Here is a 57,671-nt window from a genome sequence, read left to right on the forward strand (position 1 = left end):
GGATTTTCCATACCGTTGTACAGTGCCGTATCCCGCCATTGTTTAGGGTCGCGGTTGGCGGCCAGATTGGCATCCGCGGCGCTGACGCCTTCGCCGTCCACCGCCAGCCGGCCTTGCCGGCTCAGGGCATCTTTTAAATCGATGATGTCGAACTGGTAATTGTCCTGCTTGAAGGTCAGCGCCAGCGTGGCGCGCAACGGCACGCCTTCCGGCGAGAAAAAATCCAGGGTCTCGTTGTAACTGCTCAACATGCCGATGAAGGAAAAACTGCCCCATTGAAAGCGGCAACGCTTGGGCGCCTTGGGTTGCTTGCTTTCGGCGTCTTGCGGCTTCATGAATTCGGTGGCAATCCGTTGCGTCTGCCGGCGCACGTCCTTATGCAGCAGGGTTTGGCCGCCGTCGGTCTCGCCGAGGTTTTCCGCCTCCAGCACGCTGGTATCGAACACCAGCTCGATGGCCAGGGTGGATTCGCTTTTATCGACGAATTGAGCAGCCTTGCTTTGGCCGCCGCCGCTTTTGCTGTCCTTCAAGGTGTTGGCCAAAGTCACTTTCAGGCTGGCCGGGTTGAATTGCACGCTGATCCAGCTTTCTTCCGCCGCATCCCGGTTTTGCGCATCCAGCGGTATCAACACTGCCTTGCTGAGTTTGCCGCTAGCCATTTTGCACCGCCCGCACGGACTGATTCCAGTTCACCGCAAAGCCTTCGTGATTCAAATGCAGTTCCTCTATCGCCACCTGATTGGCGCTGGCATTTAGATCCGGCCCCTTGAATTTGATCGGCAGCACGTTATCCAGCGTCCAAACCATGACCGCTCGTTCGGGGTCGGCCGGATCGATCAGTTGTATGCCGCAATTCAAGCGCAACGCATAATAACTTTGCCGGAAGCTACGGTCGAACAAGCGCCAAAGACCCTCGGCGTCGGTGATGCCGCGTTTCAGCACCACGGTGGCAAAGGTGGTCGGGCCGGCCAGTTGCACTTCGCCCCAATTGCGGCCGCCTTCCTTCAGGGTTTTGGGCGCCATGCTGGCCTCCAGGCCGCTGACTTCGCTGAAGGCGCCGTTGCAAACCAAACCGCCGCCGGCCGAATCCGGCAAGCTCAATTGCACATGAAAACGAAACGGAATGAATTCAGCCATTTTTGATGTCCAGTTGCCATTGACTGCTGTTGCTGCCCAAATCGTGGCTGAAATTCAGCACGATGCGGTCTATCGGAAATACCGGCGCCAGTTCGATGCGGTAAATCACCGTGCTTTCGTTGTCGTGACTGGCGGCGACGGAAAAAGCCTGTTCCGGCAAGGCCCCGCGCAGGGCGCCGGCTCTGTGCAGACCGGTAAAAAACTGCGTCAGCTGCGTCTTGCCCAAGGGGTCGCGCACATCGGTATTGAACAGCCAGCTTTCGCCCAGCCGCAGCAATTGCCGGTGCAACCAGCCCAAAAAACGCGCCACTTCGCCCGAACGGTAAGCCTCGACCGGCCGGTTCCTGCTTGTAAAACCGCCGGAACCCACCACCGGCGCGGCGCGGCGCTCGTCATCCAGTTGCAGGCGGTTTTTGTAGGCCACCAGCACGCCCACGCCCGGTTGCTCGCGTAGCTCGGCCACTTGCCGGCCGTGCACGGGCGGATACAGCTGCCACATGCCGGGCAGGGTTTTGCCGGCCATCGAACGCCAGGGCCCCAGGCGCTGGCTGGTTTCCAGCATGGCGCCGGCAATCAGGCCGACCGGACTGCATAGGGGCCGTTCCCGACCGGTCAAATAGGGAAACAAAAACTGCACCGCGTGCAGGCCGGTATTGTCGCCGGCGGCGACCGCCCCTATCGTTTGCACGGCCTCGCGGGCCACCGTCGGCAAACTGCCCTCGCCGACTTGCTCCAACGGCAAGGTCAACAGACATTGCACGTCCGGCCGGCGCTTTTTCAGGGTTTGCAGCATGGGCGCCAACAGGTCTTGCAGCGGCCATGGCCGGACCGGTTTGGGGATTTCCTCGCCGCGGCGGCGCTCGCGGTGATCGTCGGCGGTCGAGGCCGCGCAGGGTAAAAATACCGGATCGGGATTGACCAGCCGCATGCGCCGCACATCGGCCAAATTGGCCGGCACCTGCAAACGCTCCAGATCGGGCAAGGCTATTGCCCCCAGGTTGGGAATCAGCATGGCGCGGTCGAACGCCGACAGCCGCCGGGCATCGGCGTAATCGGCATGGGGGTCGGGCAAAAACCCGCCTTGCCCGCGCTGCTCGGCAATTCTGAATATCCATAGCTTTTTGGCGCCGTCGGCCAGCACACCGGCCTGGGACGACTGGAAAAAATCGGCGACGGCGGCCGGCAGCCAGGCACTGTTGCCGGCCAGCTGACTGCGATAGTTTGTGCCCGGTCTGTCGGCTTGCGGAAACAACACCTGAAAATGCGCCAGACTCAACAGCGGAATCGGCAGCTCGTAAAGCTGCAATAAAGCGGGGTCCGGCTCGGTCATGCCGCGCTCGGCCGGCGGCTTATCCCGTTGTGCCAGCCAGTTACGCAGCGTTTCCATCTGCGCGGCAAAACCCAGCCGGGCTATTTCCGCGACGGTTTGCGGACTTTCCAGCAGCAAATCCCAACGGGCGTTGCCGGAGCAATGGCCGAGCATGGCCACGTCCATCACCGCGTCAACCGCCGCCACGGGTCTGACCCGCATCTCCAGCCGGGAATCCGCCAGTGCCATGGCTTATTCCTGGTCCACCGTTTCGACCGACAACACCAGCTCTTCGATGGCCACGTCACCGCCGCCCTTGCCGGTCAGGGTCGGCCCGGTCCATTTGATCGGCATGGCGTTTTTTAGCCGCCAGGTCACCACGGTATCGGAGCGGTCTTCGTTGAGCAGCTTGATGCTGATGTTGCGCTTGCCGGACAGCTTGCCCTGGCGCACTTCGTCCAGCCAGTTCCATAGGTTTTGCGCGCCGATGATGCCGCGTTTCAGCGTGACATCGCCGGCCTTGTGGATACCGGGAATTTTGCTGACATGGTTGACCTTGCTGTTGCCGTTGCGGTATTCGGCGATGGTGACTTCGGCGTTCAGGCCGGAGACGTCGGAAAAGCCGGCGTCGACCTGCTCGCCCTGCCCCGGCTCCAGTTCGACCACGTAGTTAAAAGCGGAATAAGGAGTTTCTCTAAATACGGCCATGGTCGTTCACCTCTAGGCGTCTGCGGTCTTTTGACCGATGCGGAAAATCACGAACTCGGCGGGTTTCAAGGCCGCCACGCCAATTTCACAAACCAGCCGGCCGTTGTCCAGGTCGTTCTGGGTCATGGTGCCGCGGTCGCAGCGCACGAAATAAGCGTGTTTCGGGGTCGGCCCCAACAGATGGCCGTTGACCCACTCGTTGTACAGAAAATCCTCGATGGAGATGCGGATGCTGGCCCACAAGGCTTCGCCGTTCGGTTCGAACACCGCCCACTGGGTGGATTTGTCTATCGAGCGTTCCAGGAACAGGAAATAACGCCGCACGTTGACGTATTTCCATTCCGGATCGCTGGACGTGGTGCGGGCGCCCCACACCCGATGGCCGCGTCCCGGCAGGGAACGCAGGCAGTTGATACCGTTGGGGTTAAGCAGTTCTTGCTGGAAGCGGTTGATGTCCTGCTCGAAATGCAGCGCGCCCAGCACCACTTCGTTGGCCGGGGCCTTGTGTACCCCTCGGCTGACGTCGGTGTTGGCATAGACCCCGGCGATAAAACCGCCGGGCGGCAGCGTAAGGGTGCTGCGTTTGCCGGTCGGGTCGCTGGTCACCACCCACGGGTAGTACAAGGCCAGACGGGTATCGTCCAGGTTCGATTTGAAATCGCGGATTTCGCTGATGCTCATGTTGGCTGCGCTGTCGACGATGCCGACCCGATACTGCATGCGTTTGCAGTGTTTCTGCATTTCTATCACCACCGCGAGGTGCTTGGCCATGGTGTCCAGCGCGGCGGCGGCCGGGGTCATCACAATGGAAATGTCTTCAACCTGCTCGAAGGCAGCCAAGCCGGTGTTGCCGTTCTTGTCGTCGACTTCGCCGGCGTAATCGCCGCTTTCCGGAATGTCGCCGTCGCTGCCGTTTTGCAGTTCGATCAGATAGCGCGGGCCGTTGACCGGATGCGGGGTATTCAGCGCCGCGCTATCGAACAAGGCATGCAACAGATTGAATACGTTGGCGTCGGCGGCCACCGTACAGGCTATCGGCTGGGTCAGCTGCGCGTCGCGGGTGGCCGGATCGGCCAACAATTTTTTGCCCAGCGAATCATCGGCAGTAGCCGAAGTCGACAGGCCACCGACCCGGTATACCACTTCGCCGGCGGCGCCCTTGCGTAGCTTGTCGATATCGTCTATCCGCAGCACGTCCAGATCGAAATTGCGCCGCACCAGCAAGGCACTGACATTGCCGGGCAAGGCAGCCAACGCTGAAATGGGGAAATCGATATCGGCCGCCAGACCGGCGTTTTGCGCCATCGGCAAATTGATCAACGTCAGATTGCCGCCGGCGTCCGCCTTCAGCGATCCCTTCAAGACCGTCAAGGTGCCCCAGTGCGCGACCCCGCTGACATTGGACAGATCGGTGACTTGCGACAAGCGCAACTCGGCCGCCACCCCGGCCTGCAATTTACCGCTGGCCGGCGTGCGCATTGCGACGCGGCTGATTTTGCTGCTGGCGGCGGGCAATTGGGCGATCACCAAGCGGGTCAACGCCGCATCGGCATCGTCCTTGTCCTTGATTTCGCCGGATAGAATATCGAAATTGGCGCCGTTGCGGCGTACCCGGACCTTGAGGGAAATCGGAAAACGGTTGGCTTGCAGATCGCCCGCCGCCACCCGCGCTTCCTGCGGCACATTGGTCGCTTCCAGATAGACTTCTTCGCCTTCCAGCGGCGTAGTGGTGGTTTCTATCGAAAACAGGTTTTCGCTGTCCCGCCAATGCAGCTCCAATACGTAATTGCCGACTTTGCCGGGAAAGCGGCTTTTAAAACTCAGCTTACCGTCGGCGCTGGCCCGCGCGGCCCGCGCCGCGCTGCTGCCGTCGGCCGAGGTATTGCTGGCGTTGACGTCCTTGACCACCCGGCTGACAAACAACTGTTTGCCGCCGTTGTCGAAAAACGCCCGCGCCGCCAGCGCGGTGAAATTGAGTTGGGTCTTGTTGCCGGCAAATTGCAAATCCGCAAGATCGCCATAGATGCGTTCGAAATCGGCAAAGCTGGTCACCGGTTCCGGCTTGCCGCGAAACGGTCCGCTGCGGGTCGGTCCGACGATGGCGGCCACGCTGGTGCCGACACCTTCTATGGAACGGGCTCGAAAGCTCTTTTCTTCTATGTATACGCCTGGGGCGAGATACTCGGGCATGGTATGCCTCCTTCAACGATCTTGGGTTGATGTAACCTGATTAGGGACTTTTTAACTCCAGGGTGCTAACGCGGGTTTCATCGGCAACAAAACCCAATTTAAGGCGCTGATTTTTACTTTCGGCCAGCACGGTGAGCGTGTCCGCGAATACGCCGCTGCCGGCCAAGGCGATCCGCATGGCGGTCATTTGATCGGGGTCCGGAAACATGCCGCCGGCTTGGGTTTTATCGGCCTTGACGCTCAATTCCGCGCTGAAACCGGCCGTCAGCATGGCTACCGATAGCCGCGTGACCGGAATTTGAAAAAAGCCGTCGATGTCGGCTTGCGCGTTAAAGATATAACTGTCGCCGGTAGCGGCAAGATTGACCCGCAGAGTCACCAAGGCCCAGGAAGCGGGCCGGGCTTCGCTTTCATCGGCTTGTTTTTGGTAGCGCAACCGGCCCTGCAAGGATTTGTTTTGGCTGAGCCGGGTGCCCACCACGGAGCGGTACAAGGCTATTTGCGGATAGCTGTTGTTGCCGCAGTCGGTAATGAAGGTACGCGGGTTAAACTGGCCGGCCGGGTCGCTCACCGTGCCTTTTAGTTGATACGGCGTTTCGGCGGGTCTGGCCATTTGGGTTTCCGCGGCCCGCCCCGGCTGCTCGGTGCGCTGCAATTGCTCCGAATCCGGCAATTGCGCGCGCCAAATTACGCTAACACCTGGTTTATGCGACAAGCTGATGCCTTTGACGGCGAGATTCTCGTCCAGGTCGATTTGCAAGGCATTTAGCACCGGGTTTTGCCGGCCTTCCCTGCCGGTACCGTCCAGCCAGCGAATCACGTCACTGCTTTGCCGGATCAGGGTTTCCTTGAAGCGGATCATTGCAGTTCTCCGACCGGCAAAACGATGCTTTGCACCGGCTCGCCGCCCTCTTCCCGCACCGGTTCCAGGCGCAAGGTTTTGATGATGTAGGGCGCGGATAGAATGTAATCGTGCGGCAGGCTGTCCCACATACGCATGAAATCCTCACTGGACATGTCTTCCGGCAGGATTTGCACCCGATCCTGGTCCCGCCAGTTGCGGTTGCCGTCGCCGATATGATCTTCTATATCCGCCACATCCAGTTCGGTACCGGAACCTAGCACCTGCATGGCCCAGGCCAGCACGACTTGTTCGAATGTGGTTTTACTCCAGCCGATCAGCAGGATGTGCAGATTCAGCGGCAGCTCTTTTCTGGGTTGATTGCCGATACCGGGCTTGGGGGGCAGATGGCGGTTTCTGCCGAATGGATCGATGGAAATGCGGTGTAAGTAGATGCCGACCTTATGAGTGGCGTCGACCGGGCCGGCTTTCAGGCTTTCGCTGCTAAGAATTTCCACGCCTACCGACACGACGTCCAGCATATCCTTGAATTGCTCAAGATAAGCCTTTAACGCCTCCAGCACTCCCGATACTGCCGTGTAATTCGCCATACCCGCCCCTTTTTTGTTTTGCGGTTGCGAAAGTTCCCTCCGGCATCGGCAAACGCATTTTTTATATCAATCTAGTTCATGGTTTTAAACATGCAAGGTTGACAACAGATTAAATTTTCATGAACAAACTTGAGCGACTGGCGGAGCTTGGCTGGATAAACGTTTGATTTTAAATCGCCGGATGCGCGATTCGCCGGACCGAAGGGGCGTCCGTACTTGGCGAACAGATTGAAAAAATGCTTCCGCATTCGGCAAGCAGAGCATGTAAAACACCAAGGACCATGCGGGCGCGGAAGCCCGGCCCATAAAAAAGCCGATTGAAGCAAGGGCCTGATTTTTGGGCTATTTGCATTCCGCGGTTGGAAATTACAACGGACTATATTTTTCAATCGCGCCGTATTGTGCAAAAGTTGGCCACACTGGGGATGTTCGGTATCGGCCAAAAGCGGCCGGTCGGGGTAACTATCCAATTTCAATGGTTCAGGCATCCTAAGACTCCGCCGAATGTCCGGTATTCGGCGAACAAAATGCCGTTACCACTGCCTCACAGCAGCCAAGAGTTGCAGGCCGTGAGCGGCAGGTTTCAGACAGTTCGGGGGATATACCAGGCAACCGGTACTTCTACCGCGACCTGCTGCTGGACCATGACAATAAGTTAAAGATTTTCGTCAAATAAATCAGAAATATCGCATTTAAAGTATCGTTGAATGATGTCTGCCAATTCAATTCTGGCATCTTCTTCATGCCGCGCGAAGCGATGGTATAAGGGCTCTACAATGCCCACGAAAACGTTTAACAACTCCGGATCAAAATGCTTGCCAGCCTCTCGTCGGAGGTGATCTATCGAATCTTCGTAGCTCAATGCCATTTTATAAGGACGCGCCGACGTCAAGGCATCGAAGACGTCGACGATGGCGAAAATACGTGCCGTCAGCGGAATTTCCTGGGTTTTCAGACCGGAATAGTAACCGCTGCCGTCGAATCTTTCATGATGGTTACCGACGACATCGCCGGCATCGCGCAACCATTGGCAATGGTTGATGATGTCCAGTCCATGCAAGACGTGGGTTTTCATGATTTCGAATTCGCCGGCATCCAGCTTTCCGGGTTTTAGCAATATATGATCCCGGATGGCAATTTTGCCAATGTCATGCAAAAAGGCTCCCTTGATTAACGTACGAATACCGCCGGCGTTCAATCCGACCGCCTCGGCTAGCCTGACGGCATAAATAGTCACCCTAAAATTATGCGCGTCGGTCTCGCTGTCGCGTTTGGCGATCGCACTGCCAAAAGCTTGCAAGGTTTCCAGATTCGCATCCAGCAGATGTATCGATAATCGTCCGAGGTGATCGAATAAGCGGCGCACCACCGGATAATGCAAAGAGGTCACCAACATCACCAGTAATACCGAAACCGCAACCGAATGGATAATATTCCGCCATAATTCCGCGATAGCCTGCGGAGCAACCGAATAAAGCCCCCTTAATGTTGCCACGATTCGGCCATCGGCATCCATGATGTTCAAGCCAATCGCATACACGGGGTTGCCGTCAGGCCCTATCAATGGCGTCAAGGCAAGCTTGTTTCCGGTAGCGGCGGCTTGCCGATCATGGTTCTGAATCAGAGTTTGTAGCTGGGGATAGTCCGAATCTTCCATGCGCCCAATTTCGAGGCCATTGGCATTGTGAATCGATAACCAGACAAAATGCCCGAAGGCACTGTTCTTGGAAACTTTCCGCAAATCGTCCACCGCTTGCTGTACCTGCGATTCCCAAGGGCGATGGCTGAGCGCCTCAATATCCTGGATCCTTAGTTTCAGTAATTCGATGGATAGATGGGTACGCTCGGCAATGACGGCTTCGAACCGGCCGCGCTCCAGCCAAAATACGCCGCCGCCAACCAGAATGGACACCACGGTCGACAAGGCTATCAGCCTGGCTATCAAACTCTTCCGTAAAGAACCAATTCGTGATTTCATCGATAAGCCAATTTAGTATGCGATTCTAATTTTTTTTTCATTTAATAATGCTCGATCAGTAATTTGTTTATACAAATGAGCGACTCGGGAATATAACGCTTGATACTCAGGATGCCGGTCTACTAATGGTTTGATTTGTTGGGCATCCTTAAGCAATCCCTCTAAAAGCTGTCTATCCCAATGATCCGGCCTCTTCTATATATGAAAATTCCGTTGTTTTTCGCGAGAACAACGCTACGGCAAGGTACTCAAGGCCTGCGAATTAATCGGCAAAAAACAAAACATCAATGAAAACCCTCGCACCACCTGCGACCAGAAAAACACCCGGCAACCAGCCTCCTGAGTAAGATTGCCGCTCCCCCAGGGACTTTCAGAGTAACGTTACCAGTCTGGAAAACGCCAAAACGGCTTTTTGTCTTCGTCGGATAATTCCACCGCCCCGGGTTTTAGCAGTTTGCCCCAATCGCTGCGTCGCGCCATTTCACGTTTGATTTTATCGGGTACAAAATCGGATTCGGCGCGGGTTTCCCAACCGCCGCCCAAAGCCTTATACAGAGCGATCAAATTATTTGCTACTTCGCCGCTGACGTTGGTAAACCGTTCTTGAGCGGTTACAAGACTGCGCTGCGAATCGAGCACGCGTTGGTAATCGACCAAACCTTCGCTGTATTGATAGAACGACAAATCCGTCGATCGTTTCGAGGCGTCGACGCTTTGTTTCAACTTCAGTTTTTCGTCCTGCGCCTTTAGAAAACCGATGATCGCATTTTCCGCTTCCCTGGCGGCATTCAGCACCGTGTTCCGGTAGCTGACCGCCAAGGCCTGAAATCGTGCGTCCTCGACTCTGACACGATTGCTAATGCGGCCGTAGTTGAAAATATCCCACGATACGCTGGGGCCGATTGAATATTGAAAGCTGTTCGACTTGAAAATATCGCCCAGACTGCTTGCCCCACCCGTTGCAAACGTCAGCGCCGCATCGCTGGCTCTGAAATTGATCGAACCCAGCAATGAAAAATGCGGGTAGAGATCGGCCTTGGCGACGCCTATCAAGGCGCTTTGGCTCATCAACTGATTTTCCGCCTGGCGAATATCGGGCCGCCGCCTGAGCAGATCGGCGGGAACCCCGACGGCTACTTCTTTCGGAATCGTAGGAATCGCGCCGGAGTTGCCCAGATAACTATCGACCGTTCCGGGCGTTTTTCCCAACAATACGCTGAGGCTGTTTTTTGCTTGGCGCAGGCCGGCTTGCAAGGGTGGTATGGTCGCTTCGGTATTGCTCAACAGGGTTTTGGCCTGCAGGTAATCGAGCTCGGTGATCAATCCGCCACCATAAAGCGCATCGGCGATTTTCAAAGTTTCGGTCTGGATCTGCAGGTTATCCAACGCCACTTGAATTTTGGCTTCCAGCGTGCGAATGAGGACATAAGCTCTTGCCACTTCCGCCGTCAAGGTCACCAGAACATCGTCATAGGTCGCGATCGAAGCCTCCAGATTGGCTTGACTGGCTTCGACGCCACGCCTGAACTTGCCCCATACATCCAGCTCCCAACCGGCGTCGAAGCCGACACCGGCCGAGCCGTACGCGCGGTCGATCTGGGGCGCGGTATTCGGTGCGTGCGCGCTGATTTGCTGAAAACCCAGATCGCCGTTGGCTTGCTGCACCTGGGGATATTCGAAACCGGTCGCAATGCCGAGCTGCGCGCGAGATTCCAAAATACGAACACCGGCTGCCTGCAGCGTCAAATTTTGCCGGCGTGCTTCATCGACCAGCCGATTCAGGATGGGGTCCTGAAATACAGTCCACCAGTGCCCCAATTCGACATCGCCGCGTTTCAACGCAGGATTCGAGACGTCCAGCCAGGTGTCTTGGACATCCAGCTTGGGTTTTTCATAGTCCGGGCCGACCGTCATGCAGCCGGCTGTCATCGCCGTTGCCAGCAATACGACCGCGCGAAGACTGAAACTAAAGGATATTAAAAGTTTTTGCTTGGGGTTCCGCCCTGAAATGTTCATGCTACTGCTCCGCCAGCTCGGTTTCGGTTGGCACATTGAAGAAAATCGCATAGAGAACAGGCACCACGATAAGAATCAACACGGTTGAAAAGCCCAGGCCAACCACGATGGTTACCGCCATCGAGACAAAAAAGGCGTCAGAGAACAACGGGATCATGCCCAGCATTGTGGTGCCCGATGACATACAGACCGGAATCAGCCGGCTAACGCCTGATTTCAAAATGGCTTGCAACGGCGCCGAGCCTTGGCTGATTTGCACATCGATCTCATCAAGCACCACGATAGACGCTTTGATCAACATGCCGGACAAACTCATCAAACCCAGTAGCGCCATAAATCCGAAGGGCTGCGAAAAACTTAACAGCCCCATCGCCACGCCGATTAGCGCTAAAGGAACGGTCAGCCACAGGAGTAAGGTCTTTTTCAGCGAATTGAATAAAATCAGCACCGTCAACACCATCAAGCCGATAAACTGTGGTATCGATCCGGCCAGATTGGCGTTGGCGCGGGCTGAATCCTCGGCTTCGCCGCCCCAGGCCATGTAATAGCCGGGTTTATTCCTGATCGGCCAAAGGTCGTTATTTTGCACTTTCAGCGTTTCAGGCCCGTGTTCAATGGGTGCATCGCCGAACGCATCACCTAGAACCGCCTCGACATCGACGTCCAGAGCCTGTTCTATCGGCGCCTTGACTTTGGCGAACAATTCACTAGGCAAACCTTCCCGGGGATCAACATGGATGCGGATCATCTTGCGTCTATCCCAGCGCCAAAGATGCGCATCTTCAAATTCCACCGGAAAATCACTAACCACTTGCCCCATCGGAATCATGCTTTGGGCCGTGGGGCTCCAGACCGGAATGGCAAGCACACTATTCAGGTCCCGTCGCTCGCCTTCGGGCGACCTCGCTATAATCGGCAGCAGCTCGTCGCCTTCCCGGTAGATGCCTGCCAGGGTGCCTTCGAACGAGGCGGCCAATGCCCGCGCCAGATCCTTTCTATGGATGCCGGCCCGACGTGCCTGCATTTCGGCTAACTGCGGCCTTAATACCTTGACTTTCTCTCGCCACTCATTTCTGATCGCTTTGGCGTTGGCTTCTTTATATAAAATATCTTCGGCCTTGGCCGCCATGTTGCGCAATTCGTTAGAATCGGGACCGTAGATGCGCAACTGAATCTTGCCGCCGGTTCCCGGACCCAGCATGAATAAGCGCGTACCGACCGTGGCATCTGGAAACATTGGCTCCAATTCCTGCTGCACGCGCTTATTCAGCGATTCTATTTTTCGATAATCGGCAACATCCACCAAAATCTGCGCATAACTGGCGTAACGGTTCTCAGGTGTGTAGGTCAACAAAAAGCGTAGCTGGCCGCCGCCGATCAAGCTGGTCAAATGCGTAACACCCTCCTGTCGTTTTAAGTAGGTTTCCGCGCGCTCGAGTTGGCGTTGGGTCTCCAGAATGTCGGTGCCTTCCGGAAACCAGAACTCGATATAAAACTGCGGCCGCGTCGAATCGGGGAAAAAACTGTTTTTGACCGAACCAAAACCCAGCACCGACATTGCAAACAAGCTTACAACGATGCCGACCACCAGCCAGCGGTGCCGAAGGCAGTGCAGCAGAAACTTGGCGTAAACGGCATAAAAACCTCTGTCATAAGGATCGGTGCCACCGTCCTCGCCGGCGTTCGTATTCCGCTGCAAAAACGTGCTACAGAGCAACGGCGTGCAGGTGACCGCGACCAACCAGCTCATCGAAAGCGATATCAAAATGACCGTAAACAAAGATCGGCAATATTCGCCGGTCGAATCTTGCGAGGTGCCAATTGCGGCAAATGCGGTTATTGCGACCACGGTTCCACCCAGCATCGGCAAGGCGTTTTGCGCCACCACCTCGCTGGCTGCGTCATATCCCGATTGCCCGCGCTGCATTTTCATCCGCATGCCGTCGGTTACCACGATCGCGCAATCCACCAGCATGCCCAACGCAATGATCAGAGCGCCCAACGAAACCCGCTCGAGCGTGATGTTTAACATTTGCATGAAAATGAACGTGCCCATGATCGTAATCAAAAGCGCCGCACCCAGGATCAAACCGCTGCGCAAACCCATGAAAATCAGCAAAACACCAACGACAATGACAACCGCCTCGATCAAGTTGTCAATAAATCCGCTCAATGAGGCCGTTACCGCCTCGGCTTGATGCGATATGGTGTGTAATTCCATACCGATCGGCCGTAGCGACTCCAGTTCTTTGAAACGTTGTTCCAGCGACGCGGCCATGGCGATGACATTGCCGCCTTGCACCGTGGAAATACCCATGGCAATCGCCGGTTTCCCCTCAAAACGCACCCTGCTGGCCGGAGGATCTTGGTACTCACGCTTGATTTCCGCCACATCGCGCAGATAGATTACGCTTTGCGACTTAGAATTTATTGGCGTGATCAGTAAGTCGCCAAAATCCTGCTCGGATTTGAATTCGCCGGTGGGATTGATCGGAATGAATTCCTGGCCCAAACGCAAATTGCCAGCATCGGCAACCAGATTCTTGTCGCCCAGGGCCAGGTAGATATCTTGCGGCGATACGCCCAGTTGGGACATTTGCTCTCGCCGCATCTCGATATAGATCACTTCCTTCTGCTCGCCGTACAGATTGATCCGCTTTACATCCTTGGCTTTGAGCAATTCCCGCTGCAAAAGCTTGGCGTAATCGTAAATCTCTTTATAGCTGTAGCCTTCGCCGGTGATGGCTAAGTAGATACCGTACACATCGCCGAAATCATCGTTAACCAACGACGGCCCGGCTCCCGGCGGCAATTTTCTTTGCGCATCGTTTACTTTTCTGCGCAGTTCGTCCCAGACCTGAGGCAGTCCGTTTTTGTCGTATTGATCCTTGATTTTGGCTTTCACCCATGAAAACCCGCGGGCGGATTTCGATTCTATCCTTTCCAGCTGTCCCATCTCCTGCACCGCTTTTTCGATGACGTTGGTCACCTCTTCTTCGACTTCGGCGGCGGAAGCACCCGGATATGGGGTAATTATCAGCGCCTCCTTGATGGTAAATTCGGGATCTTCCAGTCGGCTTAACGATTGGTAGGATTGCATCCCCACAACCAGCGCCAGAACTATCAACACCCAGGTGATCAGACCTTTGTTAATGCTCAATTCCGCAAGATTCATCTGTTATTCCTTGCTATCGGTTATCGAATGCTCTGACGACTTGACCGTCCCGGAGCATACTGACGCCGCTAATCGCAATGGTTTCGCCCGGTTTCAGCCCCGCAGTAATCCGAATGTTGTCGTTACCCGTCAATGCGCCGGTGGTCACGGATCGGCGCTGAACCTGCATGGTTTTGTCGTCTATCACCCAAACGAACGGTTTGCCCGCCGTGTCGGCGGTCACGGCAATAGCCGGAATGCTTATCTCGGTATCGGCGACATCGGTATCGGACAAATCAAAAATGACGTTTGCCGTCATCCCCGGAAGAATTCTGATGCCGCGTGGTGACGGCATGACCAGAACCACCTGATAGGTTTGCGTCATGGGATCGGCCTGGGTTGCGAACTCTTTGACGGTTAATTCAAACAGTTTGCCGGGCGCGCTGGCAAACTCGGCATGAGCACGCGGTATCCGCCGTTCCGGCGCTACCAGCAATTCAGGCACATCGATCAGCAATTCAATAGCGGTCGTGTTCTGCAAACTGATAATGGTCTGCTTGGCTTGCACCTCCTGATAATTGTCGACATATCTTTTCGCCAACACGCCAGCGAATGGCGCGCGTAAATAGGAATAGGCCAACTGATCCCTGGCCGCGTCGACGCCGGCCTGCGCGGATTGCAGATCGGCCTTGGAGACGTTTTCAGCGGCTTTTTTCAACGAAAGCACTGAATCGCTGACGGCCCCTGCTTCTTTTTCCTTGACGCTGACATAGCGATGATATTCGGCAATGTCGTATTCGAGCTTGGCTTTGGCTTTGGCTAAGGTTCCGGTTGCGTTACGCAGATTAGTTTCGTAATCGCGAGGGTCGAGGCGCGCCAGCAAATCGCCTTTTTTGACCGCCTGACCTTCCTTGACCGGCATTTCAATTAGGCGGCCTGGAACTTGGAATGCCAGATCGACCCGATCCGATGCTCTCACGGTACTAGGCATTTTCAAGGTTTGATCGGATGAGACGTTACCGATTTTTAGTACCTTAACCGGCCGGACGGACTGCTCACTTGTTTTAGTTTCTGGCTCTTCCCGACAAGCATTCAAAATCAGGATGCCGCCAACAATAAACGCCGACATAAACGTTTTTCTCGTCAATGCATCAAACATTGGTTTCCACTTTTTCATATGTGTATCTCCTAATCCGGTTGACAGCAGCGGTTGACTGAAAAAAATAATCTCGCCTACCTACATCCTTTAAGCCGAAAAGCGGCTAGATACGGCTTCAGGTTAAAGGTTTACTCCGAAAAAACGGCAATATCGCTTTAAAAATAGTGCTGAATAATGTCGGCCAATGCGTTTCTGGGATAGTCTTCATATTTTGCAAATCGCTGATACAAGCTCAGAAAAATGATCAGCAGTTCGGGATCGAATTGTTTGCCCGTTTCCGCCTGGGTAATGTTTGGATTCTTGGTAACTAAATGTCAATTTGTAAGGCCGCGCCGACGTCAAGGCGTCGAAACATCAACGCTGGCGAAAATACGTGCCGCTAGCGTAACCCAACATCATCAAAACCTTGTGATTCATCGTTGTACTCCTCTGATCATCACGTTAATGGTCATTTTGGCGGTTTCTTCGACGCTACGCCACTCTATCCAGGGGTCGCCGTAAAGGTTGATATGAATGGCGACGACGCCGTGCGTGCCGGCCCAGAAAGCTTGTGCCAACAAATGGGGATCGGTGAATTCGGGAGCCAGCAATTGCTTTGCGATGGCTTCTTCGAAGGTATTCAACAGCAGCAGATAAGCGTCGGTTTCCGGATTGCCGTGCCCCATTTCTGCCAGTTGTTCCACTTCATGCAGCCGGTTGCTCATAAACATCAGCCGAAAGTGATTGGGATATTCGATGCCGAATGTCACGTAAGCCATCCCGGTCTTACGCAGCCGCTCCAACGGCTCGGGCTCGTCGGCGGCGTTTTGGATGGCTTGCATCAACGACATCATATCCAACCGGCATAATTCTCGAATCAAGGCATCCTTGTCCTTGAAATGGAGATAAATAGTGGTGGGAGAATATTCAATTTCCTCGGCAACGCGGCGCATGGTCACTGCGTCGTAACCTTCGCTAGCAAATAACCGGCGCGCCGCATCGAGAATTTTGTTGCGGACTTTCAGGCGATCCCGCTCACGCCGTTCGGATATGCTCATAAACACTATTTATTTAATTAACATTGTTATGTTAGTAATCGTTGTTATAACTTGTCAAGTAAACAATCTCAGGGTGGCTTAGTAGCTTTGAGAGACGGGCATCTGATTACATCGATGCCATTTACGTGTAGAGCGGCTTTTCTGAAAAACGATTAGACCAGATGTCCGCGATTTTAGGAGCTTCGACCAGTCATCGGTGTAATTTTTACTCTGAAAGTCACGCGGCAACTGCCCAAAATACTAACGACATAACGCCGTTGACTTTCATATGTCGGGGTGATTGCCAGGCCTTCATGAGCGTTACTCTGAAAGTCATGGTGGGAGCGACGCATAGTCGCGATTCGCAAGGTCATCATCGCGACTGTGCGTCGCTCCCACGAGACTGTCTTTCATTTGCCGGGGCGATGCGCCGGTTTCATGAGCGTTAGGTGAAGTGAAGGTCATCTAAGATGAAATCGCTTCAGTTGGAAACGCCACGAGGATAAGGGGTCGAAGCCAAGTATGCAGTTGGCAAGCTATGCGATGGACCCTCCAATCCTAGGAAGTATCGACAGGGGGCAAGCCCCGAGGTAGAAAAATCGTTGGTTTCAATCTCCGGATGCGGAAAACGGCTGGTCCGGTGATGTGAGAGAGGCGATGAGCGGCGTCCCGTCACCCCGCCCCGATCCAACCGGTTAAAGAAAACAAGTCCCCGTTAACGGTTAAGTCCATTCGATAACGATCAACTTCACATACTCCAACGGCGCCTAGTCTGCTCAACCAACTACTCATTACCAAGTTATCGGCAAGAACGAAACCTCTTAATATCTCGATGCCTTTTTTACTTGCTATCCGATCGAGCATTGCAAGTAGAACAGTTCCGAGCCCCCGATGTTGATAACTATCGATGACTACCAGACCAAATTCGGCTATCTTAGGCTGATCCTGAATACGGATAAACCGAGCTATCCCAACGCCCTGATGTTCAGGCTCATTATGTGCAAGTGCAATCCACGCGACATGATCGTGTTGATCGATTTCTGTAAAATTTTGCAATTGGGCATCGGTTAGTTTCATGATGGGAGAAAAGAAACGGAAGTAGCGCGATTTCACGGATAAGGCCAACAGGCCTTTTTGTATTATTTCTTTGTCATCAGGCCGGACAGGCCTAAAATCGACCAACGCACCATCCCGCAGTGGCAAGGTAAATTCATTGAAGTTGTCGATACTGCTAAGATACTGGTGATTCATTTTACGATCTGGCTAGAAATTATATTCAATAGCAGTACTATAAAGGATGCCTAACCAGTTCACTAGGCAAAAAATCCGGATTGGTTACTGTCGAGGACTGGCCGGTTTGGAGAAACGCGACGGGCGGGAAAGGATCGGGACAAGTCAAACAAGACCTGCCCAACTCAACCATGAGATATCCCGAAAGTCGAACTCCAAGCACTTGATCGTGTTCAATGATAAAGCGGTCGACTTTTATCCCAACCTCATTTTACAAATGGCCGCTTTTTGTTTTTGCATAATGGGGACAAAACGCTTTGTTGGGGATCAGGCCGGCAAGGCCCTGATTTTTTCGACCAGTCCTGCTAAATCCGGGCTGTTTGACGGGCTTTCCCCCATCAAATAGCGCATCAAATCGGCATCTTCCAATTCCAGCAGCCTTAGGAATGCTTGTTGTTCCTCGGCGTCCGCCGTTAGATAACTATTTTCCAGGTAACGGATAAGTAGTATGTCCAGTTCCAGCGTGCCGCGCCGGCAACGCCAGCGCAGCTTGTTTATACCCGATAGGGTATTGAGTTCGCTCATGTATGCCCGCGTTGCACCAGCATTTTTTTGATTTCGGCTATGGCCTTGGCCGGATTCAGGCCCTTGGGGCAAGTGTCGGTGCAGTTCATGATGGTGTGGCAGCGATAAAGTTTGAACGATTCGTTCAGATCGTCCAGGCGGGCCTGATCGTCGGTATCCCGGCTATCGGCCAGCCAGCGGTAAGCCTGCAACAATATGGCCGGGCCCAGGTATTTGTCGCTGTTCCACCAATAGCTGGGGCAACTGGTCGAACAGCAGGCGCACAGCACGCACTCGTACAGGCCGTCCAGCTTGGCGCGTTCCTCCCGACTTTGCAGGCGTTCGCCTTCGCCCGGCGGCGTGGCATCGTTAGTCAGCCAAGGTTTAATCGAGGCATATTGCTCGAAGAAATGGCTCATGTCCGCCACCAGATCCTTCACCACCGCCATGTGCGGCAACGGGAAAATCTTCACCGTACCCTTGTAATCGGCAATCGCCTTGGTGCAGGCCAGGGTGTTTTTGCCGTTGATGTTCATGGCGCAGGATCCGCAAACCCCTTCCCGGCAGGAACGCCGAAAGGTCAGCGTGGTATCGATTTCGTTTTTGATTTTTAAAATGGCGTCCAGCACCATCGGCCCGCAATGCTCCATATCGATTTCGAAGCTATCGATGCGTGGATTTTCGTTTGTTTCCGGATCCCAGCGGTATACTTCAAACTTGCGAATCTTAGTGGCGCCAACAGCTTTAAAGGTTTTGCCCTTTTTGACCACCGAATTTTGCGGCAAGGTAAATTCAACCATTAGTAAACCCTCTCTTTAGGCGCCACCACTTCGACTTCGTCGGTCAAGGTGTACAGGTGGACGGGACGGTAATCGACTGTGACCCGGTTGTTTTCCCGCCAGGTCAAGGTGTGCTTCAACCAATTTTCGTCGTCGCGTTTGGGGAAATCCTCACGGGCGTGGCCGCCGCGGCTTTCCTGGCGATTGCCGGCCGCCGTGATGGTGACTTGGGCTTGTCCCAGCAGATTGTCCAGCTCCAGCGTTTCCACCAGATCGGTATTCCAGATCAGGGATTTGTCGCCGACTCTGACATCCTCGAAGGATGCCGCCACCTCGCCCATACGCTGTATGCCCTCCTGTAATGTCTTTTCGGTCCTGAACACCGCCGCCTTGGACTGCATGGTGGTTTGCATGTCCAGGCGTATCTCTGCGGTGGAACGGCTGCCGTTGGCGTGGCGGATTTTATCGAAGCGGGCCATGGCTTGGTCGGTGGCGTCTTTTGCCAAGGGTTTATGCGGCATGCCGGGCTTGATCAATTCGGTGCAGCGAATCGCCGCCGCCCGCCCGAACACCACCAAATCCAGCAGCGAATTGGAACCCAATCGGTTGGCGCCGTGCACCGATACGCAGGCGGTTTCGCCGATGGCCATCAGGCCCGGCACCACGTAATCCGGGTCGCCGTCCTTCAAGGTCACCACTTCGGCTTTGTAGTTGGTCGGGATGCCGCCCATGTTGTAGTGCACGGTGGGCAGTACTGGAATGGGCTGTTTGGTGGCATCGACACCGGCGAAAATCCGCGCGGTCTCGGTAATACCCGGCAAACGCTCGTGGATGATGGCCGGGTCCAGATGTTCCAGATGCAAATACACGTGATCTTTCTTGGGCCCTACTCCTCGGCCGGCGTTCAACTCCATGGTAATGGCGCGACTGACCACATCGCGGGATGCCAGATCCTTGACATGCGGGGCGTAGCGCACCATAAAGGCTTCGCCTTCGGAGTTGGTCAAATAACCGCCTTCCCCGCGCGCGCCCTCTGTCATCAGACAACCGGAACCGTAAATGCCGGTCGGGTGAAATTGCACAAATTCCATGTCCTGCAAGGGCAATCCGGCCCGCAAGGCCATGCCGTTGCCGTCGCCGGTGACGGTGTGCGCCGAGGTACACGATAGATAGGTACGGCCGTAGCCGCCGGTCGCCAGCACGGTTTGATGGCCGCGAAACAGATGAATCGAGCCGTCGTCCAGGCACCAGGCCAACACGCCCCGGCATTCGCCGTCCTGCATGATCAAGTCCAGCGCAATGTATTCGATGAAAAACTCGGCTTTGTGCTTCAAAGCCTGCTGATACAAGGTATGCAAAATGGCGTGGCCGGTAACGTCGGCCGCCGCGCAGGTACGTTGCGCCTGACCCTTGCCGAAATGCGTGGACATGCCGCCGAAGGCGCGTTGGTAAATCTTGCCGTCCGCGGTTCTGGAGAACGGCACACCGTAATGCTCCAGCTCGATAACGGCCGGTATCGCTTCGCGGCACATATATTCGATAGCATCCTGGTCGCCCAGCCAGTCGGAACCCTTGATGGTGTCGTACATGTGAAAACGCCAGTCGTCTTCGCCCATGTTGCCCAAGGCCGCGCTGATGCCGCCCTGGGCGGCCACGGTGTGACTGCGGGTGGGAAACACCTTGCTGATGCAGGCGGTTTTAAGGCCTTTTTCCACCATGCCGAAGGTGGCCCGCAAACCGGCGCCGCCGGCGCCGACCACGACCACGTCGTGTTGATGTTCGATGATGTTATACGCTGAGGCCATGAGTTACCTTGCCGAGAAAATGAAGACGATTGCGCTTGAGGCCGCAATCCCCAATAGCAAAAAAATCAGATTGGTGGCGCGAATGGCCAGTTGGCGGGTCGACAGCGTGGAAACGTAATCCTCGATGACGACCTGCGCGCCCAGCGCGGCGTGAAATATGACGGCCAGCGTCCAGGCGACGATGGCCGCCGCATTGACGGGCGCGGTCAACCAAGCCACGGTATCGGCATAGGGCGCGCTAAGGGCTTTGTTCAGTAAAACCAGCAACCAGACCGACAAGGGAATCAAGGCCAGCGCCGTGACCCGTTGATACCAGAAATGACCGGTGGCATTGTGGATGGAAAAACAATCGGCGATTTTGCCGGGCAAGGACTTGATCGACATGGGGCGCTCCGACTAAGACAGGAAAAAGGTAAGCAATGTCAGGATGGCGGAACAGGCCAGTTCCAGCAGCGCATAGCCGGTCAACGTGGCCCGCTCGAAGGTTTTGCCGACATCCCAAAGCAAATGCCGGATACCGTGGCATAAATGAAAGAACAAGGCGTAGATGAAGCCCCAATACACCCATTGCGCAAGCCAGAACGACATAAAAGTCTGCATGGCTTGGTAAGTACCTTCACCACCGGCCATGGCATATAGCACGTAGGCGAATAGCAGCAGGCCGATCGATAACAGTACCCCGGTGATGCGATGGGTGATGGAGATCAATCCGGTCAAGGGTAAGCGATAAACTTGCAGGTGGGGAGAAAGCGGTCGGTTGGCTGACATGGTTTACCCTGTAATTGATATGAAAAACGCTGCCTCAAAAATCGACGCAACGCCCCTTTCGTTCCCAATCGCCGTAGCGGGTGGGTTCCGGTCCTTTCGGGCCGTTGATTTCCGTTGTTTCGGCTTGATTTTGCCGAACGGTATCGGCAAGCGGCGGTTCGGGATACGGCCGACCGCCGGCATTTTCGGTTTGAGCGGGTTTATCGGTCATGCGTCGGCGAGGTGTCAACGATTTTTGATGGCCGGCAGGTCGCGCTGGGCCGGACCCACATACAACTGCCTGGGACGACTGATGGGCGTGGTCGGTTCAGCCATCATTTCCAGCCAATGCGCCACCCAACCCGAGGTTCTGGCAATCGCAAACATTACCGTGAACATGTCCACGGGTATGCCCAGGGCCTTATAAATAATGCCGGAATAAAAATCCACGTTTGGATAAAGTTTTTTCTCGATGAAGTAGTCGTCTTTCAAGGCGTGCTCTTCCACCGCCAAGGCCAGTTCGAACAGCGGATCGTCCTTGCTGGTCTTGCTCAGTACCTCATGACAGGTTTTGCGGATGATGGTGGCGCGCGGGTCGAAATTTTTGTAAACCCGATGTCCAAAGCCCATCAGACGGAAGGGATCGTCGTGATCCTTGGCCTTGGCAATGTATTTAGGCACGTTTTCCACAGTGCCGATTTCCGCCAGCATGCTCAGCACCGCCTCATTGGCACCGCCATGCGCCGGCCCCCATAAGGCGGCTATGCCCGCCGCCACGCAAGCATAGGGATTGGCGCCGGTACTGGCGGCCACCCGTACCGTGGAGGTGCTGGCGTTCTGTTCGTGGTCGGCGTGCAGGATAAACAGCAAATTCAGGGCCTTGACGAAATCCTGATCGATATAGTGATCCTGATCGATATAGTTTTGCGACGAACGCGAAAACATCATGTTCAAAAAGTTTTCGCAATAATTCAGGTCCATGCGCGGATAGACGAAGGGTCTGCCCACCGAATGGCGGTAGGACGCGGCGGCGATGGTCGGCATTTTGCCTATCATGCGGCTGGCGGCCCTGAGGCGCTGCACCGGATCCTTGATGTTCATCTCGCTGTGGTAAAAAGCGGACAGCGAACCCACCACACCGACCAGCATGGCCATCGGGTGGGCGTCGTAATGAAAACCGTCGAAGAATTTACGCAGTGATTCGTGAATAATGGCGCGGTCGCTGATTTCCAGGTTGAAATCCAGCAGCTGCTTTTCATTCGGCAGCTCGCCATGCATCAGCAAATACGCCACCTCGGTGAACTGGCAGTTTTCGGCCAGTTGTTCGATGGGATAGCCCCGGTACAGCAGGATGCCGTTGTCGCCGTCGATATAGGTGATTTTGCTGGTACAACTGGCGGTGGCGACAAAGCCGGGGTCATGGGTAAAACAGCCCAGATCCCGGTAGAGGTGGCGAATATCGACGGTATCCGCGCCCAACGTGCTTTTCAAAAGAGGGTATTCGACTTGCTTGCCGGTACCGGTGTGCGTTATCTGCAACGAGTCATTTGCCATGGCCTTATCTCTACTTCCTATCTGGTTGTCCAATGGGTAGTGTCCCGATTATCACACAGCACCCGCGTTACTCCAACCTTTACCGGCCGACTTATCGCCAATCGACTATTTTCGGGCGAAGGTTTTTACCCGTCTCGCGCGTGAATCCATCCATGGCCGCAAGGCGGAAAATTATGCCGGCGCGGCGGACTTTTTATGGTGAATAATCAAGCGGATAGCCGCGAAAAAACCGCCAGCCAGCCGGACGGGGGCAAATGTTGTACCATTTCTCCACCACTTCCCGTCAACCCATGACCATATCAGGAAAATGCCGACACCATGAATGAAAGCCATACTCAAAATTTAAGCAGCGATATTTTTTCGACGCCGTTTTTACTGGCGAATGTCGGCGCGCCCTTTCTGATCGGCATGGCAACCGGCTATTTCGCCAAAAAGATGCTGAAGACCGCGCTGTTTTTCGGCGGCGCTATCGTGGTCCTGCTGTTTGTTGCCGAATCCCAAGGCATCATCACCATCAATAGCATGGCCTTGCAGGACGCCGCCAGCTCCACCGCCGAAATGGCGAAAGACTCGAGCGATTTTCTACTGGCCCGCCTCGGCGTCATCACCGGCCGCGGGGTCAGCGCCGTGGGCGGTTTTTATGCGGGTTTCAAGTTAGGCTGAGCGGGCGCAATAACATTCCCCGTCCGGCACTCGGCCGAAGCGGGGATGTTTTTTCAAGGCCGGCGGACACTGTAAGGTCGAAATCTCGCCGGCAATTCCGAAATATGGCTGGGCGTCCGGGCAACACCACCTGAAATACAAAAGCGAATTCTCGTTCCACGCAGCCATCCGCTGTCGGCTTTATTTACAGCCAAAACACGCTTAGCTTGAATGTTTGAAGAAAACTGTCGCCTTTCTTTACACTCCATGAGCCGCAGCGAACGCTTTAAAACAAATGACCGCGACTCCGCCTTGATTTGCAATGCACATACAAAAATGGAATGTATATTGCTTGCGGCATATGCGATATGCGGATGCATATCAGGGACCATTCCAAACTTTTATAAGGTAATTGCATGAAAAAACAACTTCTGACTGCCATGGGTATACTGGCCGTTGCGGGCGGCATCGAAACCGCATCGGCTTCGTCTTCCGCTCAGGCCACTATCGATTGGGACAACTTAAGCTTCCAGTTGATCGACTTTTCAAATGGTTTAAACGCTCCGACACTGAGCTGGACCACAAAAAACGGCACCGTAATGAGCTCGGCCACCACCGTCGATCCGGACGATTCCGGCTCCGGCGTGCAAAGCCGCAACAACTTCACCACCGCGATATCCAGCGAAATAGAGACGCTTTACGCGCAAAGTTCCGCAACGCGCAACAGTAACACTGGCTTGACGGCAAGCGCCACCACCCAACAAGGCGCCTCGATCTACGACGTCAACTTGGGGGTTAATGCCGCCAGTGCCAGCGCAACCAATTCCGGCGCATTTCAACTTTCCGGAAATGGTTTGTTGCTGATCAGTCTCGATTGGAGCGTCGCTTCATCCGGTTCATCGGGCGACATTTTCTGGGGCGGAATCGGTGAATGGGCCAGCGCATCGATTTCCATCAGCGGCTCATACAACGGCCAATTCACCTCGGGTAACGCTAGCGCTTCATTCACCACTAACCCTTACTGGTGGAGTTTTGGCGGACCGGAATCCCAAGGCAGCACCTTCGTCATGGCGGTGTTCAACTCCGGCTTTGAGGTCATTTCCGGCAACATTTCGGCCACCGCATCCGCCACCTCCAACAGCAGCGCTTATCTGAGTGGCGCGGGTAATCCGGCGGCCGTTCCCTTACCCGCTTCCGCCTGGTTGTTCGGTTCGGCAATGTTTGGATTTTTGGTGCAAAGAAGACGCAAACAGGCGTAAACACCCAACACAAACAGCTTGGAAGGACAGCATTTGCCGTCCTTCTTTTTTCCCGCGGACGCAAGCTATTAAACCACTCGCGGCAAGAATCGACAGCCAGCCATTCCGGCTAAGTCAACCGCCCTTTTTCACCATCATGCCCCTGGACGGGTTATAGCCCAGTATGGCCGCGCCCATAAACAGTAAAAAGGCCGCGCCGGTATAAATCAGCGCCTGTTGATTGAACTGTTCGTACAAGGCAAAGCGAATTAATTCCACCGCTTGCGAAAAGGGGTTGTATTGGGCCAGATTGTAAAGCAAGGGACTGGATTCCTTGATTTTCCACAGCGGGTATAAAGCCGTCGACATGAAGAACAACGGAAAAATCACGAAATTCATCACCCCGGCGAAATTTTCCAGTTGCTTGATGAAGGATGACAGCAGCAAGCCCAAGGCACCCAGCATCATGCCGGCCAATACCAGCGCGGGCAAAATCCACCCATAGCCCATCAGCGGCGCCTGAATGTCGTAAAGCCAGGCTATCCCCAAAAAAGCATAGCATTGCAACACGCCGACGGCGGTGCCGGCTATCAGTTTGCTGCACAATAAAAACCAGCGCGGCAGCGGACAAACCATCAACATGCGCATGCTGCCCATTTCCCGGTCGTAGACCATGGATAGCGAGCTTTGCATGCCGTTGAACAGCAAGATCATGCCGAGCAGGCCGGGGGTGATGTAGACCTCGTACAATACGTAGGTTTCATAGGGCGGACTGATGGCGACGCCCAAAGCGGCACGGAAGCCGGCGGCGAACACGAACAGCCACACCAGCGGACGCACCAGGGCCGAGACGAAGCGCTCGCGCTGATGCAAAAAACGCAGCAATTCCCGGCCGACGATGCCGGCCATCGCGCGCCAGTAATGCAATATCCTCATGTCGCTACTCCAGGCGGGTCTTGGGTCAGTTTCTGAAACACCTGGCCGGCGTCCGCGCAAGCCGTGTCCCGCAGCACATCGCTCAGTTTGCCGCCGGCCTCTACCCGGCCCTTGTGCAATACGATCAGACTATCGTCGTCGGCAATTTCGTCTATCAAATGCGTAGCCCACAGCACCGCCAGATTTTGCTGTTTCACCAGTTGATGCACGTGATCGACGATGGCCCGCCGACTGGGCATATCCAATCCCACGGTGGGTTCGTCCAGCAACAAGAGCTTGGGTTTGTGCAGCAGGGCGCGAGCAATCTCAACCCGCCGCTTGTGGCCGCCGTTCAGCTGGCGGACTTTTTCGCCGCGCCGTTCGTACATTTGCAGGCGCTCCAACTCCTCCCGTATCCGCGCGTCGGCCGCCTTGCGGCCGATACCGTGCAAGGCTGCGTGATAGCGCAAGTTTTGACTGACGGACAGATCCGGATCCAACGTGGTCTGCTGGAACACCACGCCCAGTTTGGCCAGGGCTTGCAAACTTTGCCGCTTGATATCGAAACCGCACAGTTCGATGCGCCCTTGTCTGGCGTCGTACAGCCGGGTGATCAACGAAAACAGGGTGCTTTTACCAGCGCCGTTGGGACCCAGCAATATTGTACATTCGCCGGATGCGACCGCAAGGCCGACCCCGTCCAACGCCTTTTTGGCGCCGTAGGCAAAACTCAGATCGCTAACCTTCAGGGCAATTTCGCTCATGGCTTGACCGCTACGCCCCAGGGATAACGGCCAACCGCCAGCGATTTGGTGACCTTGTGCTCGGTCAAATCGATGATGGAGATGTCGTTGCTGACGCCGTTGGTGGTATACAGACGCTTTTGGTCGGGCGAAAAAGCCAGATTCCACACTCTTTGGCCGACCAGCAGATACTTTTCCACCTGATAGGTTTGGGCATTGATCACCGCCACTCGATTGGCGGGCCCCATGGCGACATAGGCATAGCGTCTGTCCTTGTCTATCGCCACCCCAACGGGCTGAATCAAGTCGCTGCTAACGCCCTGCACTTCCAGTTTGATGGTCTGCGCGATTTGCTTGCCGGCACTGTCCAGCACCATGACGGTACCGGCCATTTCCGAGGTAGCCCAAAGCTGCTGACTATCGGCGGTAAAACTGACCGCGCGCGGACGCGGGTCGACCAAGGTGTTATCGACGATCTGGTGGGTTTTGCTGTCTATCCAGTGCAGCATATTGGTGGTTTCCGAGGCACTGATCACCCATCGGTTGTCCGGGCTGACCGCTATGCCTTCCGGCTCCACCCCTACCTTGACTTTGGTCAAGGCCTTTTGGGCGGCAATGTCGATCACGGTGACTTCGCTGTCGTCTTCATTGGACACATACATCAATTTGCCGTCCGGCGAGAGGGCAAAGGTTTCCGGATCTTCGCCGGACGGCAGCTTGCCGGTTTCCCGCAGCGTTTCCGCATCGAACATGCGGATGGTGTCGTCATCGCTGGTGGCGACGAACAATGTCTTGCCGTCCTGACTCAGCGCGATGCCGCGCGGCCGCTGACCGACCGGCACGGTCTTGATCAATGCGCCGGCGACCGGATCGACAACCGCAACGGCGTTGTCTTTTTCCAGCGTGACAAAAACGGTTTCCGCGGGCACCGAGGCGGTAAACAGCGCGGCGGCGCAGAAACTGATGATAATTTTTCGCATAATGCATTCCTTGGGTTGAATTAGCGCGGAGCCCGGTCCGATGAGCGGATGGAGCTAAAATTTGCGGCGAAAAGTGTAACCCGGGCGGCGGCGGGATTAAATCCCAACCTGCAAACCGAAGCAGCCATCAAGTCCGCCGCCTAATTATTTGCAGGCGGTTTCCGGTTGGTCGTAACCCAGGGTATCCAGTTCGGACGTCGGGTGTAAAAAACCTTCCACCGGCGCCACGCCAACCAGGGAACGCGGCGCGGCCAGCAGAATTGGTTGGCGCAGCTGACCATCCCAAGCGCGGAACGACATGGGTTTACCCTTGTAGCCTTGCAGGGCGAATGCCTCGGACAACATATAGTCCTTGATGGCCGACGCTTGATTGGATTTGGCCCGCACGCTGGCCTCGCCTATGGCTCGCACGGCCAGATAGGCGGCATAATCCTCTTCTTCCATCCAACGCCCGGCACTTTCCTTGAAGCGGTTTTGCAGTTGTACCGCCCCCCATTGCTCATGGGTACGATGCCATGCGGTGGCGATCAGCCCCTGGGTACCGATCACGGGCCTGGGCAACCAAGTGCGGTAATCCAGATATTCGCCGAACAGACCCTGCTCATCCGCCACCACCAATACGTCGTAATCCTCGCCCTGGGTAAACTGGGGCACATCGGCTTGCGCCGTGCGGCGGGCATCGTAAGTATTATCCCAGGCTTTTTCCGCCACCAGCTTCATGCCGTAACGCTTGGCGGCTCTTTTGATGGCGGCGGCATACAAACGGTCTTCCGCTGTTTGCCCGACCACCAGGAACCACTCGCGCCAACGTTTTTTCAACATGTATTGCGCTAGCGCGTCTGCCCGCATGGCGCGGCTGGGCAGAATATGCAGCACATGCCGGCGGCATTGGACGCCGCGCAATTCATCGTCGCTGCTTGCGGCATCGAATAATAATTTGTTTTGCGCGGACGGCAGATCGGCCAACTGGTTGACCTGGGCCGGCGTGACGTTCAAGACCACCAGTCCGATATCGTCTCCCAGAGCGTTGAAAGCCGCCGCCATGTCGCCGCCAACCGGCACCACGACGGTTTTTAGCTCATACTGCTGCTGGGTAAATTGACCGGTGGTATTGTTGTCGCTAATGGCCAACTCGGCGCCGAGCTGGCCCTTGTTTTGAATGAAGGCATCCAAATTGGACAGCGCGGCCGGCACGGCCCGCTCCTGGAATAGATAGGCGATTTTAATGCTTTGCTTGCTCGCCGCCACCGCGCTGAAAACGGCCGACAACAGCATTAACCCTATTAAATATTGGCTTTTTGTGTGCATTTTGTGACTTAAAAACGGAAATGCGTCAATTTTAGCGGATAAACCGTCCGACGGTTTACCGAATAATCCGCTATAGCCCTATTGAATTTTCACGGCTTAACGACAATACTTAATCAGGCTTATTTTTCGGTTCTTGCAAAATGACAAATCAAGATTTCAATGGCGATACCGATTTTTTGGAGGAAGTCTTTTTTGATGAACTGAATCAGGAGCTGGAATTGGACACTTTAATCGTCAACAAACGCATTTCGGTACGCTACCGCCGTAACGATATCAAAGCCGTCGTTAAAACCCACAGCCTGTTGTTCCCCCGCCTGATCAAAGTCCTGTTGCTGGATATCAGCAGCAAGGGCGCCGCCATTCACTCGGATGCCAAATTAAGACTTAAAAGCCGGGTAAGTTTTTTTTTACAATTTGACGACGGCAAACGCTTCACCATCGAAGCCGTGGTAGCCAACACCCAATCGGCGCCGCGCTACGGGCTTAAATTCAGCGCTTACCAAACCGAACTTGCCGACCATCTGTTGGCAACCCAAACCGATTTGCAGTTCGGTTAAATCGAGATCTCTCCAGTTCATGCCTATTCTGAGCCAAATTTTCATCTACCCGATCAAATCCCTGGCCGGCATCCAACTGCCTGCATGGGAAGTGGACAATAACGGTCTTAGATACGACAGAAAATGGATGTTGGTCGACGGCCAGGGGCAATTTTTAAGCCAGCGCCGCCTGCCTAAAATGGCTCTGATCAAGCCCCGCATGGAGCGAGACAGTCTGATCCTTTCCGCGCCCGGCCAGCGGGATTTTGAAATATCCTTGCATCCCAGCGGCGGCGGCGAACTGGCAGTGGAAATATGGCGCGACCGCTGCCTGGCCAGAACGGTTTCTTCCGCCGCCGACGATTGGTTCGGGACGGCTTTACAAACCGACTGCAGCCTGGTTTACCTGCCCGACGATCAAATTCGCCAGGTCGATCAACGCTACGCCCTAGCCGAGGATCAAACCGCGTTTTCCGACGGTTTCCCCTTCCTGCTGGTTTCGGAAAACTCGCTGAATGCCTTGAATAGATTGTTGCAAACGCCCGTCTCCATCCTGCGCTTTCGGCCAAATCTGGTACTGGCCGATTGCGAGAGTTTTGCCGAAGACGCTTGGCGACGAATAAAAATAAACGATATCGAATTCAGATTGCCAAAACCCTGCTCCCGCTGTTCGGTACCCGGCATTGACCCTGAAACCGCACTCAGCGCCAAAGAGCCTCTGGCCACGTTGAACCGCATGCGCCGATGGGACAATCATATCTATTTCGGCCAGAATGCCTTGCATGACCGACCGGGACAATTGGCCGTCGGCGACAGGGTTGATATCCTTGCATACGGCGAAAAACAACCGCCGCTGTCTTGAATTCAGCATGGTCTCGGGCATGTCTTGCCATTAAGCCCGGTTTAAGCGAACCGATGCACCATGCGTTCGACATTCAATACCGGCAAGCCTCCGCGATTCCGGTATCTGGATAAGCAAAACAACGCTACATAAAACCAAAGGACCAACACCATGAATAAAAAAATCACAGCGATGGGAATCGGCATAGCCCTGTTATCCGGATGTGCCACCGATCCGTACACCGGTCAATCGAGTGTCAGCAATATGGGCAAGGGCGCCGGCATAGGCGCCGCGGTGGGTGCCGGCGCGGGCACTTTGTTCGGCGGCAACGACTGGAAAAACGCCGGTTTGGGCGCCTTGGCGGGAGCCGCCGTCGGCGCCGGCATCGGCTATTACATGGACAGGCAACAGCAGGAAATGCAACAGTCCCTGCAAGGTACCGGCATAGAAGTACAACGTACCGCCGACAATACGTTGACCCTGAACATGCCCAGCACCAGTAGCGTAACCTTTGCCTTCGCCAAGTCGGACTTGAGTTTCGATGCGCAAAATGCCTTGAACTCGGTGGCGCAAGTGTTAACCCACTATCCGGATTCCACCATCATGGTGGCGGGCCATACCGACGATGTCGGTTCGGATGCCGACAATCAACGCTTGTCTGAAGCCCGCGCCAACAGCGTGGCCTATTATTTATCGCAACGCGGCGTGAATCCGATGCGGATATCCAAACAGGGCCTGGGCGAAAGCCAACCCAAAGTCCCCAATACCAACGAGGCCAACCGGGCCATCAACCGCCGGGTGGAAATTTCCATCATTGCCAACCCCAATGCCGGCGCCAACCAACAGCCTCAGCAGCAACCTCAAGGCTACCCGCAACAACAGTATCCTCAACAACAGCAATATCCGCAGCAGTACCCCCAACAACAGTATCCGCAGCAGCAATATCCGCAGCAACCTTATCAACAACAATACCCGCAGCAGGGCTATCCGCAACAAACTTACCCGCAACAGGGTAACCCTTACTACCGTTAAGGCTATGAATCCGGTTGGGCGTGCCATGCATGCCCAACCCTCAAATCATCGGCCGACTTTATTCGTTGCCGGCCCTGACGTCGAATTCGATTTTCCAGCGCTTGTCGTCCCGATTGGACACTGCCTTCAATTCCAGGGTACCCACTTCGGTGACCGCCGCCGTCAAATGCACCGGCACGATATCGCCGGGATGCATACCTTCCTCCGGCAGCGTGATTTCGATTTCATCCAGTTCCTCCAGTTCGTCGTCGTTCCAGCTTTCCAGACGGGTTCCGACTTGGTCTTCCCGGCGGGTTTTGGAGGCGAAAAAGCGAAAGCGTACCGGTTCGCCGATGATCAGGCCGAATTCGTCATTAGGCAAGGCCTGTTCGCTACCCTCTTCCATGCCGAAGGGCGCGATGCACAAGGCTTCGATTTCCGGTGCCAATCCGGGCACCGCCGGCATGGCGCTTTCCACGCCGACATAATACGCGGCCGCCGTGCCGCCCTTGATGCGCACCCCCTTGCCCTTGCGCACAAAGCCGTAATAAGCGGCACCGCGCGCTACCGCCAGATCCAGATCGGCACCGCTCAGCAATCTGGCCTCTGGCGCTTGTTCCGCCCGCAGCCAACCGTTTAAAACACCCATCAAACGTTCGGACAAACCGGCGGCCTTCAACACGCCGCCGTTGAACAATACCGCCGTGGGATGTAAGAAACCGGCATTTTCCGCTAATGCCGCGTGGCCCAGCTCGCTGACGGCCTCTTTTTGTTTGGCCAGAAAAGCCGCCAGATGGCGGGTGATACCGGCATCCTGGGCATACGGCAAACCAGCGGCGCGCAAACCGCCGCGCGGCTTGCTCACCGGCCGTTCGCTGACCGGCACTTGCGGCAGAAAGCCCTCCACCAATACCCGGTTCAATTCGTCGCGGCTTAGTTCGGTGCGCAGCGTGCCGCCAATCAACGACGATCCCCGGCTGGCCACCACGATGGGCATGCTGCCCAATTCGGGCTGGTTGAACAATTTTTCCTTGGCTTCCCGGCAGGCATGGGTCAAAGCCTGCAGTTGCCAGGATTCCAGACGCTTGCCGCTTTCCTGCTCCATTTTGGCCTTGACCGTGTACGCCAGCGCCAAGTCCATGTTGTCGCCGCCCAGCAGGATATGGTCGCCGACCGCCACCCGAGTCAGTTGCAGATTGCCTTCCTGCTCGGTCACCGCAATCAACGACAGGTCGGTGGTGCCGCCGCCGACGTCGACGACCAAAATCACATCGCCCACCCTAACGTGGTTGCGCCAATCGCCTTCGCTGTTTTCAATCCAGCTATACAGGGCGGCTTGCGGTTCTTCCAGCAACACGGCCTGATGCAGACCGACGGCGCGCGCCGCTTCCACGGTCAACTCGCGGGCGGCGGGATCGAAGGATGCCGGCACGGTGAGGGTGACATCCTGTTGTTCCAAACGGTCTTCCGGAAACCGATGATTCCAGGCATCGCGCAAATGCCGCAGGTAAGCCATGCTGGCGGCAAAAGGCGAGATGCGGCCGACCTCCTCGGGCGCATCGGCCGGTAAAATGGCCTGCTTGCAATCGACGCCGGCATGGCACAACCAGCTTTTGGCGCTGGCCACCAGGCGTATCGGAGTTTTGCCGCCCAAGTTGCGGGCAATCTCGCCGACCAGATGCTCGGGCTTTGCAACCCATGGCAAGGCCGTTTCGCCCTCGACGATTTCAGCCGCGTGCGGCAAATAGGTAAACGAGGGCAATTGCGACTTTTCCTCGATAGTGCCGGGAGCGGTCAATTGCGGAATGGCTAAAACCGCCAACGCCACCTCGTCGCCGTCGTGCCGCAAATCCACGTAGGAAATCACGCAGTGGGTGGTACCCAGGTCTATACCCACCGAATAACGGGCCGCCTCGCTCATAACTCAACCTCGGCGGCCGCGATGATGCTGGCATTGTGCCCCTCGGTCAATTTGGGCAAGCGCAGATCGGTCACCCGCCAGCCCTTATGCACCAAAGTACCGCTAAACGGCGCTTCGCCGACAATATTGCCGGTCAAGCGGAAACTGGCGGCATCGAAACCCTTGTGCAAGCTTACCCGGCTGCCTTCCTGGTCCTGGCTGACCGGCGCCAGCGTAAAATGCTCGTCGATGGCCTTGCCGCAACCCTGATGCACCACCCGCGCCGCCGCGCCGATCTCGGCATCGGAATAGGCGCTGACATCTTCCTTGATGAAATCGATGAAGCGGGCTTCCTTTTGCAACAGACTCAATAACTGCAGGGCCGCATCGGGAGTGGCTTCCTTCAGGATTACCGGCTCGGGTGCGGGCTCCCGCACAATTTTTTCCACTTCGACGATTTTCTCGACGACTTTGATTTCAGGTTGCGGTGCAATAGCGGGCGCCGGCACGGGCGCGGGAACATGGCGTTTACAACGGCGCATGCCCAGAATTACCGAAATCAATACGGTAATTAACAGCAAAGCCAACACAACAACCGTACCGGCCAGACAAACGTGCCATAGATCGAAGGTGGTCGGGCGTAAAGCCAGATCGATAGTATAGGTATTCATGGTTTTGATAAGGTCGATTAAGGTTGGCCGGCTTTCTTGGCGGCTTCGGCGTACATCAATTCCTGCAGCAAATTGCGGGTAACCTGGATACGCAACTTTTTCAAATGCCGATCGGCAATCACGCCCGGCACTTCGGCATCGGTATAGACCTTGCGCATATCCGCCAAGGTGGGTTCGCAGAGTTTGATAATGGCATCGGTGGCATTGCGGCTTTCCAACTTGGCGAAATCGGGTTTTTGCATGGTGTCGACCACGCATTTTTTGTAGTTATATTGAGCTTGCTGAATCTTTTGAATAGTTGCTTCCGTCAGGGTGGTTTCATTCCAGGCATCCTTGGCCGCATCGTCGGCGAAAGCCGGGTTGCCTAGCAACAATAGCGCGGCTATTAAAGAATATTTCATTGCATTACTCCATGGGTTGAACATCGTTTGGCATGGATTTTACGCGAAGCGGGCAAAAAGCGACAACCAAGCTTCCCTGAACACGAATGTCGACTTGGCTAAGAAGCGCGCGAAATATCTTTAACAAAGCATTCCCTCTCGCTTCGGAGGCCGTCGTAAAAGCTCCCTTGCGGGTTGGGGCGAGGGGATTGTAGCTAATGAGTCATTGTTTTACATACCCTCATCCCAACCTTCTCCTTTATGCCCCGCGGGTGCGGAGGGAGAAGGGACTGAAAGACCTAAGGTTTGCATTGCCAAGCGTCTCCGACAACGGCAATTTGTCGCATCCGCGACATGCCTTGCGCTTCCGCCGCGATCGTGTCGCGGGGGCATGCCGACGCTTTTATGCCGTAAAAACCGGCCCTTGGCCGCCGCCGCCATAAGCCCGGGAAAAGTGGCCCCAATATTGAATGCCGATTCAATTTAAGCCGATTGCCAGCCCGCCATGGATTACATTTTCCCACTGCCGCTTCCGCCGCGGCATCCGCCCGTCGCCCGAGACATTCGTATTTTTCCCGGTCATCGTTATCTGATTGATGCAAGCGCCCTCGCGCCGCAAGAACCCGCCGATGCCGAAGCCAGCCTGCAAAACGGCTTGATCGGCTCGTACACACTCTCCACGGATGCCACCCACATCAAGGCGGTCGATCTACTTGCCGGCCCCGCCCGGGGCTTTGTCTGGGACGTCGATTTGTTACCCGAGCGAATACGCCAGGCCTTGCAAAGCGGAGCCGATCAACCGCGCGCCACCGAATTCAACCACTTGAAGCTGCTGGACACCCGGATGGCCGCGCCGGAAGTACGCTTGAGCGGACACCGCCCCAGCTTGACCATCAGCCCCCGCTTTGAATTGGAATGGCACACACCGGCCCATGCCAGCCAACTGGGCATCGTACAACTGGTGGAATCGACCCGCGCCGCCATGCTGGCCAACGGGGAATCGGTGAGTTTGCTGGATACCGAAAGCGCCGGCAACGACCCGGTGTTGTTACTAGACGACCCGGCCGATTCGACCGCAGTAAAACCGCTCTGCGGCTTTCAAGCCCGGGGCCGGCATCAACGCTTCGAATTTTGCCCCGCCGCCTCGCAAGGCATTCCGGACGAAATCGACGGTCAGGCCGTCGCTTCGCTCAGCGTACTGGAAAAATATACCTTGTATTTCATGCAAAACGCCGACCCGATGCAGCCCGACAGCTATATCTGGGTGCCGGTACATTTACCCATCGTCTGGGGCTGGAGCATCCGGGTACAACAACGCTACGACGGGGTTTGGGACGTTTTTCGCAAAAAACTGATCATGCCGACTCCGTCCACCGAAGCGCCGGCATTACCGCGCTGGCGTGGCAACAGTCTACGTTGCCGCAACCGGGTGGAAATATGACGCCGATGCTGGATGTGGCAATTATCGGCGCGGGATTGTCGGGTTTGGCATTGGCCGAGCGACTGCACGACGGCCGCCGCAACATCGCCGTATTCGAAGCCCGCGAACGCCGCGGCGGCCGCATTCTGACCCATATCGCGCGGGAAGCGGATTTGGCCCTGGATTTAGGCCCAACCTGGCTTTGGCCGAACCGGCAACCGCGCATGGCCGCGCTGAGCAAACGCCTGGGATTAACACTGTTCCGGCAATGGGACGGCGGCCACAGCCTTTATCAAATCGACGCCACCCGAGTGCCGTCCTTGTATATCGATCTCGAAACCCATGCCGATTCGCGGCGCATCGAAGGCGGCTGCGGCCGCTTGATTGACGGCCTGTCAAAACTGTTGCCGGACGACCTGACGCATTTGCGCCACCGCTTGCTTAGTCTGACCGACTGTCAAACCCACATAAAACTGCTGTTTGCCACCGCCGCCGGCGAACGGCGGATACAGGCCCGCCAAGTGGTATTGGCCGCCCCGCCGCGTCTATTGGCCGAAACCGTCCGTTTCCAACCGGCCCTGCCGGCCAAATTCGCGCACATTTTGCGGGAGACGCCTACCTGGATGGCCGGGCACGCCAAAGCCTTGCTGGTCTATGAACAGGCATTTTGGCGCCAATACGGATTTTCCGGCAACGCGCTGCTGCGTTATCCGGGCGCGGCATTGGCGGAATTGTACGACGCCTGCCCGGCCGACCGGCGAACGGCGGCATTATTCGGTTTTTTCGGCCTACCGGCGACGACGCGGGCCTACTACCGGGATAAGCTGGAAGAACTGGTGGCTCGGCAATTGACGGGCCTCTTCGGCGCAGCGGCCGTCAATCCCAGCCGGGTCATCATTCAGGATTGGAGCACGGAAACCTTTACAGCCACCGACGCTGATCGAATCCCGCCCAACGAGCATCCGGCTTACGGCCAAGCCGCGCTGCAACTGGATCATTGGCGGGACAAACTGTATTTTTGCGGCAGCGAAACCGCCAGCCGCGAAGGCGGTTACATGGAAGGCGCCCTCGAAGCCGCCGAGCGGGTATTCCAAGCCTTGGCGGTTTAAGGCACGGGTAAAGCGTTAAGAATTCCGTCAAAAATAACTTCCCGAAATCGCCCGCCGCGACACAGGGCCCGATAATTCCAACGCGCTAGAGGTCTTTAGGCCAGCACGCAATACGCGCCTTTTTAAAGAAGCCGGAGGAAAAATCCGGCTTTGGAATGATCAATGCATCGTCGAATGCTGCATTTGCCGCTGAACATACTGAAAACCACATCGGCGCGAGCCTCGATGTCGTCGTTGGAATAATCGTCAGGCATGCGAACTAACAGTTGGTCGATAATCGCCACCTTCATCTGCGCCTGACTGGAAGCGCGGTCGCGTAAGTTGCCTAAAATCTGTTGTTGCTCGATCAGAGAGTCCATCAATTCCCGCGCCATTTTTTTAATTTTGCTCAGATCATGCTGGGTGATGGCATCTTTGTCTTTGGATAACGGATCAAAGACCGCCAACGAATCGCAACGTCAGTCAAGGCGCAATACCAAGGAAACAATAAGATGGCGCTACATTTGCCATTTTGTGGAAGTACAAAAAAACAGGTAAGTTATTTCAACGAGTTTAAAATCGACACACCTAAGCCGCCGATCTTTTGATACTAGAGTTTGTTAAAGACGGGCTAACTTGACGGCATTGCCCCATCCCGCGCGCGTCATCATTCAGGATTGGAGCACAACAATCTTTAAAACCGCAGTTCCAGTCCCGCCAGCATCAGGCTTACGGCCCGACCGAACTGCGACTGGATCACTGGGCGGACAAACCGCATGATAAACATCCAGGCAATCAATTTTTCTATACGTAGTTTCTCGGATAGAAAGAATCGTGGTCTGCGAATATCATGAATTCCGCTTGGTTGGAGTCGTATCGGCGCTATGCCGCAATCAATAATCATTGATGCGATGACCCCAGTTAATATATTAAAACATCCACGTCAATTCGGAATGGTACATTTTAAGAGGCTTGTTTTTTCGTACCCGCGCAACCGGTTTATCATTTTTACTAATATTCTGTATTTTTGGTTTTTTATTTTAACGGGCTAGGATAGCAAACACACGCCCGGTTTTTGTTGCTTTAAAACCTCAATCGATATTCAAAATGAATAAATTAAATAATATTGCTATTTTGAGTAATGATGAATACATTACAGGACTATTGAAAGGCTATTGCTTTGCCAATAATATTCATATACTCGCATCGCATGACAACTTATCCCATCTGGCCGAATTGCAGAGAAAAAAGCCTGATATGGTGTTTTTTTCGATTGGTTTATTCGACGGTTTCACAAAGCCGCTAACCAGTCTATTTGTAAATACCAATAAGATAAACAGTGAAGTCGTATTTATTGGTTTAAACAAAAGCAAGCATAACCAGTCGTTTATAAAACCCGAGTGGTTTCATGAAATACTCAACGATCCCTTCGATGTTATTGATATCGACGCCTTGATTAAACGATATTTCGCGCTCGGCAGTCTGGATATTGAGGAACGCCGCCACGGCGAGCGGCGCTCCCGGCAGAATGACAGACGGGGGCGTAGTCCAATCAACCCCCGCGCCCTCATGCCTGCCCCGCAGTTCGTCGCTCACGAGATAGATCGGTTCTTGACCAAGCAGGATTTCAAGATCGACCATAACAACCGTTGCGTTTATCTGAAAGGAAACAAAATCGATCTGACGCCGAAGGAATACGAATTGCTCGAGCTATTATCATCGGATCTGAATCGTATTTATACCGCCGACGAAATATTGAATCATATCTGGCCGGAAAATAATCGCGCAACCAAATCCGATCTATATCAATACATGCATCTTTTACGAAAGAAGATTGAGAAGGATCCGAACAACCCGAAATGGCTGATGAACATAAAAGGCTTTGGTTACAAGTTAAATATTCCATTGCCGGATTTTACCGATTCAAGCCAAGTGTTGTCCTGATTTTTTAAAAGCGCTAAAAAATTGAGCCGGCAATCGGTCATTCTTAAATTAGCTCCTTATTCTTTCCTAGAGTTATATCCAAGTATTATTTCCCTCTGTTAAAGTCGGAAGTCTGCACCATTGAATGATTCAGGCATCCGGCTTTTTCGCGTCTGCCGTACCGGCTTTTCATGGACCGTAGTTGAAACTGGAATTTGATTTACTTTTGAGTTTTGTTTTATGGAAAATTGAGTAGCAATTGAAGAATACTATAGTCGTGGCAGCGGTTGGTTAGTTATGTAATTAATCATTTGTTCCACTCTCATTAGAATATCTAATGAAATCATTGAAATTATCTTTTGGAGTCAAGAAAATGAAACAATTTAAAAAAACATTATTAGCGACCGGAATTTTCCTGGCCTTGGGTTCCACCTCCGGCGCATGGGCGGAAGACGGTATATCACCGGACGTCACGGCTAAAGGTGCCGGTAATTCGTCTATCAGCGGTGGCGGCACATCCATGATTGGCGCGGTGACAGACACATCCACGGTTACAAAAACCGATAGCAGTAAAAGCGGAAATACGCTGACAAAAGACAGCAATAATACCGACAGTAAAACAGTTACGAAAACCGATAGCAGCATCGCGGCCGATGGCAAATCAAAAGCCAGCGATCAAGGCTCTTCCGTCAACGGTAGCGGTTCGGCCAGCACAGCGAACACGTCGACCAAAACCATCAGCGAAACCGATAGCAGCAACAGCGGTAACACCTCTACAAAAAACAGTAACAACACCGATACCAAAACGGTATCCAAAACAGACAGCAGCATCGCGGCCGACGGCAAATCGAAAGCCAGCGATCAAGGCTCTTCCGTCAACGGTAGCGGTTCGGCCAGCACAGCGAACACGTCGACCAAAACCGACAGCAGCAACAGCGGTAACACCTCTACAAAAAACAGTAACAACACCGATACCAAAACGGTATCCAAAACAGACAGCAGCATCGCGGCCGACGGCAAATCGAAAGCCAGCGACCAGGGCGCATCTGTCAACGGTAGCGGCTCCGCAAGCACTGCAAACACCAAAACCATCAGCAAAACCGACAGCAGCAACAGCGGCAATACTGACAGCAGTCATAGTGGAAACACGCTAACCAAAGACAGTAACAACACCGACACCAAAACCATCACCAAAACCGATAACAGCTTGAGCGCGGAAGGCAAGGTGAAATCCGATGACCGCGCAGCGGCGGTTAATGGCAGTGGAACGGCGTCCACCACCGATTCCAGCAACAGCGGCAATACCAAAACGATTGCCAAGGACAGCAATAACACAGACAGCAGCACCAACAACGACAGCAAGGCAAAAGCCTCCGATCAAGCCGCCTCAGTCGGTCGGGATGGAACGGCGACATCTAACAACACCAATACCAAAACCATCACCAAGGACAGCAATAACGCCGATAGCAGCACCACCAGCAGTGCCAAGGCAAAAGATCAGGCTGTGGCGGTGGGTCGCGACGGAACGGCCACATCCAACAACAATCACGCCATGTCCAAAGGCGACGGTTCGGCCACATCGAATGCGGGTTCGGCTAACTCTACCTACACCGAAACGCAGATCGAATTGAAATCGGAAGGTGACGCATCGCCGGTGATCAACTCCGCCGGCGGCGCTCCTCAAGTCAATAACTCTTATTTGGCCGGCAGCGTGACCGGCGCCGGGGCCGGTGAAACATTGCCGTTAAATGGCATTGCGGTACCAGTGAATAACTCAATCTCCGGGTCATTCAACAACTTTGCCGGGTTGAACCAGTCCGTACAAAACTCCGGACAAGGCGCTTTGGCGCAACAACAAGTCTCTTTCCAAGGCAATGTCAATGTGACTCAAACCAATCCAGTCGCACCGTAAGTTGAACAAACCCTGATGACGGTATGCCGGCGAACCGTGTGTTCGTCGGCTCCTTAAAATCAACATCCCAACGGAGCTAACCATGAAAATTTCTATGATAAGTGCATGGTTTATCTTGGCGGCCGGCCTGTTTTCTAATTCAATGGTCAATGCGGAAAATACCGGTGCGGATTTTCTCGATCAGACAAATGCCGTATCGCTGGAGGAATTGGATAGCGAACGAGGAAAAGGCGGCGTCGATCCCTTCATACTGAGTAAATCGACGGCCATTGCGGTTTTGGAAGGCAATTCCGCAACAAATACTATCAGTGGCATCAATTCCATCGATGGCGGATCGTTTAACGGCGCCAGCGGCATGTTCTCGATTATTCAAAACAGTGGGAACAACGTGATTATTCAAGATTCAACGGTATATAACGTAACCGTCATGCCTTGATACATCATGAAGCCATTTATTTTCGCAATCTTTATTTCTTTCACATCTGCCGTCATCGCGGTCAAGGCTGATTCAGTTTATTTGAATGGTGTTGCCGGTGGCGGGAATTACACAATTCGGGTAACTAGTTTTGCGGAGCGGCGTTTTAAAACCATTTATAAACAAAAATACGATTTTAGTTGCGGTTCGGCTACGCTGGCGAGTTTACTGACATTTCATTATGACCACCCGGTAGACGAGCAGGCTGTGTTTGTCGATATGTATCAAAATGGTGATAAACAAAAAATACAAAGGGAAGGATTTTCATTACTCGATATGAAACTGTATCTGGCTAGGCAGGGTTATATCGCCAATGGTTATAAAATCGATCTTGATAACTTATTAAAAATAAACGCCCCCGCCATTACTATTATCAATAATAACGGCTATTTGCATTTCGTCATTATCAAGGGGGTCAGTGCTTATGAAGTTCTAGTCGGCGATCCCGCAGTCGGTCTGAAACGAATGTCGAGAAAGGATTTCGAGGCCATGCGGGAAAACCGAATCTTGTTCTTGATCAACGACAAAGCATTGAATGCCGACAATCACTTCCAGGACGCGAACGAATGGGCTTTGCAGCCAAAAGCACCGATTGAAAGCGTGGTCAATCGCGAGCATTTATCCGCCTTTAACTTACTGCAGCCCGGGCGTTGGGATTTCTGATCACCGTATGAGGTTAATATCATGAGCGATTTTACATCCCGTCCAGTCTTGACAAATCATCGCCGCTTGATGATTTTGTGCTTATTCAGTAGTTGTCTTCATATCAGCGGCGTATATGCCATTGAACGCATCGATCAAGAGGAACTCGACCACTGGGTACCGGTTTCAGACGATGAATTGAATGCGATGCGGGGTGGTTTCGTTCTGCCCAATGGTATGAACTTGGAAATCAGCGTGCTGAGGTCTGTCAGTATAAACGGCGTCGAAACGCTGTCATCCAATATCAGCCTGCCGGATAATTTTAATTGGGTAAGAAACGGCAGCGATAATTACGGCGCTAATTTGAATCTGCCGGCACTCAGCGATGTTATTCAAAATACCTTGGATAACCAGTTGATTCAAAGCGTCAGAGTCGTCAACGTCGAATTGAGTCACTTGCAGGGCATGGCAAGTAATCGGGGTGGCATGATAGTTAATCACGTGGTCATACCCAATCTTTGATTTTTAATTATCCAAAATCGAAAAATTGCTTTGTTGACATCGAGGCGATTCAAATCGTCGTGTCCGTCATTTATTAAATTGTCCAATTATCGTAAAGGCAAACTCGATGCAATATAAAAAAAATCATCATCCGATAGAGGCTTGCGATATGCCGTTGTTATTTGCGGGCCTTCTGTTATTTTCGCCTGCAGGGTTTGGCGCTGAGCCGCAAACCACGGCCGATTTGGTCGAAGAGTATAAAAAATTGGTGGCCGAGCAAAAAAAGGAGTTCGATAATCAGCGACAAATCATCACCGAGCAGAATAAGATCATCGAGCAAATGAAATCGCGGCTGGATGCCATGTCAGAGCAAGCACCACAGCCTGCCAGAAGGCCGAGCGCGGATTCGGGCAATGCTCACAGCGGAACTGAAGCTGCGCAAACACCACGTTCAAGCGACTCGCTACCGGCAAAGCCGGTCGGTCAGGCACCCGCCGATTATTCGGAGAAACCCAAGCCGCCGGAACTGCCCCGGCTCAGTTCGACGGTAGGCGGCGTATTGACGCCGAAAGGCCGCCTGGTTTTCGAGCCGTCGCTGCAATACACCTATACCGATAACTACCGGGTTTTTCTGGATGCCTATACCTTCCTTCCGGCCCTGGCGATTGGTTTGATCGACATTCGTCAGGTCAAGCGCCACACCATGATAGGTAGTCTCGCCGCGCGTTATGGCATCACCGACCGATGGGAGGTGGAATTTCGGGCACCGTTCGTGTATCGCTCGGACGCGCAGCGCGCCCGGCCCGTGGATCTCAGTCCCAGTTATGCCGACGAAACCTTCACATCGAGTGGCAGCGGTATCGGCGATTTGGAGTTTGATATTCGTTACCAGTTGAGCGATGGCGAAGACGGCTGGCCCATTCTGATTGGCAACATCGTCGCGACGGTACCCACCGGTACGAGCCCCTTCGATATCGATTACCGAGCATCGACGGTGCAAAACATTCCATATCTTACGTTTCCGACCGAACAACCAACAGGCGTGGGTTATTTCAGTTTTCAACCAAGCATCACGCTGCTGTATCCGACAGACCCCGGCGTTTTCTACGGCAATATCGGTTACATTTATAATGTCGAAACTAATGCCGGCAATTTTGGGGGAACCTATGATGCGGGCGACGGCATCAGTTTGAGCTTCGGCATGGGATTTTCATTGAATGAAAAATCGTCGTTCAGTATTGGTTATTCCCATAAACATTTATTTAATTCGACCGCCAATGGCGAAACCATTAACGGCAGCGCTCTGGATATCGGCCAGTTACTCATCGGTTTTTCGTTCCGAGCCTCGCCAAAGACCACCTATAACGTGTCGTTGGGTATAGGCGCCACCGGAGATTCACCCAGCATCAGTCTGATGTTGCGCATTCCGATGGGATTTGATATTTGAGTCTTACCTACTGAAAACTGTATTGCTGCAATGAAGCCCAACCTATTGCTTGGTTAGGCTTCACTATATTCATTTACGACATTTGTATAAAACGTATCAGGCACCGACAGCTTGTTCCTTGCGGCGAAACAGGCTCATCAGACCAAAACCCAAACCGAGCAAACTGAATGACATGGGCTCGGGTATCGTCATATTGAATTCATTGTCGATGTGACTGATGATCCCGCCGTTTGCGGAGAAGGCATCCGCAACCGTGATCGATGTTCTTCCCGCGAAATCGACATGGCCCGCCAATGGATCCGGTACGCCATTGAGACTGCTCAGTGTCAAAAAATCCAGGCCCGTCGCATTATCGATAAGGGTCTTGTTGACGACTTCGCCGATACCGCCCTGGACGACACTATCCAAACGAGCGCTGGTGATTTGCTCGTTACCGCTTATAACATCCAGCACATAGGAGATGAATCCAGCACTTCCGGAGTATCCTTCGATCCGCGAAAAATCAAAACCCACCAGATAATAGTCGGTATTGGCGATTTCGGTTTCTTCCAGCGTCACATCAACATTGCTGGGGTTCAAATCGTTACTCCAACTGGTTAATGTAAATTGCATATCGTTGTCGCCATCGGTCACCGGCGCCGAAAACCAATCACTTAACGTGCCGGTCCAGGACCAAGCCGCCTGGGCGGCTGGATTGATGCAGAGTAGACCAATCAGGCTTGCGCTCATTATCAATAATTTCGATTTCATTGTTAGTCCTCAATTAAAGTTGGTTAAAAATCGCCTATCTTTATAATCTTTAAATTAGAAATAATGCCGATAAGCGTAATTAAAATAATCTTTTAGAAGACCAATTTATATTAGAAAAAATACCTAAGCAATGTTACGTAACTAAATATACCTAATTATTTACTCCACCATATTGTATTATTGAATGAGCGGATTATTTAAAGAATGAACGGCGCTTCTCAAATCGCATATCCACCTCGATATACCCGAGCGATCAAACCCCTTATGATACATGCCATGTCCGCGTCTAACTCACCACACACTTATTGCGCGGGCTATAAGCGTAAACACTCATAGGCGCTGGTTTTTCTCTGCTGATACACTGTACACAATGACTGACAATAGAAAGGAACACTCAAACATGATCTATATCGTTGACGACGATATCACGGTGCGTAAATCGTTGGCGATGGTGCTGGAAAACGAAGGGCTGCCGGTGGCCACGTTCGACAGCGCCGAAGCCTTTCTGGAAGCCGACTTACCCTCGTGCCGAGCTTGCGCGATCGTCGACATGTACCTGCCGGGGATGAACGGTTTGGATTTGCAGCAGCACTTGATCAGCCGGCATATAGTCTTGCCGCTGGTATTTCTGACCGGGCATGGCGAAATTCCAACCAGCGTCGCGGCCATGAAGTCGGGCGCCGAGGATTATCTGATCAAACCCATCAGCGCCGAACGCTTGTTGCCCGTCGTGCAATCGGCTTTGGCAAAAAGTCAATCGATGCAAGAAAACGCCAGGCGTCGACACGAGGCGCGCTTGCGCGTCGAAGGCCTGACGCATCGCGAACGGGAAATCATGCAGTTGTCGGCCCGCGGGTATTCGGCCAAGGAAATCGCCCGCCAGCTCAATATCAGTTTCCGCACCGTGGAAAAACACAAAAGCAGTTTGTTGCAAAAAACCGGCGCAAAAAATATGCTGGACGCGCAGTCCCTGTTGTGGGACTCGGGAGAGGCCGATCGCGATCGTCGGAATACCGCGTCTACGTCGTCGTCCGACTAAATAACGACTGTCTTACCACCGATAGGAGGCGGCTCCGGCAATGTCTCAGCCCTTTTTAGCCCTGGCACCCTTTCAGGCCTTCATTGATGCGCTGCCGGATGCCACGCTGCTGATCGATCAACAACACGCCATCCGTTTCGCCAATCGGCAAGTCAAAAGCCTTTTCGGTTACACCACCGACGAATTACAGGGACTGGATATCGATCTGCTGGTGCCGGAACGTTTTCGCGAGTCGCATCAGCAAAAGCGTCAGCGCTATATGCAAAACCCCACCGTGCGTTTGATGGACGGGGACTTGGTATTGTTCGCCCGGCGCAAAGATGGCAGCGAGTTCCCGGTCGACATCGGTTTGAGCCCGGTTGAAACCGAATTGGGCATGATGGTCATTTGCTCGGTGCGAGATGTCAGCCACGCAAAAATGGCCGAACAGGCGTTGATCCATGCCGAGCTTTTCAAGTTGTTTCTGCGCCATACGCCCGCCGCGATTGCCATGTTTGACCGCAACATGCGTTATCTGACGGTCAGTCAGCGCTGGATAGACGACTACGATTTGGGCCAGCGCAATCTCATTGGCCTTAGCCACTACGACGTATTCCCCGATCTTCCGGATCATTGGCGCGAGGGTCATCAACGTTGTCTGGCTGGAGAAACACTGCAATCCGACGAGGCCGAACGGGTGGCGCTGAACGGGCGAAACCATTGGATTACCTGGAAGATGTGCCCATGGTATGCCGGTCATGGCGAGATCGGCGGTTTAATCCTGTTTGCCGACATCGTCACGGCGCGCAAGCAAGGCGAACTCAAACAGCGACGCAGCGAAACCCAATTTCGCCGCATCTTCGACAACGCCGTCGCCGGCATTGCCATTACGGATATCGATGGCACCTTTCAGTACTGTAACGCCGCGTATGTCGCACTCACCGGCTATACATTGCAGGAACTCACGCACTTGAGGTTCAGCGATTTGATTCACCCGGATGATTTGCAAGACAATCTGGATCAAGTTCGGCGATTGATCGAAGGCGACTGTCCTTATTTCGTCATTGAAAATCGCTATGTGACCAAAACCGGTGACGCGATTTGTGTACGCAAATACGGTTCCCTGCTGTCGGAGGGAGTGAGCGAATCGGCACAACTGATAGCCGTGGTGCTTGACATTAACCAACTCAGAGAAACCGAACAGCATCTGCGGGACAGCTTTCGAAAGTTGGCGTCCAGCGAAGCCATGTTCCGCAGCTTGATCGAAAACATGCCGCAGATGGCTTGGCTGGCCCGCCCCGACGGTGTCATGGAATATGCCAATCAGCGTTGGCTGGAATACCGTGGCCCCCTTAAACCGCAAGACTCGGTCAGCGCCTGGTACGTCAACGTCCACCCGGCCGATCTGGAGAGCGTCATTGCGGCTTGGGACGACGCCAATCGACGACAAGCGCACTTTACGCTGGAATGCCGTCTGCGCCAAGCCGACGGCGCCTTTCGTTGGTGGCAGGTTCGGGGCGTTCTGCTCGAACAGGGCGAAGCGCTGCGTGACCATTGGTTGATGACCAGCACCGACATCCACGACCTGAAACGCGAAGGCCACGCGATGGATCAACTCAACGCCGCCTGTTTCCGCCTCTGGCAAATGAACAATCTGGAGGAAGGCCTTTACGAAATGCTGATGGCCACCGTCAACATGTTGCAGGCCGATTTCGGCAATGTTCAGTTACTAACGGCGGCGGGCGATTTGACAATCGTTGCCCAGCACGGCTTTACTCAGCGTTTGCTCGATGGCTTTCAACACGTGACGCCGTCCACGCCGTCGGCGTGCGAATTGGCTTTGAGTCAAGGCAAACGCTACATCATCGAGAACGTCGAGCGCGATGTGGCGTTTGCGCCGTTTCGCGCCAACGCCCGCCAAGCCGGTTTTTGCGCCATGCAAAGCACGCCATTGTTTTCGCATAACGGTTCGGCCATCGGCATTATTTCCACGCATTTTCGTTCGCCGCATTCGTTCGATGCCTTCGAACTCAGCATGCTGGATATTTATGCGCAACAGGCAGCCAGTTTCATCGATCGCTGCCGCGCGGAAATCAAGGTGCGCGACAGCGAAACCTATTTTCGGCGCATCTTCGATAACGCGCTGGTCGGGATTGCGATTTGCGACAAATCGGGGCGCTTTATCGATGGCAACGGCGCCTTCTGCCACATGCTCGGTTACAGTCGCGACGAGATTTGCCAGTTAGGGCTGAGCCACGTTTTGTACCCGGATGACGCCAAGCTGATGCTGGACAACGTTGAAAAGCTGTTCGCTGGCGAACTGCCGTTCCTGCAAATCGAAATTCGCAATATCTCCAAATCCGCCGAGGTGCTCTGGGTCAGTAAGTATTTGTCGTTGCTGCCTACCGACCATAGTAGGTCGGAGAAACTGCTGACGATCGTATCGGATATCACGCCGCTGAAACACACGGAGGCCGAGCTGTTGACGATCAAACAACAACTGGAGCTGACTGTCGACACTCGCACGCGGCAATTGGACGAGGCACGCATCTCCGCTGAAAAAGCCAATGCCTTCAAAACCCGGTTTTTGAATGCCGCCAGCCACGACTTGCGCCAACCCTTGCAATCGGCCGGGCTCTATTTATCGGTATTGTCGAAAAAAGTGAAAGCCGACGATTGCCGGCACATCTGCCACAGCATGAACGATTCGCTGGCGGTGATGGGCGGCATTCTCGATGCCTTGCTGGATTTATCGCGCATCGAAAGCGAAAGCATCGCGCCAAGCAGACGCGATGTCCGGGTGAGAGCCTTAATCGACCGCGTCGTGACGACTTTCGGTCCGCAAGCCGCGGCCAAGGGCCTGGTTCTGGAAGCAGACGGCGATGATTGCGTCATCCATAGCGATCCGGCCCTGCTCGAGCGCATCGTCGGCAACTTTACCTGCAACGCCATTCGCTATACGGAGCAAGGCAAAGTCACCGTCGAATCGACATGCGGTACCACGATGGCGCGTATCTCGGTCACCGATACCGGCATTGGCATCGCGTCCGACCAATTGGGACGCATTTTCGAAGCCTACTATCAGATCAACAATTCGGAGCGGGATCACAACAAAGGCTTGGGCCTGGGGCTGGCGATTACCAAGCATATCGCCGACATTCTGGGCGTTACCTTGCATGTGGAATCGATTCCCGGCAACGGTTCGGTTTTTTCCGTCGATGTGCCGCTCGGCAAGACCACGGTGCGGCAAGCACAAGACGTCGCGCGGAACACCGCCATCAGCCTTCAATCACCGTTGCAAATCCTGTTCATCGACGACGATCCCGCCATCAGCAAAGCCGCAAAATTGCTGTTCGAAGCCCACGGCATCATCGGTCATTACACGCTATCGGGCGAAGAGGCGTTGAGCGTTGTCGCCGAAGGCATGCGGCCGCAGCTGGTCGTCACGGATTACCAGTTGTCGGGCTGGAACGGCATTGAAACCCTGCAGCGTATTCGAGCCATCGTTGGCGACCTGCCGGCAGCGATCATTACCGGCGATACGGTTGCCGCGCAAACCCTGGGCGGAATGCTGACCAACACGACCGTCTTCACCAAGCCGCTGGATGCCGATCGATTGATGGCGTGGGTCAACGACTGTCTGCAAGCCTTCGCGCAACAAAAACCGGGCTGATTCATCGCGTAAAAGGGTCGAAACTCAGATTTTGCCGGTTGCGGTGTTTGGCCTGGTACATCGCAACATCGGCCTGGTGGATCAAATCGTTGGGATTGCGGTCATCGGCCTGATAAGTGGCCATGCCGATACTGACCGTCAGTACGATGAATTGATCGCCTATCCTGAACGGCTTGCACAGTTCGCCGCGAATTTTTTCGATGACGATATCGGCGCTGTCTTCGTTGTTGAGCTCCGGCAGCATGACGATGAATTCATCGCCGCCGTAACGACAGGCAGTGTCCCCCCGTCGAATGCAGCCAATGAGACGATCTGCCACTTGCTGCAGCAGTTCGTCGCCAACCTGATGGCCGAGATTGTCGTTGACGTGTTTGAACTTATCCAGGTCGATGAATAGCAAGGCCAAGGGTTTGCCGTGACGGGCCGACTGGAGGATGGCGAGGCGGAGGCGATCTTCGAAGACGCGCCGGTTCGACAGGCCGGTAAGCGGGTCGTGATCGGCGAAGAAGCGTGTCTGCAAGTAGCGTTTGGTGAGTTTTTTCAAGCGCAGTTTGTAGCTTAGATTATGTTCTTCCAAGGTTTTGATTTGATGTTGGGCGTTTTGCAGCTGGGCCTGACTGTCGCTGTAGGCCTGTTCGAGTGTGTTCAATTGTTTCAGGCATTGCTCGAATTGCATTCGCGGATCGTTTTCAGGGTTATCGTGCATGTTGAATGGTCCTGTCTAGATGATGTCGGGGCAATTGCGCGCCGGTCAACAGAGTTAGCCCCGTGGCCTGGATGTGACTAGCGGAAGGTGCGGCGTCATGGCGGTTGGCGTTTTCTTCGATAAGAGCATTCGGGTACCTGCCGACTGTGCGTCGTGCCGAGAGAGGTGGGGGCCATTGAACGATGCTTGTTCGTCAAAACGCCGGCTACTAATGTGCTCCGGCCAGTTGACGACGTAATAGCCAGCCGCCAAGGGTTGACCGTCAGCAGTCCGGTATTTGCGCTGATACGACTCGGGGTCGATCAGACAGAAATCTTCGAATACCGAAACGATGTCAAATTGCTCATAATAGGTTTCCATGATGCTCCGTTTTTAAAATGCAGTGATTGATTACGCCTAAATTCGAACAGATGCGTTATTGAGACAGGTGAAATTAGAAGGCAAAGAGCGCTTCTGAGAAATGCGAGCAAATACCCAAAACCGCTGTTATCGGGTAATACTTAAATCGGTCGGCTTGACCTATTTCGACGAGAAAGATTGACAAGACTTTTCGATAAAAATGGTTTTGAAAAATCTTTGCTCGACAGAGATAGTGGTCGGCAAGCAAATTTTTTGCGCAATCGGGTAAAACATCCCCGGCGATACGCGGCATGGCATGGCAACCGCCGCCGTTGGAGCGACAATAAAAACTAATCCCAAGACAAACGGCGGATTTTCAAGGAAAATAGCCCAATTTTTCTTTCGCCGTATCGCATGTATAAATACGACGGTCTGGTGGTGCACCAAACCCACGATGACGAAGGCATAATCGAAGTCGTCGACAAAAACGGCGAGCGGGCGCTGCATTTCGGCTCCCACTCGCGGCAAAGCAGTATGCTGATCAACGAACCCAACCGCCTGCACTCCCTGTATGCCCGGGCCATGATGGCCCTATTGCTGTTTAACGACAAACCGCAAGAGGTGTTGATGATAGGCTTGGGCGGCGGCACCATTGCCAAATTCATGCTGCACCAGTTTGCCGATTGCCGGCTGAAAATAGTGGAATACCGCGGCGGAGTGTTGAAAGTGGCCCGCAGCCATTTCAGCCTGCCGTTCGACCCGCGCATGAAAATTAAAATCGGTTGCGGCGCCCAGCATGTATTGCAACAAAGCCGCAATCACTCGGCGCTTTACGATCTGGCCATGATAGACGCCTACGATCACGCCGGCATGGCGCCGGAAGTCAGCAGCGAACTGTTTTTCGACAATTGCCGAACCTTGCTGACCCAAAACGGTCTGTTGGTGATCAATTTATGGGGCACCGATAAAGAGCTGTTCCAACAGGTGGCCTGGAATCTGGGCCGGGTGTTCGCCTGGCGCATGCTGTTTCTGCCGGTGCGCGGACGCGGCAACGTGATCGGTTTTGCTTTTGCCGAAAAATTTCCCAAGTTGGCCATGAAAGAACTGACCGAAAAAGCCCAAAAACTTGAACAACAGTATCAACTGGAATTCCCCGTCTTTCTGCAAGACCTCAAGCGCAGCAACAGCCGCGCCATTAACCGGATAGTCAATAAGTGAACCACAACGCCGCCAACATTTTCGGCTACAAAAAATACTGGGCCCATCGTTTCGGGCCAGCTCCGGAACTGCCGATGAGTCAGGAAGAAATGCAGCAATTGGGTTGGGACGCCTGCGACATTATTTTGGTGACCGGCGACGCCTACGTCGACCATCCCAGCTTCGGCATGGCGGTGATAGGCCGGGTGCTGGAGGCGCAGGGGTTTAGGGTCGGTATTATTTCGCAGCCGGATTGGCACTCAGCCGCCGATTTCAAAAAACTCGGCCAGCCGAAGCTGTTTTTCGGCGTCACCGGCGGCAACATGGATTCGATGGTCAACCGTTATACCTCGGACAAGAAAATCCGCTCCAACGATGCCTATACCGCCAACGGCGAAGCCGGCAAACGGCCCGACCGGGCGGTCAACGTCTACGCGCACCGTTGCCGGGAAGCCTATAAAAACGTCCCCATCATTGTCGGCGGCATAGAAGCCAGCCTGCGCCGCATCGCCCATTACGATTATTGGTCCGACAAGGTGCGCAAATCGATTTTGCTGGATTCCAAAGCCGATTTGCTGGTCTACGGCAACGCCGAACGGCAGGTGGTGGAAATTGCCCATAGGTTGGCCAAGGGCGAAAGCATTCACGACCTCAAAGGCATACGCGGCACCGTGCATTTCGTCAAACAAGTGCCGCAAGGCTGGATCGAAAAGGATTCCACCGACATCGACCAACCGGGCGCGGTGGTCGTGCATCAAAATCCCTATCAGGAAATGCCCGCTTGCGACTCGGCGCCGGCAGTGGCCGACACTGGCCTGGCGGATAACGAAAAAGTCGTCCTGTTCAAACCCATCGCCAATAAAAATCGCGCGCAAACCGTGATCCGCCTGCCGGATTACGACGCCGTCAAGGACGATCCGATTCTGTACGCCCACGCCTCCAGAGTAATGCACGGCGAAACCAACCCCGGCAACGCCCGCGCCCTGATTCAACGCCACGGCAACCGCGAAGTCTGGATCAATCCGCCGCCGTTGCCTTTGACCACGCCGGAAATGGACGGCGTGTTCGACCTGCCCTACTCCCGTCTGCCGCATCATGCTTATGGCAAGGCCAATATTCCGGCCTTCGAAATGATTCAGCATTCGGTGTTGATCATGCGCGGTTGTTTCGGCGGTTGCAGTTTTTGCTCGATCACCGAGCACGAAGGCCGCATCATTCAAAACCGCTCGGAAGATTCGATTATTCGCGAAATCGAAGCCATCCGCGACACCTCGCCCAACTTCACCGGCCATATCTCCGACCTGGGCGGCCCGACCGCCAACATGTGGCGCCTGGCCTGCAAGGACCCGAAAATCGAGGCGTCCTGCCGTAAACCGTCCTGCGTTTATCCCGGCATTTGTCACAACCTGAACACCGACCAGACGCCGCTGGTAAAACTTTACCGTCGCGCCCGCAAGCTGCCCGGCATCAAGAAAATCTTCATCGCCTCCGGCCTGCGCTACGACATTGCCGTCGAGACACCGGAATATGTGAAGGAACTGGTAAGCCACCATGTCGGCGGTTATTTGAAAATCGCCCCGGAACACACCGAGCAGGGTCCGTTGTCGAAAATGATGAAACCCGGCATGGGCACTTACGACCGCTTCAAAGCCATGTTCGACAAGTATTCCAAGGAAGCCGGCAAGGAACAGTATCTGATCCCCTACTTCATCGCCGCCCACCCCGGCACCACCGACCAGGACATGCTGAATCTGGCTTTATGGTTGAAACGCAACGGCTTCCGCGCCGATCAGGTGCAGGCCTTTTTGCCGTCGCCGATGTCGATTGCCACCGCGATGTATCATTCCGGCAAAGACACGCTACACAAAGTCGCCCGCAACAGCCCCGATATCGCCATCCCCAAAAGCATCAAACAACGCCGTTTGCACAAGGCGTTTTTGCGCTACCACGATCCGAAAAACTGGCCGTTGCTGCGCGAAGCTTTGAAAGCCATGGGCCGCGCGGATTTGATCGGTAACGGCAAGCAGCAGTTGATACCTAGCTTTCAACCCAAGGCAAGCGACAATCCGCTGGACAGGCAACAGCCGAACAAACACCCCTTTACCACCAAACATAACGGCATCAAAACCGCATCGCCACGCCCCAAGCATCGCAGGACCAAATGATTTAAAGGGTTTGCTTACAAACCACCCCCGCTTTGAAGAGGGCGCGGTAAAAGTCGATCACCCCCTTCTCCCGCCGGGAGAAGCATAGGATGATAACCGAATGATCCGGCATGATGCTGCCGCTCAACCACCAGCAAGCCACGTCGGACCGGGCCAAGCGCTCCAGGTCGCGCAAACTGCTTAGGCCTTGCAGGATGCCATACAGAATGATGCCAAGCAACGGCCGTAGTTTCAGCGGCGTGGTCAAGCCGGCGATTTGCAGATGAGTTCGTCTCATGAAGTCCCTTGTCTCAACATTCGACAGGCGCGGCAGTTTGGTGGGAACGGCCTATAACCCCAAGGCCCGGAACTCGCTACAAGGACGCGAGCGCTGCCAGACCCGTTCGAATTCTTCCAGCAGGCTACGGTTTTTCGGCGGCAAATTCGGGCTCCAATGACCTTCAAACCGGTTCCCCAGCAAACGAAACAAGTAGCCGCCGTTGTCATTGAGTACGAATGCGGACTGATATTGCAAATCCTCGGATTCCACCGGCGCGCGAATCTGAAAATGCGAGGTCAATCTTTGCGCCAGTTCCAGGACGGGGTGAGTCTGGCCCCTGAGGTTGGCGGGCTCCTGAATGATGATACTTACGCCGCCGCCGCGATTACGCAAGGCCAGTTGCTTTAGCGCTTCGACGATTTCGGCCTGCCCGTACAGGGAATATTCCAAATCCCGGCTGTATATGGTCAGTTGCCGCCGCGCATCGTTGATCAATTGCAGTGTGGCGGCGGATGCGGACTCCAGCGTTTCCAGACGCATGGCCGGCACCGACTCGGGCGCGGGTTTGGCGGCGCGCCGCACTGTATTATCGAGCGGCTGCAACGACAAACGCATGATTTGATGAGGAATACCCGCTTCCATGAATACCTCGCCTTCCGCTACAAACCCGGCCTTGCGGTAAAAATCCAGCGCGGCGAGTTGCGCATTGGCGGAAACCGTTTCCAGACCCAACCGCCGGGCTTTTTCGAGCAGAAAACGCAGCAAGGACTGACCCACCCGTTGCCCGCGCCAGTCGCGCAACACCGCCATGCGGCCGATTTTTCCGTCGGCCGTCAAGCGACCGGTGCCTATGGGTCGGGATTGCCGGTCGCGGGCAATGACGTGATGGCAATGCCGGTCCAACTCGTCGAATTCGATGTCCGGCGCTATGCCTTGCTCGTCCACGAACACTTCCTGCCTTATAAGGCGCAGGTCTGCGAAATCGGCTGCATGGTTGGCGGGTTCGAGATAATAATCGGTGATTTGCATGGTCGAAAACGATGGCGAAAGAAAGAGGCCCTACAGCAGCCAATCCGGCCGCAGCAACATGGTCGCCGCCAGTGCCAGCATTACCGCGCCGCTGAGCAGCTTCAGCCAACGGCCGGATTGTTCGGTGAGTTTACGGCTGCCCAACGTAAAAACCGCAATCGCCACCATCAATGAATCGTCGGCGATATAGGCGAGAATATACAACAACAGATAGGCATAATACTGCATCATGCTCAGGCCTTGCTGGCTGAGCACGGCGGTATAGATGGCCGGCAAGCCCGCCGTGCAGAGCAATTCGATGAAGTTGACCAGAATCGCCAGCACCGTCACCGACAGCAGCGACGCCGCCAGGGCGTCGGTCCGCAATAACTGCCGCATGCGGGCATATAAGCCGGGTTTGGCAGTCTCGGGGATGGAAAAGGACAGACCTTGCTTGAAGGCGAAAAAATCCTTCACATTCACCGCGCCGACCGCAAGCGCCAGACCCGCCAAGACCCAGCGCACCGGGTCGGACATACCCATGATCAGAAACACGTTCAGCCAGGCGGCCATAAAGGCGTAATACACCGCGCCGCTGACCAATACGAAGGTGCCGGCCACTAGCGCCATGCGGCGACGGTTTTGCAGGCGTATCAAAAAAGACAACAAAAACAGCAACACCCACATCGCACAGGGGTTGAAACCGTCCAGCAAACCCAGGGCCAGCGTGAACATCGGTAAGCCCAAGCGCTCGACGCTGATATCGCCGAACCAGCCCGCATCCACGACCCGGCTGGCGCTTACCGCGTTATCGATAAAGCTCAACAACGCCGGGCCGCTACTTGCGGCATCGTCAAAACCCACCAACAGTTTATCGTGCATGACAAAGGTCGGCACACCCGGCGGCCAGACGCCGTGCCGCCGAGACAAGTCGAACAATTCGTCGCGGGCGGCGGGGTCCCGGTCCAGCGAACGATAAACGATTTTCAGCCCGGGGCGCTGGGCGGCAATGGTCGGCAGGAATTTTTTGGCTTCGGCGCAATGCGGGCAACCGTCGCGGACGTAAATCCGTAAGACACCGGCTAACGCCGAGCTCTCGGACGCCGCGACGATGGGCAGCCATACACAAAAAATCGCCGCCCAAATACAGCGGCGCCATAAGCATCGCCGCTGCCGGATTGAACACAACACCGCTTGCAACACGGAACGACGGCGCGGTGGGAAACTAGGCCTTATGCTCCAACAAGGCCAGCATGTCCTCGCGCTGAATGACTTCCCTGTCCTGCAACAGCGCCGCCAACTGATCCAATTGCCGCCGCTTGGCGGTCAAAATTTCTTGCGCGCGATGTTGCGCATGCTCGACCAAGGCTTTGATTTCGGCATCGACAATGCGGGCGGTTTCCTCGCTGTAGTTACGCTGCTCGGCGACATCGCCGCTCAAAAACTGCAATTGCTGGCGATGGCCGTAAATCAGCGGACCGAGTTTTTCGCTCATACCCAAATAACACACCATGTTGCGGGCGATTTCGCTGGCTTTTTCCAGATCGTTTTGCGCGCCGGTCGAAACGCTGTCCAAGGCCAGTTGCTCGGCGACCCGGCCACCCAACAGTATCGCCAGTTGGTCCCGTAATTCGGCTTCGGTGGACAGGTATTTTTCCTCCACCGGCAATTGCAGCGTAAAGCCCAAGGCCGACACGCCGCGCGGGATGATGGAAATTTTGTGCACGGGCTGGCCGGTCGGCACGGTTTCGGCCACCAGCGCGTGGCCGGCTTCATGATAAGCCACCCGGCGTTTTTCCTCCGGGCCCAGCACGCGGTTTTTCTTTTCCGGACCGGCCATGACCCGGTCGATGGCCGCTTCGAAATCGACCATGCACACGCCATCGCGCCCGCCGCGCGCCGCCAGGATGGCGGCTTCATTGGCGATATTGGACAGATCGGCACCGACGAAGCCGGGGGTACGCTTGGCCACGGTTTCCAGATCGACATCCTTGGCCAGTTGCATGGATTTGCTGTGCAATTTGAGGATGGCGATACGGTCGACCAAATCTGGCTTGTCGACCACGATTTGCCGGTCGAAACGACCGGCCCGCAGCAAGGCCTTGTCCAGAATTTCCGGCCGATTGGTGGCGGCCATCACCACCACGCCGGCGGCCGGGTCGAATCCGTCCATTTCGGTGAGCAATTGATTTAGGGTTTGTTCGCGCTCGTCGTTGCCGCCCATGATGGCCGGGCCGCCGCGCGAACGGCCGATGGCGTCCAGTTCGTCGATGAAGATGATGCAGGGGGCTTTTTGCCGGGCCTGTTCGAACAAATCCCGCACCCGCGCCGCGCCGATGCCGACGAACAGTTCGATGAATTCCGATGCGCTGATGTTGAAGAACGGCACGCCGGCTTCGCCGGACACGGCCCGCGCCAGCAGGGTTTTGCCGGTACCCGGCGAACCCACCAGCAATACGCCCTTGGGCATGCGTCCACCCAGTTTTTGCAATTTTTCCGGCGACTTTAGAAACTCGATGGTTTCCTTCAGTTCCTGCTTGGCGCTTTCGGCGCCCGCCACGTCGTCGAAGGTTATCTTGCCGGCTTCCTGTTGAATCTTGATCTTATTGCCCAAATTCAAAAACCCGCGCCCCGCCCCGCCGGTCATTCGCGGCAGTAACCACATCCAGATGCCGGCGAATATGGCGATCGGAATAATCCAGTTAAACAGGATATTACCGAGCCAGTTGTCGCCGCTTCTGACCACGTATTCGACTTTGTGATCCTGCAAATGCTTGGTCAGTGCCTCGTCCCACAACGGAATGGTGAAAAAATGACTACCGATTTGTTTATCTTCGTCTTTCAGACTGCCGTTGATAAAGCGCTGCGTGACCACGGCCTTATCGACTTTCCCGTCCTTGACCAGGGTCAGGAATTGACTGTAGGGAATCTCCCGACCCAACGGTTTTTCGCCGCCGGCCAGCAAGGACAACAGCAGAATGCCCAACACAGCATATAGGACAAACCGGGGAGGCTTGTTCTGCCGCACATCGGGCGTTTTGGATTTGCCGTCGGGTCCTTGCGGCGGATTGAACAGCGATAACAGGGTCTTTTCCAGCCAGCGCCAAGCCAGGCACAACCAATCCCAGAGGGTTTTGTAGATTTCGGTCAGTTTTTGCTTGTCTAGCATGACACCTTACTCCCGA

General features: G+C 54.6%; 52 protein-coding genes (1 of these 52 only partly in view). 17 read left to right on the plus strand and 35 right to left on the minus strand.

Annotated features, from left to right (window positions below; translation table 11 throughout):
- From NP590_RS06350 to NP590_RS06445, 20 genes are all read right to left on the minus strand, one after another.
- Positions 1–659 carry the 5' portion of a CIS tube protein gene (locus NP590_RS06350; protein ID WP_256601452.1) on the minus strand. Its footprint begins 127 nt before the window's first position, so the window shows 659 of its 786 coding nt (coding positions 1–659); it begins with the start codon at positions 657–659; its stop codon lies beyond the left edge, outside the window.
- Positions 652–1,137 (minus strand): phage tail protein, encoded by a 486-nt coding sequence (locus tag NP590_RS06355; RefSeq protein ID WP_256601454.1) that lies wholly within the window; start codon positions 1,135–1,137, stop codon positions 652–654. Before NP590_RS06355 ends, NP590_RS06350 begins: the two co-directional genes overlap by 8 nt.
- Complete coding sequence (locus tag NP590_RS06360) at positions 1,130–2,695, minus strand: hypothetical protein (protein WP_256601455.1); 1,566 nt, start codon at positions 2,693–2,695, stop codon at positions 1,130–1,132. Before NP590_RS06360 ends, NP590_RS06355 begins: the two co-directional genes overlap by 8 nt.
- A 3-nt stretch (positions 2,696–2,698) precedes the next feature.
- Positions 2,699–3,154 carry a phage tail protein gene (locus tag NP590_RS06365; protein ID WP_256601456.1) on the minus strand — a complete coding sequence of 152 codons (456 nt, stop codon included), beginning with the start codon at positions 3,152–3,154 and terminating at the stop codon, positions 2,699–2,701.
- 12 nt (positions 3,155–3,166) lie between these two features.
- Positions 3,167–5,344 (minus strand): phage tail sheath family protein, encoded by a 2,178-nt coding sequence (locus NP590_RS06370; protein WP_256601457.1) that lies wholly within the window; start codon positions 5,342–5,344, stop codon positions 3,167–3,169.
- 40 nt (positions 5,345–5,384) lie between these two features.
- Positions 5,385–6,206 (minus strand): hypothetical protein, encoded by an 822-nt coding sequence (locus NP590_RS06375; protein WP_256601459.1) that lies wholly within the window; start codon positions 6,204–6,206, stop codon positions 5,385–5,387.
- Positions 6,203–6,796: a Pvc16 family protein gene (locus tag NP590_RS06380; protein WP_256601460.1), complete on the minus strand. Its 594-nt coding sequence runs from the start codon at positions 6,794–6,796 to the stop codon at positions 6,203–6,205. The genes NP590_RS06375 and NP590_RS06380 overlap by 4 nt, the downstream gene beginning before the upstream one ends.
- Positions 6,797–7,451: 655 nt before the next feature.
- Positions 7,452–8,774: an HD-GYP domain-containing protein gene (locus NP590_RS06385; protein WP_256601461.1), complete on the minus strand. Its 1,323-nt coding sequence runs from the start codon at positions 8,772–8,774 to the stop codon at positions 7,452–7,454.
- Positions 8,775–9,155: 381 nt separating this feature from the next.
- Entirely contained in the window at positions 9,156–10,790 is a 1,635-nt protein-coding gene (locus NP590_RS06390) for an efflux transporter outer membrane subunit (protein WP_256601462.1), read from the minus strand.
- Position 10,791: 1 nt separating this feature from the next.
- Positions 10,792–13,965: an efflux RND transporter permease subunit gene (locus NP590_RS06395; RefSeq protein ID WP_256601463.1), complete on the minus strand. Its 3,174-nt coding sequence runs from the start codon at positions 13,963–13,965 to the stop codon at positions 10,792–10,794.
- A 13-nt stretch (positions 13,966–13,978) separates the two neighbouring features.
- Complete coding sequence (locus NP590_RS06400; RefSeq protein WP_371927259.1) at positions 13,979–15,121, minus strand: efflux RND transporter periplasmic adaptor subunit; 1,143 nt, start codon at positions 15,119–15,121, stop codon at positions 13,979–13,981.
- Positions 15,122–15,516: 395 nt separating this feature from the next.
- Positions 15,517–16,140, minus strand: a complete 624-nt coding sequence (locus NP590_RS06405; RefSeq protein WP_256601465.1) for a TetR/AcrR family transcriptional regulator — start codon at positions 16,138–16,140, stop codon at positions 15,517–15,519.
- A gap of 651 nt (positions 16,141–16,791) precedes the next feature.
- Positions 16,792–17,370 carry a GNAT family N-acetyltransferase gene (locus NP590_RS06410; protein WP_256601466.1) on the minus strand — a complete coding sequence of 193 codons (579 nt, stop codon included), beginning with the start codon at positions 17,368–17,370 and terminating at the stop codon, positions 16,792–16,794.
- A gap of 306 nt (positions 17,371–17,676) precedes the next feature.
- A complete protein-coding gene (locus NP590_RS06415; RefSeq protein ID WP_256601468.1) occupies positions 17,677–17,934 on the minus strand; it encodes an FAD assembly factor SdhE in 258 nt (85 codons plus the stop codon).
- On the minus strand, positions 17,931–18,713 hold the full coding sequence (locus NP590_RS06420) for a succinate dehydrogenase iron-sulfur subunit (protein ID WP_305888620.1): 783 nt from the start codon (positions 18,711–18,713) through the stop codon (positions 17,931–17,933). The genes NP590_RS06415 and NP590_RS06420 overlap by 4 nt, the downstream gene beginning before the upstream one ends.
- Positions 18,713–20,497: a succinate dehydrogenase flavoprotein subunit gene (gene sdhA, locus NP590_RS06425; RefSeq protein WP_256601470.1), complete on the minus strand. Its 1,785-nt coding sequence runs from the start codon at positions 20,495–20,497 to the stop codon at positions 18,713–18,715. The genes NP590_RS06420 and sdhA overlap by 1 nt, the downstream gene beginning before the upstream one ends.
- A 3-nt stretch (positions 20,498–20,500) precedes the next feature.
- Entirely contained in the window at positions 20,501–20,881 is a 381-nt protein-coding gene (gene sdhD, locus NP590_RS06430; protein WP_256601472.1) for a succinate dehydrogenase, hydrophobic membrane anchor protein, read from the minus strand.
- A 12-nt stretch (positions 20,882–20,893) separates the two neighbouring features.
- Positions 20,894–21,265, minus strand: coding sequence for a succinate dehydrogenase, cytochrome b556 subunit (gene sdhC, locus NP590_RS06435; RefSeq protein ID WP_256601473.1), 372 nt, complete (start codon positions 21,263–21,265; stop codon positions 20,894–20,896).
- A 34-nt stretch (positions 21,266–21,299) separates the two neighbouring features.
- On the minus strand, positions 21,300–21,476 hold the full coding sequence (locus NP590_RS06440; protein ID WP_256601474.1) for a DUF1674 domain-containing protein: 177 nt from the start codon (positions 21,474–21,476) through the stop codon (positions 21,300–21,302).
- A 14-nt stretch (positions 21,477–21,490) separates the two neighbouring features.
- A complete protein-coding gene (locus NP590_RS06445) occupies positions 21,491–22,798 on the minus strand; it encodes a citrate synthase (protein ID WP_256601475.1) in 1,308 nt (435 codons plus the stop codon).
- A gap of 318 nt (positions 22,799–23,116) precedes the next feature.
- Here NP590_RS06445 and NP590_RS06450 point away from each other — a divergent pair, with 318 nt between their 5' ends.
- Complete coding sequence (locus NP590_RS06450) at positions 23,117–23,461, plus strand: FUN14 domain-containing protein (protein ID WP_256601476.1); 345 nt, start codon at positions 23,117–23,119, stop codon at positions 23,459–23,461.
- 395 nt (positions 23,462–23,856) lie between these two features.
- A complete protein-coding gene (locus NP590_RS06455) occupies positions 23,857–24,699 on the plus strand; it encodes a VPLPA-CTERM sorting domain-containing protein (RefSeq protein WP_256601477.1) in 843 nt (280 codons plus the stop codon).
- Between the two features lie 114 nt (positions 24,700–24,813).
- Here NP590_RS06455 and pedC read toward each other — a convergent pair whose 3' ends face one another.
- From pedC to pedA1, 4 genes are all read right to left on the minus strand, one after another.
- Positions 24,814–25,614, minus strand: coding sequence for a lanthanide ABC transporter permease protein PedC (pedC, locus tag NP590_RS06460; protein ID WP_256601478.1), 801 nt, complete (start codon positions 25,612–25,614; stop codon positions 24,814–24,816).
- A complete protein-coding gene (gene pedB, locus NP590_RS06465; protein WP_256601479.1) occupies positions 25,611–26,357 on the minus strand; it encodes a lanthanide ABC transporter ATP-binding protein PedB/LutE in 747 nt (248 codons plus the stop codon). Before pedB ends, pedC begins: the two co-directional genes overlap by 4 nt.
- On the minus strand, positions 26,354–27,316 hold the full coding sequence (locus NP590_RS06470; RefSeq protein WP_256601480.1) for a PQQ-dependent catabolism-associated beta-propeller protein: 963 nt from the start codon (positions 27,314–27,316) through the stop codon (positions 26,354–26,356). The genes pedB and NP590_RS06470 overlap by 4 nt, the downstream gene beginning before the upstream one ends.
- A 144-nt stretch (positions 27,317–27,460) precedes the next feature.
- Entirely contained in the window at positions 27,461–28,624 is a 1,164-nt protein-coding gene (gene pedA1 / locus NP590_RS06475; RefSeq protein ID WP_256601481.1) for a lanthanide ABC transporter ABC transporter substrate-binding protein PedA1, read from the minus strand.
- A gap of 140 nt (positions 28,625–28,764) precedes the next feature.
- Between pedA1 and NP590_RS06480 the strand changes: the two genes are divergently transcribed.
- The 3 genes from NP590_RS06480 (at position 28,765) to NP590_RS06490 (ending at position 31,033) form a co-directional block, all read left to right on the plus strand.
- On the plus strand, positions 28,765–29,181 hold the full coding sequence (locus NP590_RS06480) for a PilZ domain-containing protein (RefSeq protein ID WP_256601482.1): 417 nt from the start codon (positions 28,765–28,767) through the stop codon (positions 29,179–29,181).
- 19 nt (positions 29,182–29,200) lie between these two features.
- On the plus strand, positions 29,201–30,022 hold the full coding sequence (locus NP590_RS06485) for an MOSC domain-containing protein (protein ID WP_256601483.1): 822 nt from the start codon (positions 29,201–29,203) through the stop codon (positions 30,020–30,022).
- Positions 30,023–30,172: 150 nt separating this feature from the next.
- Positions 30,173–31,033: a YiaD family glycine zipper/OmpA-like lipoprotein gene (locus NP590_RS06490; RefSeq protein WP_256601485.1), complete on the plus strand. Its 861-nt coding sequence runs from the start codon at positions 30,173–30,175 to the stop codon at positions 31,031–31,033.
- Between the two features lie 58 nt (positions 31,034–31,091).
- On the opposite strand, the gene NP590_RS06495 is transcribed toward NP590_RS06490, so the two are convergent.
- The 3 genes from NP590_RS06495 to NP590_RS06505 are packed head-to-tail and all read right to left on the minus strand — an operon-like array spanning position 31,092 to position 33,984.
- Positions 31,092–32,933, minus strand: a complete 1,842-nt coding sequence (locus NP590_RS06495) for an Hsp70 family protein (protein ID WP_256601486.1) — start codon at positions 32,931–32,933, stop codon at positions 31,092–31,094.
- The gene (locus NP590_RS06500; RefSeq protein ID WP_256601487.1) at positions 32,930–33,583 is read right to left on the minus strand and encodes a DUF2760 domain-containing protein; all 654 of its coding nucleotides are present in this window, start codon (positions 33,581–33,583) and stop codon (positions 32,930–32,932) included. The genes NP590_RS06495 and NP590_RS06500 overlap by 4 nt, the downstream gene beginning before the upstream one ends.
- Before the next feature lie 17 nt (positions 33,584–33,600).
- Positions 33,601–33,984, minus strand: coding sequence for a hypothetical protein (locus NP590_RS06505; RefSeq protein ID WP_256601488.1), 384 nt, complete (start codon positions 33,982–33,984; stop codon positions 33,601–33,603).
- A gap of 484 nt (positions 33,985–34,468) precedes the next feature.
- On the opposite strand from NP590_RS06505, the gene NP590_RS06510 reads away from it, so the two are divergent.
- Together NP590_RS06510 and NP590_RS06515 are read left to right on the plus strand one after the other, a co-directional pair.
- Complete coding sequence (locus NP590_RS06510; protein ID WP_256601489.1) at positions 34,469–35,404, plus strand: hypothetical protein; 936 nt, start codon at positions 34,469–34,471, stop codon at positions 35,402–35,404.
- Entirely contained in the window at positions 35,401–36,492 is a 1,092-nt protein-coding gene (locus tag NP590_RS06515; RefSeq protein WP_256601490.1) for a flavin monoamine oxidase family protein, read from the plus strand. Before NP590_RS06510 ends, NP590_RS06515 begins: the two co-directional genes overlap by 4 nt.
- 122 nt (positions 36,493–36,614) lie before the next feature.
- Here the strand turns inward: NP590_RS06515 and NP590_RS06520 are convergent, their stop codons facing one another.
- A complete protein-coding gene (locus NP590_RS06520) occupies positions 36,615–36,938 on the minus strand; it encodes a hypothetical protein (protein ID WP_256601492.1) in 324 nt (107 codons plus the stop codon).
- Between the two features lie 640 nt (positions 36,939–37,578).
- On the opposite strand from NP590_RS06520, the gene NP590_RS06525 reads away from it, so the two are divergent.
- The 6 genes from NP590_RS06525 (at position 37,579) to NP590_RS06550 (ending at position 43,371) form a co-directional block, all read left to right on the plus strand.
- Positions 37,579–38,415, plus strand: coding sequence for a winged helix-turn-helix domain-containing protein (locus NP590_RS06525; protein ID WP_256601493.1), 837 nt, complete (start codon positions 37,579–37,581; stop codon positions 38,413–38,415).
- Between the two features lie 352 nt (positions 38,416–38,767).
- Positions 38,768–40,306, plus strand: coding sequence for a hypothetical protein (locus tag NP590_RS06530; RefSeq protein ID WP_256601494.1), 1,539 nt, complete (start codon positions 38,768–38,770; stop codon positions 40,304–40,306).
- Positions 40,307–40,388: 82 nt separating this feature from the next.
- Positions 40,389–40,742 (plus strand): hypothetical protein, encoded by a 354-nt coding sequence (locus NP590_RS06535; RefSeq protein ID WP_256601495.1) that lies wholly within the window; start codon positions 40,389–40,391, stop codon positions 40,740–40,742.
- A gap of 6 nt (positions 40,743–40,748) precedes the next feature.
- Positions 40,749–41,444: a C39 family peptidase gene (locus tag NP590_RS06540; protein ID WP_256601496.1), complete on the plus strand. Its 696-nt coding sequence runs from the start codon at positions 40,749–40,751 to the stop codon at positions 41,442–41,444.
- A 21-nt stretch (positions 41,445–41,465) separates the two neighbouring features.
- Positions 41,466–41,945 (plus strand): hypothetical protein, encoded by a 480-nt coding sequence (locus NP590_RS06545; RefSeq protein ID WP_256601497.1) that lies wholly within the window; start codon positions 41,466–41,468, stop codon positions 41,943–41,945.
- Between the two features lie 106 nt (positions 41,946–42,051).
- Positions 42,052–43,371 (plus strand): transporter, encoded by a 1,320-nt coding sequence (locus NP590_RS06550; protein ID WP_256601498.1) that lies wholly within the window; start codon positions 42,052–42,054, stop codon positions 43,369–43,371.
- Between the two features lie 96 nt (positions 43,372–43,467).
- Here NP590_RS06550 and NP590_RS06555 read toward each other — a convergent pair whose 3' ends face one another.
- A complete protein-coding gene (locus NP590_RS06555; protein WP_256601499.1) occupies positions 43,468–44,121 on the minus strand; it encodes a PEP-CTERM sorting domain-containing protein in 654 nt (217 codons plus the stop codon).
- Positions 44,122–44,521: 400 nt separating this feature from the next.
- On the opposite strand from NP590_RS06555, the gene NP590_RS06560 reads away from it, so the two are divergent.
- Complete coding sequence (locus NP590_RS06560) at positions 44,522–45,160, plus strand: response regulator transcription factor (protein WP_256601500.1); 639 nt, start codon at positions 44,522–44,524, stop codon at positions 45,158–45,160.
- 40 nt (positions 45,161–45,200) lie between these two features.
- Positions 45,201–48,812, plus strand: coding sequence for a PAS domain S-box protein (locus tag NP590_RS06565; protein ID WP_256601501.1), 3,612 nt, complete (start codon positions 45,201–45,203; stop codon positions 48,810–48,812).
- A gap of 1 nt (position 48,813) precedes the next feature.
- Here the strand turns inward: NP590_RS06565 and NP590_RS06570 are convergent, their stop codons facing one another.
- A complete protein-coding gene (locus tag NP590_RS06570) occupies positions 48,814–49,518 on the minus strand; it encodes a GGDEF domain-containing protein (RefSeq protein WP_256601502.1) in 705 nt (234 codons plus the stop codon).
- Between the two features lie 54 nt (positions 49,519–49,572).
- Positions 49,573–49,878, minus strand: a complete 306-nt coding sequence (locus NP590_RS06575; RefSeq protein ID WP_256601503.1) for a hypothetical protein — start codon at positions 49,876–49,878, stop codon at positions 49,573–49,575.
- Between the two features lie 393 nt (positions 49,879–50,271).
- On the opposite strand from NP590_RS06575, the gene NP590_RS06580 reads away from it, so the two are divergent.
- A complete protein-coding gene (locus NP590_RS06580; protein ID WP_256601504.1) occupies positions 50,272–51,075 on the plus strand; it encodes a spermine/spermidine synthase domain-containing protein in 804 nt (267 codons plus the stop codon).
- The gene (locus NP590_RS06585; protein ID WP_256601505.1) at positions 51,072–53,219 is read left to right on the plus strand and encodes a YgiQ family radical SAM protein; all 2,148 of its coding nucleotides are present in this window, start codon (positions 51,072–51,074) and stop codon (positions 53,217–53,219) included. Before NP590_RS06580 ends, NP590_RS06585 begins: the two co-directional genes overlap by 4 nt.
- 1 nt (position 53,220) lies before the next feature.
- Here NP590_RS06585 and NP590_RS06590 read toward each other — a convergent pair whose 3' ends face one another.
- From NP590_RS06590 to ftsH, 4 genes are read right to left on the minus strand one after another with little or no spacing between them, the layout of a single operon-like run.
- Positions 53,221–53,496, minus strand: coding sequence for a transposase (locus NP590_RS06590; RefSeq protein ID WP_256601506.1), 276 nt, complete (start codon positions 53,494–53,496; stop codon positions 53,221–53,223).
- 51 nt (positions 53,497–53,547) lie between these two features.
- Positions 53,548–54,507, minus strand: coding sequence for a GNAT family N-acetyltransferase (locus NP590_RS06595; protein WP_256601507.1), 960 nt, complete (start codon positions 54,505–54,507; stop codon positions 53,548–53,550).
- Between the two features lie 30 nt (positions 54,508–54,537).
- Positions 54,538–55,677, minus strand: a complete 1,140-nt coding sequence (locus NP590_RS06600) for a glutaredoxin domain-containing protein (RefSeq protein WP_256601508.1) — start codon at positions 55,675–55,677, stop codon at positions 54,538–54,540.
- A 34-nt stretch (positions 55,678–55,711) separates the two neighbouring features.
- Complete coding sequence (ftsH, locus tag NP590_RS06605; RefSeq protein WP_256601509.1) at positions 55,712–57,655, minus strand: ATP-dependent zinc metalloprotease FtsH; 1,944 nt, start codon at positions 57,653–57,655, stop codon at positions 55,712–55,714.
- Positions 57,656–57,671 lie beyond the last annotated feature (16 nt).

Source organism: Methylomonas subterranea, from assembly GCF_024505185.1.
Classification (GTDB): Bacteria; Pseudomonadota; Gammaproteobacteria; order Methylococcales; family Methylomonadaceae; genus Methylomonas; species Methylomonas subterranea.

Coding starts and splice junctions, on each gene's coding strand:
- NP590_RS06360 (WP_256601455.1), bottom strand. CDS start 2,695: ATGGCACTGGCGGATTCCCGGCTGGAGATGCGGGTCAGACCCGTGGCG.
- NP590_RS06410 (WP_256601466.1), bottom strand. CDS start 17,370: ATGAATCACCAGTATCTTAGCAGTATCGACAACTTCAATGAATTTACC.
- NP590_RS06570 (WP_256601502.1), bottom strand. CDS start 49,518: ATGCACGATAACCCTGAAAACGATCCGCGAATGCAATTCGAGCAATGC.
- NP590_RS06530 (WP_256601494.1), top strand. CDS start 38,768: ATGAAACAATTTAAAAAAACATTATTAGCGACCGGAATTTTCCTGGCC.
- NP590_RS06375 (WP_256601459.1), bottom strand. CDS start 6,206: ATGATCCGCTTCAAGGAAACCCTGATCCGGCAAAGCAGTGACGTGATT.
- NP590_RS06550 (WP_256601498.1), top strand. CDS start 42,052: ATGCAATATAAAAAAAATCATCATCCGATAGAGGCTTGCGATATGCCG.
- NP590_RS06525 (WP_256601493.1), top strand. CDS start 37,579: ATGAATAAATTAAATAATATTGCTATTTTGAGTAATGATGAATACATT.
- NP590_RS06450 (WP_256601476.1), top strand. CDS start 23,117: ATGAATGAAAGCCATACTCAAAATTTAAGCAGCGATATTTTTTCGACG.
- NP590_RS06440 (WP_256601474.1), bottom strand. CDS start 21,476: ATGACCGATAAACCCGCTCAAACCGAAAATGCCGGCGGTCGGCCGTAT.
- NP590_RS06545 (WP_256601497.1), top strand. CDS start 41,466: ATGAGCGATTTTACATCCCGTCCAGTCTTGACAAATCATCGCCGCTTG.
- NP590_RS06575 (WP_256601503.1), bottom strand. CDS start 49,878: ATGGAAACCTATTATGAGCAATTTGACATCGTTTCGGTATTCGAAGAT.
- NP590_RS06535 (WP_256601495.1), top strand. CDS start 40,389: ATGAAAATTTCTATGATAAGTGCATGGTTTATCTTGGCGGCCGGCCTG.
- NP590_RS06445 (WP_256601475.1), bottom strand. CDS start 22,798: ATGGCAAATGACTCGTTGCAGATAACGCACACCGGTACCGGCAAGCAA.
- pedA1 (WP_256601481.1), bottom strand. CDS start 28,624: ATGCACACAAAAAGCCAATATTTAATAGGGTTAATGCTGTTGTCGGCC.
- NP590_RS06560 (WP_256601500.1), top strand. CDS start 44,522: ATGATCTATATCGTTGACGACGATATCACGGTGCGTAAATCGTTGGCG.
- NP590_RS06540 (WP_256601496.1), top strand. CDS start 40,749: ATGAAGCCATTTATTTTCGCAATCTTTATTTCTTTCACATCTGCCGTC.
- NP590_RS06395 (WP_256601463.1), bottom strand. CDS start 13,965: ATGAATCTTGCGGAATTGAGCATTAACAAAGGTCTGATCACCTGGGTG.
- NP590_RS06480 (WP_256601482.1), top strand. CDS start 28,765: ATGACAAATCAAGATTTCAATGGCGATACCGATTTTTTGGAGGAAGTC.
- NP590_RS06495 (WP_256601486.1), bottom strand. CDS start 32,933: ATGAGCGAGGCGGCCCGTTATTCGGTGGGTATAGACCTGGGTACCACC.
- NP590_RS06420 (WP_305888620.1), bottom strand. CDS start 18,713: ATGGTTGAATTTACCTTGCCGCAAAATTCGGTGGTCAAAAAGGGCAAA.
- NP590_RS06580 (WP_256601504.1), top strand. CDS start 50,272: ATGTATAAATACGACGGTCTGGTGGTGCACCAAACCCACGATGACGAA.
- NP590_RS06515 (WP_256601490.1), top strand. CDS start 35,401: ATGACGCCGATGCTGGATGTGGCAATTATCGGCGCGGGATTGTCGGGT.
- NP590_RS06385 (WP_256601461.1), bottom strand. CDS start 8,774: ATGAAATCACGAATTGGTTCTTTACGGAAGAGTTTGATAGCCAGGCTG.
- NP590_RS06490 (WP_256601485.1), top strand. CDS start 30,173: ATGAATAAAAAAATCACAGCGATGGGAATCGGCATAGCCCTGTTATCC.
- NP590_RS06470 (WP_256601480.1), bottom strand. CDS start 27,316: ATGCGAAAAATTATCATCAGTTTCTGCGCCGCCGCGCTGTTTACCGCC.
- NP590_RS06365 (WP_256601456.1), bottom strand. CDS start 3,154: ATGGCCGTATTTAGAGAAACTCCTTATTCCGCTTTTAACTACGTGGTC.
- sdhD (WP_256601472.1), bottom strand. CDS start 20,881: ATGTCGATCAAGTCCTTGCCCGGCAAAATCGCCGATTGTTTTTCCATC.
- NP590_RS06405 (WP_256601465.1), bottom strand. CDS start 16,140: ATGAGCATATCCGAACGGCGTGAGCGGGATCGCCTGAAAGTCCGCAAC.
- NP590_RS06390 (WP_256601462.1), bottom strand. CDS start 10,790: ATGAACATTTCAGGGCGGAACCCCAAGCAAAAACTTTTAATATCCTTT.
- NP590_RS06510 (WP_256601489.1), top strand. CDS start 34,469: ATGGATTACATTTTCCCACTGCCGCTTCCGCCGCGGCATCCGCCCGTC.
- NP590_RS06400 (WP_371927259.1), bottom strand. CDS start 15,121: ATGAAAAAGTGGAAACCAATGTTTGATGCATTGACGAGAAAAACGTTT.
- NP590_RS06565 (WP_256601501.1), top strand. CDS start 45,201: ATGTCTCAGCCCTTTTTAGCCCTGGCACCCTTTCAGGCCTTCATTGAT.
- NP590_RS06555 (WP_256601499.1), bottom strand. CDS start 44,121: ATGAAATCGAAATTATTGATAATGAGCGCAAGCCTGATTGGTCTACTC.
- NP590_RS06380 (WP_256601460.1), bottom strand. CDS start 6,796: ATGGCGAATTACACGGCAGTATCGGGAGTGCTGGAGGCGTTAAAGGCT.
- pedB (WP_256601479.1), bottom strand. CDS start 26,357: ATGAGCGAAATTGCCCTGAAGGTTAGCGATCTGAGTTTTGCCTACGGC.
- NP590_RS06595 (WP_256601507.1), bottom strand. CDS start 54,507: ATGCAAATCACCGATTATTATCTCGAACCCGCCAACCATGCAGCCGAT.
- NP590_RS06355 (WP_256601454.1), bottom strand. CDS start 1,137: ATGGCTGAATTCATTCCGTTTCGTTTTCATGTGCAATTGAGCTTGCCG.
- NP590_RS06455 (WP_256601477.1), top strand. CDS start 23,857: ATGAAAAAACAACTTCTGACTGCCATGGGTATACTGGCCGTTGCGGGC.
- NP590_RS06370 (WP_256601457.1), bottom strand. CDS start 5,344: ATGCCCGAGTATCTCGCCCCAGGCGTATACATAGAAGAAAAGAGCTTT.
- pedC (WP_256601478.1), bottom strand. CDS start 25,614: ATGAGGATATTGCATTACTGGCGCGCGATGGCCGGCATCGTCGGCCGG.
- NP590_RS06415 (WP_256601468.1), bottom strand. CDS start 17,934: ATGAGCGAACTCAATACCCTATCGGGTATAAACAAGCTGCGCTGGCGT.
- NP590_RS06505 (WP_256601488.1), bottom strand. CDS start 33,984: ATGAAATATTCTTTAATAGCCGCGCTATTGTTGCTAGGCAACCCGGCT.
- NP590_RS06590 (WP_256601506.1), bottom strand. CDS start 53,496: ATGAGACGAACTCATCTGCAAATCGCCGGCTTGACCACGCCGCTGAAA.
- NP590_RS06485 (WP_256601483.1), top strand. CDS start 29,201: ATGCCTATTCTGAGCCAAATTTTCATCTACCCGATCAAATCCCTGGCC.
- sdhC (WP_256601473.1), bottom strand. CDS start 21,265: ATGTCAGCCAACCGACCGCTTTCTCCCCACCTGCAAGTTTATCGCTTA.
- sdhA (WP_256601470.1), bottom strand. CDS start 20,497: ATGGCCTCAGCGTATAACATCATCGAACATCAACACGACGTGGTCGTG.
- NP590_RS06500 (WP_256601487.1), bottom strand. CDS start 33,583: ATGAATACCTATACTATCGATCTGGCTTTACGCCCGACCACCTTCGAT.
- ftsH (WP_256601509.1), bottom strand. CDS start 57,655: ATGCTAGACAAGCAAAAACTGACCGAAATCTACAAAACCCTCTGGGAT.